Source organism: Sphingobacterium sp. UBA3549, from assembly GCF_002376635.1.
Taxonomy (GTDB): Bacteria; Bacteroidota; Bacteroidia; order Sphingobacteriales; family Sphingobacteriaceae; genus Sphingobacterium.
Genome location: NZ_DFOE01000008.1, coordinates 173,015 through 230,685 on the forward strand (window position 1 = coordinate 173,015; position 57,671 = coordinate 230,685).

The 57,671-nt window shown below is 42.8% G+C and carries 49 protein-coding genes (2 of these 49 running past the window's edge); 16 read left to right on the forward strand and 33 right to left on the reverse strand.

Annotation, left to right across the window (positions count from 1 at the left end):
- Nucleotides 1-999, forward strand: the 3' portion of a protein-coding gene (locus B2W36_RS05405) for an MBL fold metallo-hydrolase (RefSeq protein ID WP_293886682.1). The gene continues 129 nt to the left of window position 1, outside the view; 999 of the gene's 1,128 nt are visible here — the last part of the coding sequence; the start codon falls outside the window, past its left edge; it ends in the stop codon at nucleotides 997-999.
- Between the two features lie 2 nt (nucleotides 1,000-1,001).
- On the opposite strand, the gene B2W36_RS05410 is transcribed toward B2W36_RS05405, so the two are convergent.
- The 4 genes from B2W36_RS05410 to B2W36_RS05425 form a co-directional block, all read right to left on the reverse strand.
- Nucleotides 1,002-1,817: a helix-turn-helix domain-containing protein gene (locus tag B2W36_RS05410; RefSeq protein ID WP_293886684.1), complete on the reverse strand. Its 816-nt coding sequence runs from the start codon at nucleotides 1,815-1,817 to the stop codon at nucleotides 1,002-1,004.
- A 215-nt stretch (nucleotides 1,818-2,032) separates the two neighbouring features.
- The gene (locus B2W36_RS05415) at nucleotides 2,033-2,617 is read right to left on the reverse strand and encodes a Crp/Fnr family transcriptional regulator (protein ID WP_293886686.1); all 585 of its coding nucleotides are present in this window, start codon (nucleotides 2,615-2,617) and stop codon (nucleotides 2,033-2,035) included.
- Nucleotides 2,618-2,661: 44 nt separating this feature from the next.
- Nucleotides 2,662-3,366: a response regulator transcription factor gene (locus B2W36_RS05420; protein ID WP_293886687.1), complete on the reverse strand. Its 705-nt coding sequence runs from the start codon at nucleotides 3,364-3,366 to the stop codon at nucleotides 2,662-2,664.
- Complete coding sequence (locus tag B2W36_RS05425) at nucleotides 3,347-4,765, reverse strand: sensor histidine kinase (RefSeq protein ID WP_293886689.1); 1,419 nt, start codon at nucleotides 4,763-4,765, stop codon at nucleotides 3,347-3,349. The genes B2W36_RS05420 and B2W36_RS05425 overlap by 20 nt, the downstream gene beginning before the upstream one ends.
- Nucleotides 4,766-4,894: 129 nt before the next feature.
- Between B2W36_RS05425 and B2W36_RS05430 the strand changes: the two genes are divergently transcribed.
- Nucleotides 4,895-6,301, forward strand: a complete 1,407-nt coding sequence (locus tag B2W36_RS05430) for an alpha-L-fucosidase (RefSeq protein ID WP_293886691.1) — start codon at nucleotides 4,895-4,897, stop codon at nucleotides 6,299-6,301.
- A gap of 133 nt (nucleotides 6,302-6,434) precedes the next feature.
- On the opposite strand, the gene B2W36_RS05435 is transcribed toward B2W36_RS05430, so the two are convergent.
- From B2W36_RS05435 to B2W36_RS05455, 5 genes are all read right to left on the reverse strand, one after another.
- Nucleotides 6,435-8,201, reverse strand: a complete 1,767-nt coding sequence (locus B2W36_RS05435) for a RagB/SusD family nutrient uptake outer membrane protein (protein WP_293886693.1) — start codon at nucleotides 8,199-8,201, stop codon at nucleotides 6,435-6,437.
- A gap of 12 nt (nucleotides 8,202-8,213) precedes the next feature.
- Nucleotides 8,214-11,450 carry a SusC/RagA family TonB-linked outer membrane protein gene (locus B2W36_RS05440; protein WP_293886694.1) on the reverse strand — a complete coding sequence of 1,079 codons (3,237 nt, stop codon included), beginning with the start codon at nucleotides 11,448-11,450 and terminating at the stop codon, nucleotides 8,214-8,216.
- A 235-nt stretch (nucleotides 11,451-11,685) separates the two neighbouring features.
- Nucleotides 11,686-12,510: an alpha/beta fold hydrolase gene (locus B2W36_RS05445; protein WP_293886695.1), complete on the reverse strand. Its 825-nt coding sequence runs from the start codon at nucleotides 12,508-12,510 to the stop codon at nucleotides 11,686-11,688.
- Nucleotides 12,511-12,577: 67 nt separating this feature from the next.
- A complete protein-coding gene (locus B2W36_RS05450) occupies nucleotides 12,578-13,087 on the reverse strand; it encodes a DsbA family protein (RefSeq protein WP_209579015.1) in 510 nt (169 codons plus the stop codon).
- A 2-nt stretch (nucleotides 13,088-13,089) separates the two neighbouring features.
- On the reverse strand, nucleotides 13,090-13,551 hold the full coding sequence (locus B2W36_RS05455; RefSeq protein WP_293886697.1) for a redoxin domain-containing protein: 462 nt from the start codon (nucleotides 13,549-13,551) through the stop codon (nucleotides 13,090-13,092).
- A 208-nt stretch (nucleotides 13,552-13,759) separates the two neighbouring features.
- Here B2W36_RS05455 and B2W36_RS05460 point away from each other — a divergent pair, with 208 nt between their 5' ends.
- Complete coding sequence (locus tag B2W36_RS05460) at nucleotides 13,760-14,611, forward strand: SDR family NAD(P)-dependent oxidoreductase (RefSeq protein WP_293886699.1); 852 nt, start codon at nucleotides 13,760-13,762, stop codon at nucleotides 14,609-14,611.
- 67 nt (nucleotides 14,612-14,678) lie between these two features.
- Nucleotides 14,679-15,593 (forward strand): helix-turn-helix domain-containing protein, encoded by a 915-nt coding sequence (locus tag B2W36_RS05465; protein WP_293886701.1) that lies wholly within the window; start codon nucleotides 14,679-14,681, stop codon nucleotides 15,591-15,593.
- Between the two features lie 11 nt (nucleotides 15,594-15,604).
- Here B2W36_RS05465 and B2W36_RS05470 read toward each other — a convergent pair whose 3' ends face one another.
- The gene (locus tag B2W36_RS05470; protein WP_293886703.1) at nucleotides 15,605-16,129 is read right to left on the reverse strand and encodes a hypothetical protein; all 525 of its coding nucleotides are present in this window, start codon (nucleotides 16,127-16,129) and stop codon (nucleotides 15,605-15,607) included.
- A gap of 214 nt (nucleotides 16,130-16,343) precedes the next feature.
- Here B2W36_RS05470 and B2W36_RS05475 point away from each other — a divergent pair, with 214 nt between their 5' ends.
- A complete protein-coding gene (locus B2W36_RS05475) occupies nucleotides 16,344-17,051 on the forward strand; it encodes a Crp/Fnr family transcriptional regulator (protein WP_293886705.1) in 708 nt (235 codons plus the stop codon).
- A 53-nt stretch (nucleotides 17,052-17,104) separates the two neighbouring features.
- Here the strand turns inward: B2W36_RS05475 and B2W36_RS05480 are convergent, their stop codons facing one another.
- Genes B2W36_RS05480 through nirB form a run of 4 tightly spaced genes read right to left on the reverse strand, consistent with a single transcriptional unit; the run spans nucleotide 17,105 to nucleotide 21,263 of the window.
- Nucleotides 17,105-17,506 carry a hypothetical protein gene (locus tag B2W36_RS05480; RefSeq protein WP_293886707.1) on the reverse strand — a complete coding sequence of 134 codons (402 nt, stop codon included), beginning with the start codon at nucleotides 17,504-17,506 and terminating at the stop codon, nucleotides 17,105-17,107.
- A 5-nt stretch (nucleotides 17,507-17,511) separates the two neighbouring features.
- Nucleotides 17,512-18,324 (reverse strand): formate/nitrite transporter family protein, encoded by an 813-nt coding sequence (locus B2W36_RS05485; protein ID WP_293886708.1) that lies wholly within the window; start codon nucleotides 18,322-18,324, stop codon nucleotides 17,512-17,514.
- A gap of 41 nt (nucleotides 18,325-18,365) precedes the next feature.
- Nucleotides 18,366-18,713 carry a nitrite reductase small subunit NirD gene (gene nirD / locus B2W36_RS05490; protein WP_293886709.1) on the reverse strand — a complete coding sequence of 116 codons (348 nt, stop codon included), beginning with the start codon at nucleotides 18,711-18,713 and terminating at the stop codon, nucleotides 18,366-18,368.
- Nucleotides 18,714-18,746: 33 nt separating this feature from the next.
- Nucleotides 18,747-21,263: a nitrite reductase large subunit NirB gene (gene nirB, locus B2W36_RS05495; protein WP_293886711.1), complete on the reverse strand. Its 2,517-nt coding sequence runs from the start codon at nucleotides 21,261-21,263 to the stop codon at nucleotides 18,747-18,749.
- A 197-nt stretch (nucleotides 21,264-21,460) separates the two neighbouring features.
- On the opposite strand from nirB, the gene cobA reads away from it, so the two are divergent.
- Complete coding sequence (cobA, locus tag B2W36_RS05500) at nucleotides 21,461-22,222, forward strand: uroporphyrinogen-III C-methyltransferase (protein WP_293886713.1); 762 nt, start codon at nucleotides 21,461-21,463, stop codon at nucleotides 22,220-22,222.
- A gap of 100 nt (nucleotides 22,223-22,322) precedes the next feature.
- Here the strand turns inward: cobA and B2W36_RS05505 are convergent, their stop codons facing one another.
- Both B2W36_RS05505 and B2W36_RS05510 read right to left on the reverse strand, forming a co-directional pair.
- Nucleotides 22,323-22,925, reverse strand: a complete 603-nt coding sequence (locus B2W36_RS05505; RefSeq protein ID WP_293886715.1) for a hypothetical protein — start codon at nucleotides 22,923-22,925, stop codon at nucleotides 22,323-22,325.
- A 53-nt stretch (nucleotides 22,926-22,978) separates the two neighbouring features.
- Nucleotides 22,979-23,230, reverse strand: coding sequence for a hypothetical protein (locus tag B2W36_RS05510; protein WP_209579001.1), 252 nt, complete (start codon nucleotides 23,228-23,230; stop codon nucleotides 22,979-22,981).
- A gap of 234 nt (nucleotides 23,231-23,464) precedes the next feature.
- Here B2W36_RS05510 and B2W36_RS05515 point away from each other — a divergent pair, with 234 nt between their 5' ends.
- The 5 genes from B2W36_RS05515 to B2W36_RS05535 all read left to right on the forward strand — a co-directional run bounded on the left by B2W36_RS05515 (nucleotide 23,465) and on the right by B2W36_RS05535 (nucleotide 27,236).
- Entirely contained in the window at nucleotides 23,465-23,911 is a 447-nt protein-coding gene (locus B2W36_RS05515; RefSeq protein WP_293886718.1) for an Hsp20/alpha crystallin family protein, read from the forward strand.
- A 78-nt stretch (nucleotides 23,912-23,989) separates the two neighbouring features.
- Nucleotides 23,990-24,283, forward strand: a complete 294-nt coding sequence (locus B2W36_RS05520) for a hypothetical protein (RefSeq protein ID WP_293886720.1) — start codon at nucleotides 23,990-23,992, stop codon at nucleotides 24,281-24,283.
- A gap of 174 nt (nucleotides 24,284-24,457) precedes the next feature.
- On the forward strand, nucleotides 24,458-25,312 hold the full coding sequence (locus B2W36_RS05525; protein ID WP_293886721.1) for an NEW3 domain-containing protein: 855 nt from the start codon (nucleotides 24,458-24,460) through the stop codon (nucleotides 25,310-25,312).
- Nucleotides 25,313-25,344: 32 nt separating this feature from the next.
- Complete coding sequence (locus B2W36_RS05530) at nucleotides 25,345-26,292, forward strand: ABC transporter ATP-binding protein (protein WP_293886722.1); 948 nt, start codon at nucleotides 25,345-25,347, stop codon at nucleotides 26,290-26,292.
- A 2-nt stretch (nucleotides 26,293-26,294) separates the two neighbouring features.
- Nucleotides 26,295-27,236 carry an ABC transporter permease gene (locus B2W36_RS05535; RefSeq protein WP_293886724.1) on the forward strand — a complete coding sequence of 314 codons (942 nt, stop codon included), beginning with the start codon at nucleotides 26,295-26,297 and terminating at the stop codon, nucleotides 27,234-27,236.
- 180 nt (nucleotides 27,237-27,416) lie between these two features.
- On the opposite strand, the gene B2W36_RS05540 is transcribed toward B2W36_RS05535, so the two are convergent.
- The 8 genes from B2W36_RS05540 to B2W36_RS05575 all read right to left on the reverse strand — a co-directional run bounded on the left by B2W36_RS05540 (nucleotide 27,417) and on the right by B2W36_RS05575 (nucleotide 44,844).
- Nucleotides 27,417-27,791 carry a DoxX family protein gene (locus B2W36_RS05540; protein ID WP_293886725.1) on the reverse strand — a complete coding sequence of 125 codons (375 nt, stop codon included), beginning with the start codon at nucleotides 27,789-27,791 and terminating at the stop codon, nucleotides 27,417-27,419.
- A 405-nt stretch (nucleotides 27,792-28,196) separates the two neighbouring features.
- Complete coding sequence (locus tag B2W36_RS05545; protein ID WP_293886726.1) at nucleotides 28,197-29,474, reverse strand: glycoside hydrolase family 26 protein; 1,278 nt, start codon at nucleotides 29,472-29,474, stop codon at nucleotides 28,197-28,199.
- A gap of 27 nt (nucleotides 29,475-29,501) precedes the next feature.
- The gene (locus tag B2W36_RS05550) at nucleotides 29,502-30,797 is read right to left on the reverse strand and encodes a DUF1735 domain-containing protein (RefSeq protein WP_293886727.1); all 1,296 of its coding nucleotides are present in this window, start codon (nucleotides 30,795-30,797) and stop codon (nucleotides 29,502-29,504) included.
- A 117-nt stretch (nucleotides 30,798-30,914) separates the two neighbouring features.
- Nucleotides 30,915-32,636: a RagB/SusD family nutrient uptake outer membrane protein gene (locus tag B2W36_RS05555; protein WP_293886728.1), complete on the reverse strand. Its 1,722-nt coding sequence runs from the start codon at nucleotides 32,634-32,636 to the stop codon at nucleotides 30,915-30,917.
- Between the two features lie 11 nt (nucleotides 32,637-32,647).
- Nucleotides 32,648-35,503, reverse strand: a complete 2,856-nt coding sequence (locus B2W36_RS05560; protein ID WP_293886729.1) for a SusC/RagA family TonB-linked outer membrane protein — start codon at nucleotides 35,501-35,503, stop codon at nucleotides 32,648-32,650.
- A gap of 35 nt (nucleotides 35,504-35,538) precedes the next feature.
- Nucleotides 35,539-37,326 (reverse strand): RagB/SusD family nutrient uptake outer membrane protein, encoded by a 1,788-nt coding sequence (locus tag B2W36_RS05565; RefSeq protein ID WP_293886731.1) that lies wholly within the window; start codon nucleotides 37,324-37,326, stop codon nucleotides 35,539-35,541.
- Between the two features lie 11 nt (nucleotides 37,327-37,337).
- Nucleotides 37,338-40,649: a SusC/RagA family TonB-linked outer membrane protein gene (locus B2W36_RS05570; protein WP_293886733.1), complete on the reverse strand. Its 3,312-nt coding sequence runs from the start codon at nucleotides 40,647-40,649 to the stop codon at nucleotides 37,338-37,340.
- 172 nt (nucleotides 40,650-40,821) lie between these two features.
- Nucleotides 40,822-44,844 (reverse strand): two-component regulator propeller domain-containing protein, encoded by a 4,023-nt coding sequence (locus B2W36_RS05575; protein WP_293886735.1) that lies wholly within the window; start codon nucleotides 44,842-44,844, stop codon nucleotides 40,822-40,824.
- A 503-nt stretch (nucleotides 44,845-45,347) separates the two neighbouring features.
- On the opposite strand from B2W36_RS05575, the gene B2W36_RS05580 reads away from it, so the two are divergent.
- Entirely contained in the window at nucleotides 45,348-46,385 is a 1,038-nt protein-coding gene (locus B2W36_RS05580; protein ID WP_293886737.1) for a leucine-rich repeat domain-containing protein, read from the forward strand.
- Nucleotides 46,386-46,478: 93 nt separating this feature from the next.
- On the opposite strand, the gene B2W36_RS05585 is transcribed toward B2W36_RS05580, so the two are convergent.
- Nucleotides 46,479-47,606, reverse strand: coding sequence for a helix-turn-helix transcriptional regulator (locus B2W36_RS05585; protein ID WP_293886739.1), 1,128 nt, complete (start codon nucleotides 47,604-47,606; stop codon nucleotides 46,479-46,481).
- Nucleotides 47,607-47,644: 38 nt separating this feature from the next.
- Between B2W36_RS05585 and B2W36_RS05590 the strand changes: the two genes are divergently transcribed.
- Both B2W36_RS05590 and B2W36_RS05595 read left to right on the forward strand, forming a co-directional pair.
- Entirely contained in the window at nucleotides 47,645-50,113 is a 2,469-nt protein-coding gene (locus B2W36_RS05590) for a TonB-dependent receptor (protein ID WP_293886741.1), read from the forward strand.
- A 2-nt stretch (nucleotides 50,114-50,115) separates the two neighbouring features.
- On the forward strand, nucleotides 50,116-51,297 hold the full coding sequence (locus B2W36_RS05595; protein ID WP_293886743.1) for a PepSY-associated TM helix domain-containing protein: 1,182 nt from the start codon (nucleotides 50,116-50,118) through the stop codon (nucleotides 51,295-51,297).
- A gap of 290 nt (nucleotides 51,298-51,587) precedes the next feature.
- On the opposite strand, the gene B2W36_RS05600 is transcribed toward B2W36_RS05595, so the two are convergent.
- The 8 genes from B2W36_RS05600 to B2W36_RS05635 form a co-directional block, all read right to left on the reverse strand.
- On the reverse strand, nucleotides 51,588-51,956 hold the full coding sequence (locus tag B2W36_RS05600; protein WP_293886744.1) for a polymorphic toxin type 44 domain-containing protein: 369 nt from the start codon (nucleotides 51,954-51,956) through the stop codon (nucleotides 51,588-51,590).
- Nucleotides 51,957-51,995: 39 nt separating this feature from the next.
- The gene (locus B2W36_RS05605; RefSeq protein ID WP_293886746.1) at nucleotides 51,996-52,400 is read right to left on the reverse strand and encodes a hypothetical protein; all 405 of its coding nucleotides are present in this window, start codon (nucleotides 52,398-52,400) and stop codon (nucleotides 51,996-51,998) included.
- A gap of 333 nt (nucleotides 52,401-52,733) precedes the next feature.
- On the reverse strand, nucleotides 52,734-53,123 hold the full coding sequence (locus tag B2W36_RS05610) for a hypothetical protein (protein WP_293886748.1): 390 nt from the start codon (nucleotides 53,121-53,123) through the stop codon (nucleotides 52,734-52,736).
- Nucleotides 53,124-53,233: 110 nt separating this feature from the next.
- Nucleotides 53,234-53,710, reverse strand: coding sequence for a hypothetical protein (locus B2W36_RS05615; RefSeq protein WP_293886750.1), 477 nt, complete (start codon nucleotides 53,708-53,710; stop codon nucleotides 53,234-53,236).
- Between the two features lie 148 nt (nucleotides 53,711-53,858).
- Entirely contained in the window at nucleotides 53,859-54,158 is a 300-nt protein-coding gene (locus tag B2W36_RS05620) for a hypothetical protein (protein WP_293886752.1), read from the reverse strand.
- A gap of 8 nt (nucleotides 54,159-54,166) precedes the next feature.
- Complete coding sequence (locus B2W36_RS05625; RefSeq protein WP_293886754.1) at nucleotides 54,167-54,682, reverse strand: hypothetical protein; 516 nt, start codon at nucleotides 54,680-54,682, stop codon at nucleotides 54,167-54,169.
- 333 nt (nucleotides 54,683-55,015) lie between these two features.
- Complete coding sequence (locus B2W36_RS05630) at nucleotides 55,016-55,360, reverse strand: hypothetical protein (RefSeq protein ID WP_293886756.1); 345 nt, start codon at nucleotides 55,358-55,360, stop codon at nucleotides 55,016-55,018.
- Nucleotides 55,361-55,702: 342 nt separating this feature from the next.
- Nucleotides 55,703-56,290: a hypothetical protein gene (locus tag B2W36_RS05635; protein WP_293886758.1), complete on the reverse strand. Its 588-nt coding sequence runs from the start codon at nucleotides 56,288-56,290 to the stop codon at nucleotides 55,703-55,705.
- 537 nt (nucleotides 56,291-56,827) lie between these two features.
- On the opposite strand from B2W36_RS05635, the gene B2W36_RS05640 reads away from it, so the two are divergent.
- Both B2W36_RS05640 and B2W36_RS05645 read left to right on the forward strand, forming a co-directional pair.
- Nucleotides 56,828-57,286, forward strand: coding sequence for a hypothetical protein (locus tag B2W36_RS05640; RefSeq protein ID WP_293886760.1), 459 nt, complete (start codon nucleotides 56,828-56,830; stop codon nucleotides 57,284-57,286).
- Between the two features lie 282 nt (nucleotides 57,287-57,568).
- A protein-coding gene (locus tag B2W36_RS05645) for a hypothetical protein (protein ID WP_293886762.1) crosses the window boundary here: on the forward strand, nucleotides 57,569-57,671 show its beginning. Its footprint extends 944 nt past the window's final position; 103 of the gene's 1,047 nt are visible here — the first part of the coding sequence; it begins with the start codon at nucleotides 57,569-57,571; its stop codon lies beyond the right edge, outside the window.

Below are 57,671 nucleotides of genomic sequence, written 5' to 3' on the forward strand. Positions count from 1 at the left end.
GGCGAAAGACTGCAGCGCATACAGCTATCCAAGCAATTTAAAAACGGGAAATTTCGTAATATGAGTCCAACACCCATGCTCTCGCAGCCTTGGACTGTAGCGCTATACGATTATCTTTTTAAGCGTTCGAAAGAGACAAGTCCCCAATATAATATACCCACAGTACATGTCGACTGGAAGAAACTACTCGAGCAGCCTCATGGACTTGTTTGGTTTGGCCACTCCTCCTACTTGCTACATGTAGATGGCAAAAACATTCTCGTAGACCCTGTATTTAGCGGCAGCGCCTCTCCAATTCCCGGCAGTGTAAAGGCTTTTAAAGGCACGGATGTATCTACTGTATCGGACCTACCAGCGATTGACTTCCTATTTATATCGCACGACCATTACGATCATATGGACTATAAAACGCTAAAGGCATTACAGCCCCGGGTTGGAAAGGTCATTGTTGGTCTTGGTGTTGGTGCTCACCTTGAATATTGGGGCTATCGCCCTGAACAGATCATCGAAAGAGATTGGTGGGATGAGGTAGACCTGGGGGACGGTTTTCACGTAACAGTCGCTCCAGCACGACATTTCTCAGGCCGTGGCATCTTTACGGCCAATACATTATGGGCCTCCTATTCGCTCCAGACTCCCACAAAAAAGCTCTATTTGGGAGGGGACAGCGGGTACGATAGCCACTTCAAAGAAATCGGAAACCAATTGGGACCTTTCGACTTGGCTATTCTGGAAAATGGCCAATATGACCTCAGCTGGAAACATATCCACATGATGCCAGAAGAGGTTGTTCAAGCAGCACATGACCTCAAAGCTTCCGTACTATTTCCTGTTCATTCCTCCAAGTTTGTACTGGCCAATCATGCGTGGTACGAACCCTTGGAGCGCATTTCCATAGAAGCAACAAAACAACAGCAATCCTTGCTAACTCCAATGATCGGTCAGGTGATCAGCATTGATCAGGTTCAGGCGGCGCCCAGCTATTGGTGGAAAAAATAGTGCTAAGCGACTGAATTGATGGTGGCTGGCGTTATCCCAAACTTTTCCTTAAAAGAAGCATAAAAATGAGAAAGGTTTTCAAAACCGAGATCAAGATAAAAATCAGCGGGCTTTTGACGCTTACTTTCAATTAGATAATAGGCCTCGGAAAGACGCTTTTCCTGTAGCCATTTTCGGGGTGATGTCTGAAATATCTTTTCAAAATCACGCTTAAAACTAGCCAAACTGCGTCCTGTCAGCTTGGCAAAGTTTTCAAGAGGTACATTGTACCTGTAATTTTTAACCATAAACTGTTCAAGATCTATCTTATGGGGCTCCGAAAAGTCAAACAAGAGCTCCTTAAGCTGCGGATAACTCTCCAATAGTAAAGTAATTAATTCATAGATCTTGATCTGTTCCATCTGAGGGCTCACACGGTCTGCTGCCTCTGCATAGGGTGTCAGTGATTCAAAATAACTTTTGATAAACAGGTTGCTTTCCAGTACAATATTAGACTCGCCCGCATACTTTCTATCCGAACTTAGATGATGATCCATCGCATACTGCTTCAGCCGATTGGCTTGCAAAACTACCGAAACAGATTTATAGATATCATCTTTAGCGGGATACTTAAAAGCTTTGGCCAATTGGTTTTTGCGGGCGACAACGATCTGTCCTTCAGTAGCGATCATTTTTCCTTTCTGATGGTCAAGATGCGTTTCTCCGGAAATCTGAAAAAAAACGACGTGTTCGGGAATGAACTGTTCATGACCAAATACTTTCTCAAAATAACAGGAATACAAAAAAGCATTCCCAAAATCATTGTCTGCTATACTCATTTTTACTGCTTTAAATTGGCTGTATAAACGGGTTCATACCAATCCAATAGGAGCCCAAGCCTAAAGTTAGCAAATATCCAACACGTTTTAAAGAATACAATTGCCGAGAAGCTCAATTTTTATATCCTATAAAGCTCAAGCCTAAAAATAACCTCGATATTTAACCAATTCAAACTACATCCAAAGAGATTGAGCCACTGGCAATACTGCTGCCTCTATTTCTTTGCGGCAAGCCGCTTGCGTATAATACTGACAAATTCGGGTGAAACACCTAAATAAGATGCAATGTAATACTGAGGTACTCGTTGCGATATAGTTGGATAAAGTGCGATAAATTCGAGGTATCGATCTGCCGCTGGTTTGGCCATCGTATGGATCAACCTATTCTGTAAGACAGCAAGCCTACGTTGGACAAGCATACGAAATACGCGTTCAAATTTTGGAATAGTCTCTAATAATCTCTCTTTAGTATCCGGTGTCAGCATTAAAAATTCGCTATCTTCCAGTGTTTCCATATAGAGACTGGAAGGTGTATGGTAATGAAAAGATGCAATATCACTAATCCACCAATCTTCCACCGCAAAGGCTAACGTTACTTCAAAGCCATTTTCATCCAGGTAGTAGATCCGCACACAGCCTTTTTGCACGTAACCTTCAAACTGACAGATTTCTCCCTCATTCAATAACATGGTCTTCTTGGGAAACTTTTTTGTCGTGAGTATACCCGTAAACTGCGCGATCTCCTCCGCGGTCAACGTAATGCACTTCGACACATTTTTTAGAATGTTTTCGTATATCATTGTATTGTTTTTCGTGTAAAAGACAGTTTGAAATGGTCACGTAATTATACATCTTCATGTAATATATAACCTGCACCATAGATACTTTCGATGTGAAGTTTACGATCTATTTGCAACAACTTGCGAAGCCGGGAGATAAAAACTTCCAAACTTTTACCGTTAAAGAAGTCGGTATTCCCCCAAAACTTTAAGAGCAAATCTTTTTTGCTGACCAACATATTTTTATTCAAAATTAAGTAATGCAGCAGTTCTGCTTCCCTTACGGTGAGTTTTTGCACCTTTTTCACTGCGTTTTCCAGCGTAAACCGTTCCATATTGAGCCTCAAGCTGCCAATCTCCAATTCTAGCTGTAAAACCGGATCTTTCTCGGAAACAGATGCTACTTTCAATAGATTGCGGATCTTAAGCAATATTTCGTCCATATCGAAAGGTTTGGAAATATAATCAACCGCGCCTAAAGAAAGCCCCTTTAATCGGGAGTTGCGCTCATGGAGGGCTGTCAAAAAGAAAACAGGCTGTCCTGGATTGCTAGCAATCATCCGTTGCGCAAGATCAAAACCGTTACCATCAGGCAACTGGATATCGATGATCAGGAGTTTGACAGAAACGCGCTGAAAATTTTCCCAGCCACCTTCAGCAGTACTTTCCCAAAGCACCGTAAATCCTTTGTAGCGCAGATAGCGCGAAAAAACCTCTCCCAAATCGGGTTCGTCTTCGATCAAAAGAATATCAATCTTGTCTTTTGCCATTGGATGCCGCATTACCCATGTAAATATAAAAAATCGTACCCGCACTTGCCCCCTCTTCCATATGAATTGTCCATCCCAAACGGTCCAAACAGGATTTGATGTAATATAGTCCCAATCCAAGCCCCGGTTTATTTCCCGATAATCTTCCCCGATAAAATGCTGTAAATACTTTAGCCCGTTCATTAGGGCTTATACCAGACCCATTATCTGCTACTTGAAGACAGTATTGGTCTTCTGTGCAGCGCCAGGTAAACCAAATGTATTTTTCATTACTGTCATTAAATTTGATGGCATTGGATACAAGGTTGTCTAAGATCGAAAAATAATCATCTAGATCTAGTTTCATTTCAATATCAGACATTAATGCTTCGTATCGGATTTCGATCTCATCTTGATACCGCAAGCGAAGCTCATCCAACAGCTGCTGTGTGAGCCGGTTCAGCGGAAGCTGAACGATTTTTGGCTGTCGCTCCTCTAAGGCAACAGATCCCATGACCTGTTCAAAATAAGCCTTAAGTCGGTTTGCCTGCCGCTCCACGATTAGTCCCAGCTGTGTCACTTCGCGCTCATCTTTGTTGGTGTCAGGGTCGATCAGGCTGTGCGCACTGATCAGTATTGTCGTCAGTGGGGTATTGAATTCATGGCGCATATGGTTGAGAAAACTTGTTTTGAGATCGGCAAGCTTACGCTGGCTGATCCAATTGCTATAAGTCCGGTAACTAAGAAGCACAATGACCGCAATACAGGTCAAAGACAGCAAAAATACGGGTGCCATCCGTTGTACAATCCGCCAGCCCCGATTTTCATAATCTACATATAGGCTATAGGTAAACCGATAGGGACATGGACTTTTATCACTCACCGATAGTTCAAATACCCGATTATTAAGCCCCGGATTTTCTAGTCGACCAGCTATGGCGCCAGCAGGATTATCACGTTCCGTTTCATAAAACACCTTCCAAACCTTAGCTGTGGAATCGTAAACTTCCAATTTATCAAAATGAAACAGGTAAATAAGATCTTTATCAAGTTGCTGTTCCTGTACGATCTGCTGAAAAATACTATCCAGTGATTGCTCTTGCCGCAAGCGTTTGAGAAAAGGTTCCATACATTGCTGAGCAAATTTAGAGGAATCTAATGTACCAGTAGGCACCTTTTTAGACCAGATCGAAAGACATGGCACCAATGAAGTTTGGAATATCGTGTTACCACCGGGGAATATCTTATCGTCCATTACTGCAGCACCATAGGCATTCTGAATCAGATTGAGCTGTCCAATCTGGTAATTTTTATCTTCAAGCTTATACGTATTGAAGATCAAAAAACCGATCAACAGGGTCAAGATCAGGAAGCTGGTGCCAAATGCCCAGGGATATATATTTCTACCGGCGCTGTTCATGGTTTAAAAATAACATCTATTTATCGATCCAAGATACCATTAGGCTTTTATTAGGCTTTCATTAGGTTTCTATTAAACACAAGATACTTCTTCTTTCCCTATCTTTACAGCCTAACAAATTAGCAAATTATGTCCAAAATTTCCCAGACACTACTCTGTCTATGTTTCCTCCTGCTGGGCCAAAGCCTGTTTGCGCAAACCAGTTTTTCAAAAAAAATACTTGAGCAGAGCCAGCTCGATTTTGTCAATCTAGGATTTGGCATGTTTATCCATTACGGGATGCCAACTTTTATGGAACAGGACTGGTCAGACCCCAATGCTGCTCTTGAATTGTTTAAATCACCCAAACTCAACGCAGACCAATGGGCCAAAGCGGCCAAGTCGGCAAATATGAGTTACGGCTGCCTGACAACCAAGCATCACAGTGGTTTCCCGATCTGGAACACCAAAACTACAGATTATAATGTCATGAATACACCTTTACATCGTGATGTTGTTAAAGAGTTTACTGAAGCCTTTCGCAAAAATGGTCTTCGGGTAATGTTGTATTATTCGATACTGGATATGCACCAAGGTATACGGCCGCACACAATTACCAAAGCCCATATCCAGCTGATCAAAGATCAGCTGACCGAATTGCTCACTCAATATGGAGAAATTGACGCCTTGGTGATTGATGGCTGGGATGCCCCTTGGTCACGCATTTCTTACGACGATGTTCCTTTCGATGACATCTATTACCTCGTCAAATCATTACAGCCCAAATGCCTATTGATGGACCTCAATTCCGCAAAATACCCCGGTGATGCCCTCTTTTATACAGATATCAAATCTTACGAACAGGGAGCGGGGCAATTTATTTCCAAAGAACACAACAAACTCCCTGCTATGGCCTGCCTTCCCTTGCAGCAGAATTGGTTCTGGAAAACCTCATTCCCAAATACTGCCGTTAAGGATGTCAATGAGCTGGTTGAGAAATTCATTATCCCCTACAACAGTGCCTATTGTAACTTTATGCTCAACGTAGCCCCAAACAGTGATGGTCTCATGGATCAGAATGCGCTCGACGCCTTAAAAAAAATCGGCACATTGTACAAAAACAGGCCCAACTACAGCACCTTACCAGACTACCAAGCTCCTATTGTCGACCACAATATCGCTAAGCAAGTACCTTCATACAGCAGCTGGAGTGACGATATGAATATCATGGATTTTGCTAACGATGATAACTTTGGAAGCGCTTGGGTCTCCAACCCGCTCGTTAAGGGGGAGCTGTGGTATGAAATGGATTTTGAACGCAGCAAAAGCTTCAACAGTGTCGTTATTACCGAAGGGAAAGATCATCCTTCACAATACAGTCTATCTTACCTGAAGGATGGTAAATGGCAACCTATCGCAGCCAAAGCCGTGCAGCAGGGGCGCATCAAGATGTTTCGCTTTGACCAAGTATTGGGACAAAAATTACGTTTCAGCATCAAACCTGAAAAAGATCGCGCTGTCGTTCATGAAATTGGGGTATATCAGGAGCGTCGATAGCAACAGCAAAATCCGATAATTCTGATTTATAAAAGTTTAATATTTTCACATAACTGGTTCAGGAAACTCTAATGATAAAGCCTCATGTAATGCTGCAAGGGGCTTTATCATTAGAGAACGGATCAAATAATGTTTATTTACTCCAACCCGGATTCTGCGTCAAATTACTGTTTAACACGATTGCCGCTGAAGGAATCGGGTATAGGTATTGTTTGTTGTTATCATCCCAGGTACGTTTCACCGCTTTAAACCATTCCAGATGATTGTCTGAAGTCATCGTCTGGAAGTTGGTGCTCTTGCCTCCAATGGCCACCTTGGCAACTCCTGCTGGAACAGTGATCGAAGGAGCAGATTTACTGCCTTCATAAAAGACAACATCAGGTGTACCGTTATGATCGATATCGATCAATTTATCCAGCGCTGGAATATAGATACCTGTCCAGGGTAAATTGGCCATTAGCGGTCCAAGCTTCCAGCGTTTCAAATCGTTGAAACGGAATCCTTCCAGTGCCAGTTCCACCTGTCTTTCCCGGCGGATTTCCAAAAGCACAGGATTGTTTACTTCAGGGAAGAATGTATTTTTTAGATAGCTATCAACTTTTGTCGGCAAGCTATTGATTCCACTACTTATCCCTGCTCTTGCTCGAAGTGCACCAATGGTTTTGGACCAGTCCGCATCGGTGAAGGTACCGAGTTCCTGTTTCGCTTCGGCATAATTTAGCAACACCTCCGCATAACGCATTAGCGGAACCGCATTCGTATTGTACCCGCCGTTGTCATAATATGAATCATCCAATGTATACTTAATCGGTTGATAACCTGTATAGGTGAAACTCGCAAAATTTGGAGGTGCCACCTGTCCATTACGCGAGTAACCCGGTGTGCGGATCAACTGTGCAAGCCGCAAGTCACGATTTTGACATTCCTCATAGAACTCCTCCGTCTGAAAGTTGGGTCTATCCGTATAAGGGGTACCATCAACATTCAAAAAGGTATTGATAAAGGGTCTTACCAAACTGAGTCGGGGGCCATAGGTAGCCGACGTCCACCACCAATTCGCATCATTCAACAGCGCAAGATCCTTGCTAAAGGTTACCGCCAGCATAACCTCTTTTGTCACAGGTGCATTGCTTGTAAACAGCATCCGCTGTGAGGTCTTGGGATCTGCAGAGATATTAAGTCCATAAGGGCCATTTTCCATTAAGATCTTTCCAGCATCTACTGCCATCTGAAAAAACACCTCCGGCTGTGTAGCAAGATTGAGTTTATGATATTTACGGAATGTACCCTCAAATAGTGCAATCCTTGTCTTTAGACCAAGTGCTGTCCATTTATTAACCGTACTGCCGTCGCCTCCCGTATTGGTGATATTGGTGTAGGCAAAGTCCAGATCTTCCATGATATGCTTCATGACCACCTCGCGCGAATCGCGTGGTGCCTTGAGGATGTCTGTTTCATCCACTGCCAGCGGATGATCTACCCAAGGCACATCGCCAAATCGCACCACTTTTTCATAATAAAACCAAGCTCTAAAAAAGCGGGCCAGGCCGATATAATTATTTTTTATGGCATCAGTCAATTTGGGACTGTTGCACTTGGCGATCAATTGATTGATATTGCGCAAGGTCGTCCATGACCAGCCCGAACTGATTTCCGCGCTATAAGCACCGCCGACCATAAAATCATTTAGGCTGTTTACGGCAGAATAATCGGCCATTGCATCGCCCTTATAAGCGTCACTTCCCGAAGTGATATTCCGATAGAAGGAGTTACTGTAATTTTTCAATCCACTTTCACTACCAAAGATATCTTCTTCGGTAGCTCCTGCCTTTGGCAGCTCATTCAGTTCGCAAGAACTGAACAAAAGTGCAACAACAGGTATATAAAACAATCTTTTCATGTTGATATAAAACTATAAGCCAATAGATAAGTTAAAACTGATGCTCTTCATGATCGGATAATTAAATCCGTCACCGGACCCTGTTCCGATTTCAGGATCCGATTTGCCCAGGTTGCCGACATCAAGATCCTTCGTCTTTTTGTAAAGCGGCGACCAGGTCCATAGGTTTTCACCCGATAGGCCTGCACGAAGACTACTGATTTTTAATCGGTTTGTCACAGACTTAGGAAAGCTGTACCCGATCTGTAAGTTTTTCATCCGAATATAGGCCACATTTTGTAAGTATCTGGTTTGGGGGGTGGTTTTAATAGACTCGTTATAGCCGGCATAACGTGGAAAATAGCCATTCGGATTATCTGCTGTCCAGTAATTATTGAGGTGCCATTCCGGCAAATTGTTATAAGGTCTATTGTACTGTCCCCAGAAAATCGACTCATTGCTCGGATACCAATTTTGCTTGCCTACTCCTTGGAAAAATGAAGAAAAGTAGATCCCCTTCCAATCCAAATTGAGGTTAAAACTATAGATATACCTTGGATCGGCATTACCGATGACCGTTCTATCACCATGACTGTAGATTGTATTGTTTCCATAATCAATCACACCGTCGCCATTGAGATCTGTAAAACGAACATCCCCGGGATAGATTGTTCCATTGTTGGACGATTTGATCAGTTTTTGTTTTGCTGCTCCATCAATCTCCGCCTGATTCTGGAATAATCCCTGGGTTACATAACCCCAGATCTCACCAATCCGCTGTCCTTCGTAATAGGAACCGTCTTTGATTAAACCTTCCTTATTCTCATAACGGTCTATGTTGGATTTATAGTCTGCCAGCGTTCCGCGCACAGACCAGTTGAACGGACTGCCATTAAGATCAAATCGATCCTTATAAGTCAAGCTCAGTTCAAAACCTTTGGTTGTCATATCCGCATAGTTCCCTTTTGGTGACTCCGCTCCAAAAATATCCGGCAATGCGACACCAAGGGTATACATATTGAGGGTCTTGCGCTGATAGATATCTCCGGTAAGGGTCAATTTCCCATTTAACGAAGATAGATCAAGACCTAGATTGGCCGTACGCGCAGTTTCCCAAGTTAAGTTATCCGGAATAACTTTAGGCACCGAGGTATAGGAAGGTTTCTGACCATTTAGTACCCGGTCCATAATCTTGATTTCATAGATATCCAGATAGGAATAAGGATCCACATTACCATTACCAAGGGAACCATAGGAGGCCCTTAGCTTCAGGTCAGACAGCGCCTTTTTGTCCACCTGGAAGAAAGGTTCTTCCGATATACGCCAGCCTACGGATGCAGACGGGAACAATCCCCACCGTTGGTTGGTCGGGAATTTGGATGAACCATCGTACCGGCCATTGAATTCAAAAAGATAACGGTCTTTGAAGATGTAATTGGCCCGCATAAATACACCGACATTGCGGTATTTGTTATATCCCGCCGTTGCTGTAGTATTCTGCCCTACTGCCAAGTTGATATTTTCTACGTCGTCATTAAGCAGACCGGTCTTGGTGATATAGGTTGAATTATAAGTCCGTTGTTCATAATTATAACCGAGCAAACCTTTAAAGTAATGGTCACCTAGTGTACGTTCATATTCACTGTAAAGATTTCCGAACAAGTAACGGTAACGTTGGTCTACTTGATAAATATTATCATTCATGCTTGTTTCCAACCGCAGCATTTTTCCCTCCTGCGTGCTATAAGGGACAGGCACACGAACCCTTACCGAACTAAAATCACGATTTCTGAAAGTCAGATCCCCCTTTACACGAAAAGTATTGTTTAAAAACTTGGTTTCAAAAGACGTGGTATTGCGGAGATCCTGATTGGCTGTGTTGGTACCGTTTTTGCCGTAGATGAAATCCCCTACGGTGTAGGCTGCCGAGAAACTCATTGATCCGTCGGGATTAAAAATTGGTGAAGAAGGGTGCCCTTCATCGGCAATATTACGCCAGATATTACCACCTTCACCCGCTGTGGAAGGATCCCTGTATTTGGCGTAGTTAAAATCGATGTTATTGCTGATCCGCAACCAGTCTGTCACCTGAAGTCCGGCTTTTGCACGTGTATTATAGGTCTTATATTTATCGCTATTATAACGATACATGCCATTATAATCGTAAGCACGGCCAGAAATGTAGTAATCCATTTTTTCCGAATTACCGCTGATAGAGAGGTTATGATCCTGGACAAAGGTATTGTCCTTGATCAGCATGCCATAATAATCCTCATTACCATAGTAAACATAATTGCCCTTATCATCCACCGTGACCTGCTCCGTAATTCCCTGTTCTTTTCTCCTCTTAAATTCCTCCAGCCAATCTGTTGTAAAGATTTGTGTTTTGTTGAGCTTGCTCGGAATAGAGGAATAATTGTTCCAGGCATTATAGGCTGTAAAGAAATGCGAAGCATATTCGTAGCCATCCGTCACAAATTTGGGTAAAGCGATCGGTTTCTGAAAAGAACCACTGCCCGAATAGTTAATAGACGTTTTTCCAGACTTGGCACGTTTGGTTGTGACAAGTACAACCCCGAATGTTCCGCGGGAACCGTATATTGCAGATGAAGCAGCATCCTTGAGCGTCGTTACACTTTCGATATCATTAGGATTGATAGCGGAAAGGTCCCCTTCGACACCATCGATAAGAACAAGTGCACTTCCTCCCTGACCAATAGAAGTTGTACCACGGATATTGAAACTTGGCGCCCGATTAGGTTTACCATCTGCTGGGGTTACATTTAAGTTGGGAATTACCCCTTGAAGCATCTGACTTGCATTGCCCAGTACACGTCCCTCAAAAGCTTCTGAACCCACCTGGTCTACAGCACCAGTAAGATTCACTTTTTTCTGAGTCCCATAACCGACCACAACGACTTCTTCCAGCTCAGTGTCTTTGGATTCCATGTTGACATCGATCTGCCCACCTGTCACATTGACGATCTTTTCACTGTAGCCTATGGCCGTCAATTTGAGTTTTTGCCCTACACTGGCTTCGATCACAAACTGACCTGCACCATTTGTTGAAGTGTTTTTTTGGCTAGTTAAATTCGTGATAGTGACTCCGGACAAGAATGTTCCCTCTTTGCCTTTTACCACCCCTCTTACGGTAAACTGAACTGCAACATCTTGCGTTTCTTTAGCCAATTTGACATGATTACGCTCTACGTTAGCCCAAGTGGGATACGAGAGACTCAATGCCATACTGATTAGTAATGTCTTTTGCATTTTTAATCTGGTTTAGAATTTTGCACCAAAGTTGGCACTTTGACTTGGTTTATAATTTACCGTAATGTTAATAAATATTTAATTAATACCACCAATATCAACTGCTAAACAGATTATGCAAGGAATTATTTCATATAAATTTAGTTTTTGGTTAATACAAACAGAAAGAACTGCCCATTAGTGAGCAGTTCTTTCTGTTTATATCCATGCCTTTTGGCCAGGAGATTAAACTCCTTTAATTTTCTTGAATAAAAGCTAGGATATCTTTGTTAATGGTTTCTGCTTCTGTAGTAGGCATTCCATGTGGGAATCCGGGATAAGTAATCAATGTACCGTTTTTTACCAGCTCCGCTGCTCTTCTACCTGTTATATCGATCGGCACGATCTGGTCATCCTCACCATGCAGGACGAGTACAGGAATTTCTACATTTTTCAGTTCCTCAGTGAAGTCGGTTTCAGAAAAAGCTTTGACACAATCATATTGAGCTTTTATGCCCCCCATCATCCCTTGTCGCCACCAGTTGTCCATTACACCTTGTTTCACATCCGCTCCGTCGCGATTATAGCCATAAAAAGCAAGGGTAAAGTCCTGAAAATATTGCTGCCTACGTGTGGCTGTATTCAATCTTATTTCGTCAAACACTTCCATGGGCACGCCATCGGGGTTAGTTGCGCTCTTAGCCATCGTAGGCGTAACTGCGCTGATCAACACAGCTTTTGAAACACGCGCTGTACCGTGATTGTTTAGATAACGAATCACTTCGCCTCCACCGGTTGAATGGCCAACATGAATAGTGTCTTTTAAATCCAATGCTTCTACCAACTGCGCAATATCTGAAGCATAGGTATCCATATCGTTCCCGTCCGCAGTCTGTGTCGAACGCCCGTGTCCACGGCGATCGTGCGCAACCACACGGTATCCTTTTTGAAGAAAATACATTAGTTGCGCATCCCAGTCATCACTAGATAAAGGCCAGCCGTGATGAAAAACGATCGGTTGGCCTGTACCCCAGTCCTTATAATAAATTTCTGTTCCGTCTTGAACTTTAAATGTTGCCATGATGAATAATTTTACTTTCTTATTTCTGTTATTTAATAATTGAATTGCAATCCGTCACTTGATACACTTAGCTTTCGCCCAACACGTGTACCAGATCTTCCGCTCCGCCGTCAAATTTCTGGCCATTGACAAAAAACGTTGGCGTCCCATTCACTCCACTCATCATACCACTTTCAAAATCTCCTTCCACACGGTCTAATAACGACTCATCTTTTAGAGCCGATCTGAATTTATCCATGTCTAAATCCAGCTTTTGGGCCATATCCAGGAGCCATTCGTCATTGAGGGCATTTTGATTTTCAAAGATAGCATCATGCATTTCCCAAAATTTACCCTGAAGTGAAGCTGCTTCCGCTGCCAGCGCCGCGGATTTGGCATAAGGGTGCATTTCTGACAACGGAAAATTGCGGAAGACAAACCGGATCTGACTTCCGAGTTCAGCCATCATTTCTTTTATGATAGGATGAGCTGTTCCACAATGTGGGCATTGATAGTCGCCATATTCAACAATGGTCAAATCGGCTTGACCATTACCTAGTATATGGTCAGCGCTGCTGACTTTTGGTTTTAATGACATAGTTAATTTGATTTGAGATTTTCCAACGCCTCGATAATACCGTCAGCTCCTGGATTAACAGCAGTAGGCGATAAATAACTCCACGCAATAACACCCTCCTTATCTATCACAAAAAGTGCGCGCTTGCACTCGCCTTCTTCTTCGTCGTAAACACCATATTTCTTGGCAACCTCACCTTTGCCTTCAAAATCAGCTAAGAGCGGGAAATGAAGCTTACGCGATTCTGCAAATGCCATATGACACCACTTGCTGTCAACGGAAATGCCCATGATTTCGGCATCATACTTCTTAAAATACTTAAGCATTTCATTGTACAGGGCCATCTGATCACTGCACACTGGACTCCAGTCTGCCGGGTAAAATGCCAGTATCACATTGTGCCCTTTGAATTCCGACAATTTAATTTTTTGGTCCGGTGTTGCATACAAGGTAAAATCGGGTGCAACATCATTTTTCTGTAACATATTAACGTCTTTAGAGTTTAACCATCTTTGAGATACCAGTCTAGATAGTATTGGTATCACTATTAAATAAAGCACGCTAAAGCAAAAATTGTTTTAAAGAAAAAACACCTTATCCCCGATCTGGCTACAACATTCGTTGATCTGCCTACATCTGTCGTACGGCGATTCACCACCTTTGTACTATTCTTTTATTTAGAAATAGAAACACATGAAATCACAAAAAGTATGGTTTGTCACTGGTGCCTCTAAGGGATTAGGGCTTAATTTAGTTAAAGAGCTGCTTGCTCAGGATTACCTTGTCGTTGCCACATCGCGGACAAAAAAGGCATTGGAAAATGAAATTGGTGACGTTGAAAATTTTCTACCCCTAGAAGTAGACATTACAGATAACAAAGATGTTGCCCGCGCAGTACTTTCGGCTATTGATTATTTCGGAAGAATTGATGTGCTCGTCAATAATGCTGGCTATGGTCAGACCGGCGCACTTGAGGAACTGAGCGAATCAGAAACACGCCGCAACTTCGAGGTCAATGTTTTTGGCTCACTAAATGTCATCCGCCATATTGCCCCCCATCTGCGCGGTCAGCAATCGGGACACATTTTCAATATAGCCTCGATCGGCGGTCTGGTTGGTAATTACCCGGCCTTTGGTGTGTACTGTTCCACAAAATTCGCAGTAGCCGGTTTTAGCGAAGCCCTGGCGACCGAAATGGAACCTTTTGGTGTACATACAACTGTAGTATATCCGGGATACTTCAGAACTGACTTTCTATCCGAAGGTTCTTTACAAACCGCAGCCAATCCAATCGCAGCGTACATCACCGCCCGTGAAAGCGAAGCCACGCACCTGCACGAGATCAATGGCAACCAAGTAAACGATCCACAGAAAGCTGCAACGCTATTGATCGAGGTGAGCAAACTGGAACAACCTCCTGTTCATTTTCTGTTGGGCCAGGATGCATATGAACTGGCAAAAAATAAAATCAACATGTTGACAGCGGAGATTGAAAAGTGGAAAAGTTATACAGTATCAACCGGTTTTGACGAATCGGCCAAATAATCCATAGCACTTTGTTTACAACAAGGACATTAGCTGCCAATAAAAGAAAATAAGTAAATTTACACGTATGGAGAATACATTTCGCTTTCATTCCTTAGCGGAGTTTCACAGCTTTTGCGGTCTGCCCAAGCCAGAACATCCGTTAATCAGCTTAGTTGACTATAGTCAGGTACATTATCCTGTTAATGACAACAAATTGAATTGGATACAACATTTTTATTCGATCGGTTTAAAGCGAAATGTGAATGCCCGATTTAACTATGGTCAGCAGCACTATGACTTTGATTCGGGTATTCTTTCCTTTGTATCACCCTTACAATTTTTAAAAGTAGAAATCAATCAGGAAGTAGTGGCGCAACCCAGTGGATGGATCCTGTTGATCCATCCCGATTTCCTCTGGAACAGCGAATTGGCAAAACATATTCACCAGTATGATTTTTTCCAATATCAAGTCAATGAAGCGCTTTTTCTATCCGACAAAGAAGAAGCCGTGATCGTGGATATTCTTCAGAATATCGAAAAGGAATATCAGTCTAATATCGATAAATTCAGCCGCGAACTCATTATCAAACAGATTGAACGCCTACTTCTTTATGCCGAGCGATTTTATGAACGGCAGTTTCTTACCCGCAAACGATCGACACAAGAGCTTGTTACCAAGTTTGAGCAATTGCTATCCGCACAGTTTCAACAAGACTCACTCGCCGAGCACGGTCTTCCGACCGTCAGCTTCCTGGCTCAGGAGCTCAATCTATCGCCAAACTATCTTGGCAGCCTGCTCCGCATCTATACACAACAAAACACCCAGCAGCATATTCAGCACAAAATGATCGAGTATGCCAAATTGCGCTTGAGCACCAGCTCCCTGTCCATCAGTGAAATTGCCTATGAATTAGGGTTCGAGCATCCGCAGTCATTCAGCAAAGTCTTCAAAAAGAATACACAGCATAGTCCTTTGGAGTTTAGGCAATTTTTTCAATAAATTACTTCAATTTAATCTGCATAATATCCCGCTACTCCAATGCCGATTGTCCAAAAGAATTTTGATTTTTCAAGATCCTCCAATAGCATATCCGCATTATCTTCGTATTCGCCATCGGCTTTGATTTCTTCGATCTCTTCCTGCACATCCTCTTCGGTCATCTGTCGCCAGACACCAACGGAGCTATTCAAAAATGTATAGCAATATCCTGCTTCAGCGTCGTCGACCTCACCTTGGTTTTTATCCGTTAAGATCGTTACAAGTTCAGTCGCTTCCACCTGAAATGGATTAACACCATAGATACTGATCTCCGTTTTTTCCGGATTGGGTCCATTGATGCTTTCTATAAATTCCAATGTTCCCTGATCATTAAAATCAAGTCTCAATTCGAGTTCATCATAATAATATTGGTCGTCCAGCGCATCTGAAGGAGTACCAAGTACACTTTGAACTTCAGCACGGCCCGCACCGAGATTAACCGGACCAATACCTTCAATTTGAATTCCCACAAGTGGAATAAGTTGGATCTTTTTCATGTGTATTCAGTAATTTAAAACAGTGTACCTGCATGATTAACAATTTAAAACATGCTATCGTTTTATCTGAAGGAAATATACCTACAGCTTTATGGTGAAATAAATTAAATGATCCTATATACCTTTTTTTATAAAAGGTAATATAGGAATTTAAACGAATAGGTAATACCTTTGGACCGACAAAATACCGTCTCACTATACAAATTAGATTTTGATGAAATCGAAAAAAGTAAATACCTGCGACCACTCCTGCCTTATGTGCCGTTATGTCTTACAAGACTGGCTCGGACAGATCGACCTTCATCGGAAGAATATCAAATTAAAAAAAGGTGAACAGTTTATCACCGAAGGAGAATCCGTTCGGGGAATTTATTTCATCCAGTCGGGACTTGTCAAAGTTCACCGTAATCTCGGGGATAAAGAAACCATTGTACGATTTGCAAAAAAAGGAGATATCGTTGGCCATCGTGGGGTCAGTACCGAACAAACTGTGTACCCTATTTCTGCTACAACCCTGGAAGTGTCACAGCTCTGCTTCGTCGAAATGCCGTTCTTCCTGTCCACGCTACGCATAAATCCTGAGCTGAGTTACCGGTTGATGTTGTTTTTTGCCGACGAACTACATCTTTCTGAACAAAAGATGACTCAACTGACCCAACTTCCTGTTAAAAATCGCCTTGCCTGGAGCCTATTGTTACTTCACCGTGTTTTCAGCGATGAACATAAGGATGGATATATTGGGTTATCCCTAAGCAAAAAAGACTTAGCTTCCTACGTAGGCGCTACATACGAGACCGTATATCGCACACTGAGCGAACTTATCGAATTAGGAGCCATCATGATGGACAAAAAAGACATTTTTATTAAAAACCTCCAGCTTCTACAGGATCTATCAGAAGAAAACAATGGGGAGTTAAACTAGCTAGAAAAGCCAACGACTCCCCAAATCATATATTCCCTTAAAAATACATCACCTTAAAATTTATACCCTATACCGACTCCCAACCTCCATTTACCATCAGCAGCACTCGTTTTTGCGGTATAGAATGCTGGCAACTGAATGGCAATATGTCGGAATACAGCTGTTAAACCAAATCCCAGAGAGGGCGTGATCCAGGAGTTCTTTGGCTTCACCGATTCAACCTGATCTTCTTTCAGCTTTAAGCTAGGCAATAAACCGACCAATAGGCAGCTCTTGGGTGCGAATGTATATTTCACCGCTGGCCCCGTACAATTGATGTAGGCACCATGGTCGGCATATCCTGCCACAACAATTCCTTCAAATAGACTGCCTTTTACTATTTTTTCCTGACCATACATCTGACTGCTAATCATTAACAGCAAACATACCGTCAACAGTTTTTTCATTTGATCCATAAAATTTAAGTTTGCGAAGCCGACACTTTTTCTTTTTGATGATACGTGTAATAAATGGCCATCCCAGTAAAGAGCAGTCCACCGACAATGTTCCCAGCCGTAACAATCAGCTGATTGCACAGCCACCAGTCGGAAATCGTTACTTTTGCTCCAAACATCATTCCTGCGGGAATCACAAACATATTGACCACAGCATGCTCATAACCTAAAGCAAAGAATATAAAGATCGGAATACCCGCCGCCAATATCTTTCCAAGCGTAGACTTCGATGTCATGGACATCACCACACCCATACACACCATCCAATTACATAGAATGGCTTTGACAAAAGCCGAAAACAAACCCGAAGCACCATGGGCGCTGTATCCCAGTGTTTTCTTTTCACTGATTAGCATCAGACTATGTTCGATATTTCCAAGCTGGCTCAATTGACCAGTCTCCGTGCTCGCAGCCCAAAACAAAATCGCAAAGAGTACGCTACCCAGTAAATTACCTAGAAAAACCCAGAAAAGATTTGAGACCATCGCTTTAAAATTGATCTTTCCTTCAAACCACGCCAATGGTACCAAGGAAAAGCTTCCCGTCACCAGTTCGAGACCGAGGATGACAATAATCACAAATCCTACTGGAAAAACAAATGCACCAACTAAACCCAACCCGGTCTGGGAAGTAGCCAATAGGGCAAGAGTAACAGAAATTGCCAGTAAGGCACCTGACAGCGCTCCCCGTATCAAGAGGTCTTTGATCGGAAGCGAAGATTTGTAGATAGCGGTGTTCATCATCGCACTTGCTACCTCTTTGGGGCTGATATAATCCATCGTATTTTGTTTAATAAGATTTTCGATTAACTTTTTTTTACCTAAGCGGTCATTCCGATAAACACACTCCCGTTCTCCACCTTTACCGGATAGGTCTTTATTGCGCATTCGTCTCCCGAAAGACATTCACCTGTATCTAAGGCAAAGGTTTTTTTATGAAACGGACAAGCGACTTTAGGCGTGTCTCCCAAAGACCCCAGCATTCCGCGACTTAAAATCATCTGCCGCTTGTGCGGGCATTCATTCTGTGTAGCATACCACTCGTTGCGACGGGCGAAATAGAATAGTGCGACCTGCTCGTTGTTCAATTTAAGACAGACTCCACCGTTTTCAATGGCATCTTCTATCCGGCAAGCCTTCAGCCATTGCATGTCAATTTTCGTACTCATATGATTTCATTAAAAAGTTTAGCGATTCGCTATTTAATAAGTCCTAATGTTCCAATCGGCGGCTTTCTTCTGTCCGCGAAAACTTTCAAAGCGAACAGTATCGTCCTTCTCATCAGGTGCATTTACAAAATGAACAAAGCGTTTTCGAATTTCAGGATCTTCTACAGCTGCTTTCCATTCGCAGCGATAACTGTCGACGAGTAGCTGCATATCCTGCTCCCACGTATCACCCATCCCCAGACTATCCCCTACCACAACATTCCTGAGATAATCTATTCCGCCTTCCATTTTGTTGAGCCAGGTAGCCGTTCGCGTCAGCGGGTCTGCAGTGCGGATATAGAACATCAGAAAACGGTCTATATAACGAATACACGTTTCGCTATCAATATCCGATGCCAATAATAACGCGTGCTGCGGCTTACTACCGCCATTGCCGCAAACATAGAGGTTCCATCCTTTTTCGGTCGCAATGATTCCAAAATCCTTACTCTGAGCCTCGGCACACTCACGTATACAGCCGCTAACGGCTGATTTAATCTTATGTGGCGCGCGGAGCCCACGGTAACGTTCCTCTATCCGTATCGCAAAAGAAACGCTGTCGTGCAGCCCAAACCTACACCAGGTACTTCCAACGCAGCTTTTAACGGTCCGAAGCGCCTTACCATAAGCATGTCCACTCTCAAAACCTGCAGTAATGAGCTCTTCCCAGATAAAGGGCAAATCATTGAGATGTGCACCAAATAGGTCGATGCGCTGTCCACCAGTAATTTTTGTATACAGATTGTATTTCTTAGCCACCTCCCCGATTACAATCAGTTTATCGGGGGTAATTTCACCTCCTGGAATACGCGGAACAACTGAATACGTCCCGCCCTTCTGTATGTTGGCCAGGTAACGGTCATTGCTGTCCTGAGCCACATCATTGCCCTTTCCCAAAATCATTTCATTCCAGAGACTGGCAAGCAAGGAAGAGATTAAAGGTTTACAGACTTCGCATCCATGCCCATGTCCCAGTGCATCCAACACCCGTTCGTAACTTTTCAGTTCGTGGATCTTGATCAGATCATAAAGTTCCTGGCGACTCAGGTCGAAATGCTCGCAGATGGTACCCCGAATATATTTTCCTTGCTGTTTCATGGTGTAGTTGACCAGGTCTTTGACCATAGGTACACAACCTCCACATCCCGACCCCGCTCTGGTACATTTCTTTACTGCATCCGCATTTTCACAATCTCCTGTGGCCACCGCGTTGCAGATTGCGGCTTTGGTGACACCTTCGCAACTGCAGATCAATGCATCATCCGGAAGAGCTTCCAGACCAGAAGAAGGCGCTTTACTGTCACGCTGTTGCCCAAAAAGGAGAAGTTCTGGGTGTTCTGCCAACGGCAAACTATTATTAACCGTCTGAAGCAACATGTTATAACTTGCAGCTTCTCCGACGAGTATCCCGCCCAGTAGGCGCGTGCCGTCTGTACTGATATTCAACCGCTTATAAATCCCCTTATTGCGATCCTCCAGTACGATCGTATGCGCATAAGGTTCGCTGATAAAAGGATCTCCGAAACTCGCTACATCAACTCCCATCAATTTTAGCTTGGTACTCATATCAAACCCCTTAAAGGATTTGATATCACCTACGATATTAGCCGCCGCAATTTCAGCCATCTCATAACCCGGTGCAACGAGTCCATAGACCATATCTTCCACCAAGGCACATTCGCCGATTGCATAAATCGCAGGATCCGAGGTCTGCATGTGTGCGTTAACTCGTATTCCGCCACGCTCGCCGACCGCAAGGCCTATTTTCTTGGCAAGCTCATCACGAGGACGTATACCAGCAGATATTACCAATAAATCTGTCTCCAGCGAGGTCCCGTCGTTAAAAGCGATTCCAGTGAGATGATGATCACCCAACAGCTGGCTTGTGGATTTTTGCAAGAAGCAAGTCAAACCCAATGCTGCTAACTTATGCTGCAAAAGTTTACTGGCATTATCGTCAATCTGACGGGGCATCAGACGGGGGGCAAATTCAATCACAGCCGTTTCTTTAAGACCAAGGTCTACCAATGCTTTAGCCGCTTCCAATCCTAAAAGTCCCCCGCCCATAACTGTGCCTGTCTTGACTTTAGCCGCATATGCTTTAATCAATTCCAGGTCTTCAATTGTACGGTAGAGGAATACACCTTCTTTGTCGATACCAGGTATTGGAGGAACAAAAGGTGCAGAACCTGTTGCAAAAACTAAATAATCATATTTCACGGTAATCCCCTTTAGAGATGCAACTTCTTTTTCTATAACATTTATACCGACAATAGGATCACCTAGATGGATTTCTATATTATTTTCAGTGTACCACTCTTTTTTCAACAAAAAAAGTTCAGTAACTGAAGAATATTTAAAATAATCAGTCAAATGCACACGATCATAGGCTCGAATTTGCTCTTCTGAGAAGACAACGATATCTAAATCATTCGATTTCTGCTTTAATTTTTCACAAATCTTATTACCGACCATCCCATTTCCGACAATAACAACCTTTTTTTTATCCATGACCCTGTTTTTATTGTATAAAAATCAATTTCTAGTTTCAACAAGACTAATTTATGGAATAAAAAATTAAAAAATCAAAATAAATATGATTTTTATAATACTTTTTCATAAAAAACATATTAAAAATACATTAAAACATGATTTTTATCATATTTTTTATTATTTTTATACATATAAACGATTGAAAAATAAATAAAATGGAAAATTTAAAGCAAAAAACCCTATTTATAGTAGGATCCGGACCTGGAGATCCAGAATTATTGACAATAAAAGCTTATAAAGCGATAAAAAGTGCTCAAGTACTCTTATATGACAACCTAATTAATAGGGAAATCCTACAAATAGCAGACAAAAACTGTAAAAAACACTATGTTGGAAAACATCCATATGGAAAATACGTCCCACAGCAGGATATAAATGAACTTATCTTATATTATTGTAGCAAATTCGAAAGAGTGGTACGACTTAAGGGCGGAGATCCCTATCTTTTTGGACGTGGTTTTGAAGAATGGCTCACCGTACAACACCGATCTATTAACATCAGCTACATTCCGGGCATCAGCAGCATGCAAGGCGCTGGACTCAACGACATTCCGCTAACACACCGTGGTGTAAGTGAAGGGGTATGGGCATTGACGGGTATGAAAAAAGATGGAACACTTTCTGCCGATCTGCCGCTCGCCGTTCAAAGCAGATCGACCGTAGTCATTTATATGGGAATGCGTAAGCTCGACGAAATCGCACGCACCTACGTACTATACGGAAAAGGGGAAACACCAGCTGCCATTATACAGCATGCGAGCTTGCCCCAGCAGAAACAAGTATGCTGCAAAGTCAAGGATCTTGTCATGATAAGCAAAGTACATAACATGGGGCATCCGGCAATTATCGTCATCGGAGCGGTTGTAGACTTGCAGCATACATTGGCGGTAGCTGCCGAGCAGCGGCACATCATCTAGCGCTATAGCGCTGTCAATTTCAGCACGCCATCACTTTACAAGAATAACGATGTCACATACCAGCAGATATATAATTTATTTTAATTCTTATAATACATAGCTATAATGCTTTCTTTACATTTGGATTGATCCAGTAATCTTCATGATCAGTATGGGAGAAATACTCCATGGGAGTTACGTGGCAATCTATGGTTTCATTGAGACCATTTTCTGTATACATAAAAACCTCTTCCGAAGGAAGCACCATGCCGTTGATAATAGCGCCATAGTCCAGATAATGGAGATCAGATAGCAGCACGTTTACATAATTTGACACCACCCATTTTTCCATTTCTTCTTTACTCACCCGTTTTATACGATCAGCCAGAAACTTTACCTCCTCCATGTCTTTTTCAGCACTATCAGCAAAAAACAATTTCAAAAAGGCCTCATATTTATCGAATTCTTTATTTCGAATTGCTTCATTACGGAGAAACAACTTCTCGCCCAGCTGCCCACAGTGATCGACATATTTTTTCAGTTCCATCTGCGCAAGCTCGCCGTCCGACCATTTTTGCAGTTCAGAAAGTGCATATACATCGGTACCTTGCCCATCGCATTGATTGAGATACGCCCAGATATCACCCTCCACAACTTTAGGTTTATGATGATCCAGTACATTATAGCCTTGCGCGATCCATGCTTCTATTTGTTCTCTTCTCATAGCTGTTGTTTTAAAATTAAACAACAGCGAAACGGTAATCGTTTTCCTTTTTTCTAACTGAGATTTCTGGATTTCAATTCTGCATCCAAAGCTTTTTCATTTTTACCAAGATATTTATAGGCAATTACAGCCAATACCAGTGGAAAAATCGTCGGCCATGTAATTCCGGCAACGAACAGGCTATACCCAGCAATACCCACACAAAATCCAATGATCGAAGCATTGATTACTTTAGTGGATTTGGATTTCTTTTTGAGAACCAACAACTCTTCATTGGTCAATTCATTTAATTTCTTTTCTTCCATGCGGTTTATTCGATCTTCAGGTTAGTTACTTGATCTATTTGATGCGAATATAATTATTTAAACGGACAACTCTTACCTAAATTTTGTCAGTAAAAATGCAAAAATTTCAGTTTTCATGAAAAAATTTCAGCTTTTTCACCGTGGTATTTTTTTTGCAATTGTTCGGATACAGTCGGCCGGCTGAAAATTTTAATTTTAATAAGTTGTTTTCACTTAATTAAAAGGAGGTTTATCATGAAATTAGCAAAAAGAAACTGGAACAATTTATCGATGTTCTCGCCCATGTTTGATGATTTTAACCGTGAACTTTTAAACTGGAGCAACAAAAACTACTCGCCTACCAGCACCACGGTCCCAGCAGTAAACATCAAGGAAAATGGCGACAACTTTGAAGTTGAAGTGGCAGCACCAGGAATGGCCAAAGCGGATTTTAAAATTACGCTTGATGGCAATCTTCTAACTATTTCCTCCGCCAAGGAAGAGCAGCATGAAGAACAAAAAGACAATTATACGCGTCGGGAATTCAGTTATCAATCTTTCCAACGGAGTTTCGAGCTGCAAAAAGATGTGGTGGATCAGGATAACATTGAGGCTCATTATGAAAATGGTATGCTCAAACTGACAATTCCAAAAAAAGAGGAAGCCAAACAAAAGGAACCTCGAACAATTTACATATCCTAAGTCCTATAATACCAACTAGTATGCTGTTGGTCTCCAGAACGGGGACCAACTTCTTTGTTTTCCAAACTTACCGAAATCATGAAAAGATTGAACAATTATAGCATTGAAGTGCATATTCCCTGCAAGGATAGTTACATTAAGCTTGCTACTTTTGACCTGGGCAACTGCCCCAAAATTGTAGATGAACTCTTCAATGAATTGCTCGGTTCGACGGAACATACACCGAACAGATTGTTGCGCATCGACCTGTTACTCCATGAAGAAGCGGATATACAAATTCCAGTCCGATCCATCAATTGTACCTTGGATGAACTTGCAGACAACACCAAAGCAATTATCAAAAAAGCTTTTCGGGCATTGAATCTGGAATAGCACAGTTGGATTCAAACATATTTTTTACAATAAATTTTTAAGGAAAACTTGATTTTCTTCCAATCGATTTATAATTTGGCCACGGTTTTTTCCTCAAGAAATCACAGGAATCCGAACCGGCATTTTTTGAAAGCTATTATTCTATCTTAAAACATAAATTTTAGTTATTGGATCATGTTTACAAAATTACTAATTACAAACCAACGCCCACGTCTATCTTTCAGGCCTTTTCTTGCTGCACTTGTGGTGCTTGCAAACAGTTTTTACCTCTCAGCGCAGGTAGCTGCTCCCAGCAAATCAAGCTTCGAAGCAAGGTTGCTCAATATCGAAGCTCCCAGCAATGAGCCATTCCGCTACAACACCACGTTAACCAACGCAAGTAGCCAGACCCTTATTTACAACTTAGATGCACAGCTACCGCAAGGTTGGCAGATCAGCTATCGCGTAGATGGATCGCTCGTAACCTCTATTCAGATGCAACCGGGCAAAACGCAAGAAATCGGCATCGAAATTAGTTGCCCAATTACCGCTAAACCCGATAAATATAAAATTCCTCTTAAAGCAACTTCACCGATAGATAATTTCCAACTGGAATTGGAAGCTGTCGTTAAAGGGTCTTATGCGCTGGAGATGACTACGCCTACCGGCAGGCTCAGTGACGAAGTCGTATCAGGCAGTAACAAAGAAATTGTTCTGCAACTTAAAAACACAGGAACACTTCCCCTCAACACCTTGGAACTGGGATCACAACTGCCCACCCGCTGGGAAGCCACATTCACCCCAGCTACAATCAAGCAACTTGAAGCGGGGAAATCCGTTGATGTCAAAGTAAATCTTAAAGTTCCGGACAAAACAATCGCCGGTGATTATGCTGCTAAATTCGATGTCAAGTCTGCCAACAGTACTACAGATCTTTCGTTTCGCATTATTGTTAAAACTTCGCTACTTTCTGGCTGGATCGGACTATTGGTCATCTTTGCGGCAATAGGACTGATATATTACCTCATCCGAAAATATGGAAGAAGATAAATCCTGATTTGATAATCCCAAAGACTCTCAACATGAAGGATCCTATTATTCAACTGTCAAGTTTGACAAAGAGCTATGGCAAAACGAAAGCAGTGGACGCTTTGGACCTAAAGATTTATCCGGGTGAAATCTTTGGACTTCTTGGGCCCAACGGAGCAGGTAAAACGACAAGTATCTTAATGATGCTCGGACTTACCGAGCCGAGCTCTGGCAAAGCCTACGTTTGCGGACATGATGCCACAAGAAATCCTATCGCTGTCAAAAGAAAGGTAGGCTACCTACCCGACAATGTGGGTTTTTATCCCGAAATGACCGCTTTGGAAAACTTAAGTTTTATTGCGGAACTCAATGGGCTACCAAGAGCTCAAGCGCGCATAAAGTCGCAAGAAATGCTCCAAACAGTGGGCTTGGCAAACGAAATGCACAAAAAAACCGCTGCCTTTTCGCGTGGAATGAAACAGCGGCTCGGCCTGGCTGAAGTGCTCATCAAAGCACCCGCTGTTGCTATACTCGACGAACCAACTCTGGGTATTGACCCCAAAGGTGTGGACGAATTTTTGGAACTGATCAAACAGCTCAGCAAAGAGCAGAACCTCACCGTACTGCTCTCCTCGCACCATCTTCATCAAGTACAACGCGTCTGCGATCGAGTGGGTATCTTTGTAGGAGGTAAACTGCTGGTCGAAGGCTCCATCGACAGCTTGGCAAACAACCTCCAGCAACAAGAAGGCGTCAGTACAGTTATCATGCTTGAAAATAGTGGCGACAGTAAACGCTTTGAGTCGGCGCTCCAAGAACTCCCCGGGCTTCGGACTCTTTCTTTAGACGGCGACAGTATTAAGTTGAAATCAGAAAAAGACAACACCGCCGATGCCGTCCGTATCCTGGTACAGCATGGCGCTGCAATTGTTTCTGTACAGCGCAATGATTATGCGCTTGACCAAATCTATCATACGTATTTCGAAAATAGTAAATTATAAAAATGATGAATGTATTGATCAATAAGGAGGTTGCCACACATATCCGCAGCTGGCGCTTTATCGTGCTGATCCTGCTGATTGTACTGACATTTGGCGCATCCCTGTATGTTTCATCTTCAGGACTTAAAGAAGCTGTCGGTAATATGAAAGATCCCGACCAGTCATTCCTTTACCTCAAGCTGCTTACAACGACGGATAACTCGATCCCTCCATTCCATGTGTTTCTGAATTTTTTGGCTCCCCTATTGGGTATAGCCCTTGGCTTTGATGCCATTAATGCCGAGTATAACAGCGGAACTTTAACACGACTTGTGGCACAGCCCATCTACCGCGACAGCCTTTTAATTTCCAAGTTTTTTGCTCCGCTGATTGTTGTGAGCACCTTGTTTACCGCACTCGTCTTGCTCATGATCGGGGGAGGATTAATCGGCACAGGTGTGCGGATAGAACCACAGGAACTCCTGCGCATCTTAGGATTCACCCTGATCAGCATACTATATGTTGCCTTTTGGCTCAGTCTGTCGATATTGCTTTCCATTCGTTTTAGGCAGCCAGCAACTTCAGCGTTGACAGCCATCGGCATCTGGCTGTTTTTTACGGTATTTTTTCCGATTTTGGTCAACTTGGCCATACGCCCATTTTTACCCAATCCCAATTACATTTCAGAGCAGGAATACCTGAGTTACAACGAACTCATACTTAACCTGCTCCGCCTATCGCCCAGCCAGCTTTACACCGATGCCACTACGACCTTATTGATGCCATCGGTACGCAGCCTCGGCCCCATTGCCATGGAACAGATGGTTGGCGCCATTCCGGCTCCACTTTCCTTTCGCGAGAGTTTCCTGATGGTATGGCCGCAGATCAGTGGGCTTACAGCAGCCATGATGATCTGCTTTGCTTGGTCCTATTTCATTTTTATGCGAAGAGAAATTCGGAATTAGGAAAATTGATAATCGATTGAATATGTTTAAAAGCTGGATCTAGGCCGGTCAAATCGTCGTGCAATAGATTACAAAAATTAAAGGTTGCCTGGAGTAGCTCCAGCAACCTTTATGCATTTAAGCTACCCCCCTGCGCAGAGGACGCTCCGTAAACAATGATCTGCTATAGACTGTTCGAATTTATGTATCGCTTGTGCTTTTTAATGCCCATGCTACCAGCACCGGCTGAAAAAATAAGCGTGCCAGGCGTTTACCGTCCGTATCCAAACCAAATCCATCACGGCGATCGGTATATTGCGCAATATTTCCAGGAAATACAGCCGTAAAAAAAGCAGCAGCAATTTTTCCAACCTTCGACCGCTGTTTAGCAGGCGCCAGTATGAGTGCTGCCCCCAGGGCAATTTCAGCGTAACCAGAATATACAACGGTGTCGTCTTTGGAGATCGGCACCCAATCTGGCACTTGAGCCCGAAATTCTTTACGAGAAAATGTCAGGTGTCCAATTCCCGCCACAACTAAAAATGCACCTAAACCATACCGTGCAATTTTCTGCATTTGCGATTTATCCTTCATCTTTTAAATTTTAAAGAGTACAGCTATCTTAGTGGAATTGTTTTTCCATGCTTAAAAAAGAAGTATCCAATTTGAAAAAAAGCGGATTATCCATTATGAGGAAATCCGCTTTACTAGATAGACATAGGGAAATCCGCCATATTGGGCAGCGTCTCCCATAGACCGAATCGATGTCAAGCAATAAACATTTCCCGTCGTTCAATCGTTTTCAAAGAAATAAATTCAATGCAGTCCGCACTAATTTCAAAACCAAAAACAGCCTATCTGTAGTTGATAGGCTGCCTTTCGAATAGGAATACAAATCGATCAACCTATCCAGACCTAAACTGTCCTCGCTGATTGAAGGTTTTAAATAAATTCATCGTAATTCCTATTGATGTAAATTCTTTACTGGATCACACCACCCAGTGTTGGGTCTACCCCTACCCTAGCATTACTTAGGCCGTTTTTAAATGCATCTATCGCATCCTGTCCGTTGGTAAAGCGCCAGTCTGTTTCCTTGTTGATATTAAACCATACAAAACTTTTTATTTTCGGAAACTGCGTTTCCAGCTGGACAAACATATCGTTGATCCATGCGGCTTTATCACCGCCTGTCGATGAGCAGCCCATTTCAGCAATAAAAATAGGTTTGTTGGGGAAAGCAGTAGTTAGCTTGTTATAAAGTGGACCAAAAACCTGTGCAAAGGACTGCCAGGTAGACCAGCTCTGAGAGGTCCCAAAATTGTATCCGTCCATACCGATCAAATCCACATAGTCATCACCCGGATAGTAGGATTCTACCGATTGCGGATTTTTACTGCCATTGGCATTATTAGGTGCCCAGGCCCAACGTGCATTTGTACCGCCTGCCGCACGCACCTTATCGTGCACATAGCGAAAGGCTTTGATATAAGTAGCTACGGGTACCACTTGATCATTCTGCATGCTCCAGGGATACCAGTCCCCATTAAATTCGTGCGCAAATCGCAGTACGACCGGCTTACCAAATTTAGCCAATGCTTCCCCATAGCGTTTGATGTCGTTATCGTATTTTCCGGACATCAATTCATCGAGGCCCATCATGGGTTCCCAGGTTACGTGTGGTACATAGCCCGCTGCGGAAGCTTCCTGGCAAAATGCCGAAGGAAATTCGCGACTACCATCCGCAGTCCAGCCATTAAACATCATGGCCATACTCGGATTCTTACCAAAGCCGTTGTAGAAAGGCATCGGCGTCCCCGAATCATCAAAGAATCCCCAGTAAAGCAAGCTAGCATCAGCTTTTTGATTGACTTCGAGCGCAACAACACTCGATTTACCACCAAAAGTTAGAGCAAAAGATGCTGTCCCCGCCTGTGCCGGGACACCACTTATTTTATATAGCAATGAGCCATAGCCTTTTTCCAAACGCCCCTGCTGCAAGGTCGCCGTCAAGCCCAAGACACCGGTTGAGGCGATGGACGCTCCATTTTCAAAGGCTGCTCCATTACCACCAGCATACGGAAGATACACCTCTGCCTCGTACGTAGTTCCTGCAACGGCAGCTTTTGACACTTGCATAAATGCCGCATCCAGCGATTGAATCTCAGCAGATCCGTTAATAATTTCGGCATTGTTTTTTGAGCAGCAGCACAAGTAAAAACAAAGTGTTATGAGCAATAAATAAGATTTTTTAGCCATCATTATGATATAAGTTTTATGCGTTAATTTTTATTTTACAAATAGAATGTCATCAAAATAGATTGTTTCATCCTGCAGAACGTTCCAGTTATTCAATCGCCATCCAAATTTTCGGAAGGTCGTTCCTTTACTCCACATCGGTTTAGCGGCACCTTTGCCGATTGGAATTTTATAATAGGTCCACTCTTTTGTGACGATAATCCCCACTCCGGCAAAATCATTTCCATAGCCATCCGGCATTCCGTCGCCCATTAAAGCCATTTGTATCCCTTCATTCCCAGCACCAGAAGTCGTTCCTTTCGCCCAGAACGTAATGTAGTTATAACCTTTATCTTCAAAGCCAACCGTATTGACCAGTCCGCCGGGAGAGTAATTATTTGCTGCATATTTAATTGCCAACGAAGAGGTTCCCCGTTTAAAGACGCTGGTGGATATTGATTGACTAGATCCGTAATCGTCGCCATCTTTATTGGCTCCGATATTGGCGCCATAAGTATCCGTAAACACCTGCAGGGCAAGATTTAAATTGACCAATTCAAATGCACTCTTTGTTGTTCCAAATGGTGTTACCAAATCAATCGTTGAGCGCGGGATGCCACCCATCTCAGGCACTTTCACCTGTAGACTATTTGCAGACTGTGCAAGGATAGGAATTGCCGTTTCGCTGTTGGAAAACTTCAAAGCGGTTACTTTGTCGAGATTCTGTCCAGCGATGGTGATGGTAGCGCCCGGCGTTACATTGATCTCCGATGTTGTATTTGCAGACGGAAACAGGCCTGCAATATTGATATCCACCACAGTAGTTGCTCGTTTTTGATCCAAGGTATAACGGCTTGGATTGGCAATCTGTACCGCTACAACCAAATGTTTACCAAAATTATCCGGGTCTGTAATAACACTGTTGTCCACTTCCAGATAAAAGGTTGCAGCCCCATTCTCCGGCACATCCAGTCGATTGGGCAAGCGGTAGTTTTTGGTCGGAAGTACCTTGTAATCCGCGCCAAGGGTCCCCTGCCTTAACAGCTGCTCAACGGTATCTGTATTCGCTTTAACGTCAACGCTAAAAGCGCCTTTCGCTGTCCCGGATACGGATGCACCTAATAGGATTTTTGTTTTGTTGGATTGTTCATCGACGGTATAGTTCATTCCCGTTGGACTGATCCCATTGGATGATCCCGGAACGGGATAGATCGCATTTGATCCCATGGAAAAATTAACGCTCTGCGGCATGTAAATGAGCGAATCGCCATATTCCTTTGCCGAATCATCCTTTTGACAGGCCGCCAGAGTCAAGGCCATAGCCCAGACACTAAATATCCTGTACATGTTATTCTTATAATTGAGTAGATTCATCTGTTCACTCCTCTTTTTGTTTTTTCAACTAGTTAATAAACTTCCATAACCTTGCTTGCTTGCTTGCTTGCTTGCTTGCTTGCTTTTCTATTACCAGCCTGGATTTTGGACTAGTGTCCCGCCGCTGATATGGATTTCCGCTTGCGGAAAAGGATAGAAGTTCATCTTTGGCGCTATGAAAACCCTATTTTGAACTTGTCTCGTTTCGTATTGCAGCGTACCAGAAGTTGTTTTTGTTACGGTAACACCATAGATCGGTTTATTCAATACGGTGGCGGCATCGCCCCAACGGATCAAATCCCAATAGCGGTGATTTTCAAAGGCCAGCTCCACTTGACGTTCGTGTTTGATCGCTGTACGCAACTCCGCTTTGCCGCTGGCCTGCACCGCTGGCATATCAACCCCCGGACGGGCTCTTAACTTATTAATTGCCTCCCGGGCAGTAAGCCCCCAGCCATTGGCTTGATCGGGGCCATAAGCTTCATTCATTGCCTCCGCATAAATCAGCAACAGATCGCCGTAGCGGAACAGTGGCCAGTTGTGCGGATTGGTAGCGTTATTGACCAGATTAACATTGTCATTAACAAATTTCTTCAGGTAATACCCCGTTCTACTCGCGTTGGCACGTCTCCTATCATCCGTTCCGCCGGCTGTCTGATCGATCGTACGGTTGTTCCACTCACTTCCATTCACCACGACCGTATAGCCGAGACGCGGATCCCGATTATCATAAGGCTTACTCGCTGAATAGTTGTCCAGCTTTTCGTAGGCCGACACCAGATTCTCGCTCGGTGTGACTCCACTCAATCCGCCGGGTGTGGCAATCGGATAATTTGCACGCTCGAGATCGTTGCTGGCCGCGTAGCGGATCGCCATAATGGTTTCGGCACTATTTAGCGTATTGTTGCCAAGAAAATAATTTCTGTAATTGTTGTCGAGCGCATTTTTTCCACCTGCATCATCCATGCGATCGGCAAATTGCAATGCCTCCGCAGCAGCTTTTGCAGCACGTTGCCATTTGGTGATATCGTTACCGGGATTATGCAGCGGACTGGCGGCATAGAGCAGCACACGCGCTTTCAGCATAAGCGCAGCACCCTGATTAAAGCGGCCATCCAGATTTGTAAATTGTGAGGTTTTCCAGTTTGGCTGCAGGTCTTTTACGTGGCTATCGACAGATGTCACGATATATTCGACGACCTCCTGAAACGAAGAAGCAGCAATCGCTGGCTTCTCATTCACGCTAAACGTTTTGGTCAATAAAGGCACGCCGCCATAGCGCTTGATCAGCTCAAAATAATAGTATGCCCGAAGCACGTGTGCTTCAGCTATTGACCAGCCCATGGAGGCTACATCGTTCAGGTACTTAGTACGCGATTCTTGCGTGATGGTATCGCGGTTGACAGCAAGTAAAGCTTTGTAGTCACCCCCTTTTTTGTCGATGTATTCCAAAAAATAATTTGCGGCATAGATGCCCGAATAATACATATTGTAACGATCGTCGGGATTATTAAACGCGCCCCAGTTGCCATTATTAAACAAGTAAACGTCTCCTATAGTATTGGTCTGCTGGGCTTCATCGGTAGCCGCAGCAAAGAGATTTCCGTCCAGCGCCGCAAATTCGTTTCGCTGGGACAGATAAGCATAGGGTGTATTGGCCAGCTGCATCAGACTTGCGTAGTTGCCATCGATATTATGCTCGGTGGGCTGCGTGTCGAGACGCGTATCCAAAAACGACTTCCCACAGCCCGAGAGACTAAGCACTGCTATCGCAATTGCTATTTTGGTGGTTATATGATCACGTAAATACATGGGATAAACAATTAAAAGGTAAATGAAATTCCTAGATTATAAGATTTCAGCGCCGGATAGCCCGCAGGTGTCTCCGGGTCCATTTGGTATTTCCGGTAGAATGAAGACCAGACAAATGGATTAACAGCGGTCAGGAACACCCTGAACTTCTGCATGTGCAATTTCTCCGATACAGCGGATGGTAAGGTATACCCGACCTGCAGCGACCTCAACTTGAGGAAGTCTCCATTTTTCATCCAAAAGGTTGAATTGGTATAGTTGTTCGCATTGCTCTGCGTCGTTAACCGCGGAAAAGTTGCGTTATTGCGAGTATCAATGCCCTCCGTTGGATAATATGCCCAAGCATTTCCGGCAATGGGATAAATTGTCGTGTTTCCCACAAAAGGAACCACATGATTGTAAGCGGCGCCCAATAAATTGATATCCATACCTGCTGCTCCTTGAAATAAAGCCGATAGATCAATGCCTTTGTACGCTAGCCCGAGGTTGAATGCATAATACCATTTAGGATAGGCCGGTTTGCCAATAGCTGTCACATCGCTTTGGTCGACAAAGCCATTCTGGTCCAGATCTTTGTATTTCAGATCCCCCGGTTGCACCGGACCGAAGCTTGGTTTGGCGAGTCCATCTTTCAGGCTGCCATCGGCGTTAAAATCCTCAAATTGGTAGAAGCCGTCCGCCACCAGCCCCATGGGTGTACCGATAGCACGCCCAGTTGTATTGGAGAAGGCATTTTTATTGGGTATCTCGGCCTGATAAACGATCTTGTTTTTCGCATAGGTCGCCATCATACCCAGGTTCAGCTGTAGCGCTCCGATCTGCTCCTGATAACTCAGCCCCAGTTCAATCCCTTCATTGTTCACCTTACCAATATTCTGAAGCGGCAACATATCTGCGCCGGTATAGCCCAGGTAGCCCGCTATGAGGTTGTTTCGTGTAATGATGCCCGATCTGCGATCGCTAAACCAAGTCGCCTGAAAATCAAGATTTTTAAGTAGCCGCATATCCAGTCCCAGTTCGTATTTCATGCTTTGCTCAGCGGTAATATCTGGCGTAGCCAGACGGCCTAATCCCAGTCCACCATTAAAAGACAGACTATTGTTGCCCGTTACACTGCCAGGGAGGAAACGATAATACTGCTGATAGAGGTATCTACCCTGCAGTGTCTGGTCGTTGCCGGTCTTTCCCGCGGCGATGCGCAGCTTGGCATAGTTGATCACCGGATTATCTTTGAGGAAATCCTCTTCCGATAGTACCCAGCTTAAAGATGCTGCAGGATACAATTTCCAGCGGTTTCCCGGTGCATAAGCATCCGATCCGCTGTATCCCCAGCCGAGTTCGGCGAAGTATTTCTCCTGATAAGCATAAGATGCCCTTCCAGAAATCTGCTGATAGTGGTAAGCAATTTTTGACGCATCCTCATTTGCATCGGGGATCATATCGCTTGCATAGTAATTGACCACGGCGTTAATATGATGTTTACCGAACTGCCTTTTATATCCAGCCGAAAGGTTGGACTGCCGCCAGGTCAACTGCCCATAAGGGGTGTTGGTTCCGAAAACTATCGGTGTATTCTGATCGGCGGTCGCCTGTTTACCTTCGTAATAACGGGCATAGGTAGCGGTTTTATTCTGGATCACACGCGACCAGGTGTTAAAAGAAACCGCCTGTTCAAGGTATAATCCTTCCGTCAGGAAGCTCAGATCTTCCCGTAGGCTAAAGTTCCCTTGTAATGTACGGTCATGCGAGGCATACATGCCCAAGGCATTTAGTTCCGCAACCGGATTGTTTGGATAAAGTGCATTACCCGACCATTGTCCTGTCTGCGCATCGCGCACAGGATAAATATTATTTGGGTAAGTCGTCAGCCGCTTCCAAAAATTCTGTGCATTGTCGTAGGTATTGTTGCTAAAGGGCTGGCTATAACTTTCGATGCGCCCGCCCAGATCAATCTTTCCAGTAAAGATTTTAAAGAACTTCAGGTCCACATTCGAGCGTAGATTATACCTTTTGAGGCCTGTATTTCGGCTTGCTTCAGCACCACTTGGAATATTGAAGAGTCCCGTTTGATCCATATAATCCAAGTATAGATTATATTTAGCCACCTCCTTCATGCCGCCCTGCATATTGACATAGGTATTGGTGTAGCGGCCGTTATTTCGCAGCGACTCGTTGAGCCAGTCCACATTGGTACCGGATCCATCTTTGTACTGCTGTAGGGCTTGATCGCTGTAGACCGGAGACCACTGAAAGCGGTTGCCATTGAGCGCATAGGCATCGTTACTGATGGCCTGATTGTATAGATTGGCGTACTGATAAGCGTCGTAAGGCTTCCTGATCTTGACAGCCTGCTGAATGCCAGATATTACCTGCGCATCAATGCGAAACGTATCGGTATTGGCGCGTTTTGTCGTCACCCACAACACGCCATTGGCGCCTTTCATGCCAAATGTGGCTAGACTCACCGGATCTTTCAAGATGGTCACAGTTGCGATCTCACCGGCGGCAAGGTATTGAAAATAGAACGATATATCCACCTGAAAACCATCCACGTAACAGACCAGGGCAGCCTGATCGTACGTTGCTCTTCCCCGCATCATGAGTGTTGCCTGATCGTATCCCGGCTGTCCATTGGTTTGGCCTACCATCAGTCCATTCAGATGTCCATATAAGGTATTGGTTAAGTTTGCCACAGGTATCTTTTCCAGTTCCTGTCCACGTACTGTAGCATAATTTTTCACCTTTTGGCTGTCCGTAGAATCCGGGACAATCCATTCGCCCGGCTGCTGCGCCTTCAGCGATGTGCTTCCCGACCAAACGGCAAAAAGTAAGGCGGTAGCCTTTTTTATCATTGAATAGGTATTCATAGTTTAAAGTCTTCTAATAGGGTCAGTCTTATCAATTAATAGCCCGGATTCTGGATCAGATAACCTTTGTTCACCTCACCTTGGGGGAAAGGATTTAACAATTGCCTAGGATGCCAAAACCCATTATAACGTACCGCATTTCCAAAATTGGTATTTCCCGAAGGCAAAGCGTCACCACCGTTATTAAAAACCAGAAAACGGATCGGTCCACCGATGATACCCTTGTCGATCTGACTATCCTTCCAATGTTTCAGGTCGTTAAATCGGTATTTTTCCTGAATAAACTCGATAGCCCATTCCCGCTGAATAATTTTGCGTAGTTTATCTTTATTGGTCTCGGTGACAGCTGGCAGTCCGGCACGCTGATGGATTACGTTAAGGCGGTTAAGTGCTTCGACAGGTTGCCCCATTTCGTTATATGCTTCTGCCGAACTTAAATAATATGCCGCCAGACGGAAAATCGGAAAGTCGAACCATTCGCGACGTCCTGCTTTATAGTAAAACTTGGTCGGCTGTCCGGCACCGAAATGGTTGACGTCCTTATAATGCTCGTTCATGTGCCAGATGGGATCGCCGGGGTTGTTGTCGGCCTGCATTTCCCAACCGTTGAAATCAGCGCGCATGCGTGGTTCCATCTCCTTAAACTTGGTAAGGTATTCCGAAAACGGAGCCGTCTGACCTACCCCTGGCCAGCTCTGCTCTGTGCCGTCTGCCTTGTAGTAGTTTTCCAGCATACTGCTCGATAGCACCGCTCCATTGGCCTGATAATGAAAATTGACAACATTAAAAATATTGTATGGACCAGCACCACCAGACGATGGCACCTGTTGTTTGAACGCTAAGATTACTTCCCGGTTGCTTGGTGTGGAAGTAGCTGTACCGTAGTCAGCCAGCGGATTTCCCGTATTGATAATACGCAATCCCCCCGCCCCTTCGGCTTCTTTGATCAGGGCTTCACTGGCTTCGAGCGCAACATTCCAACGTTGTGGATCATTGTTCCCAAAACAGATCAGCGCATTGTTTGCCCCCAACTGTAGATAAGGTGTTGCATTATTGAATAATGGACGCGCCGCATAGAGCAAAGCTTTTGCTTTAATTGCCAATGCTGCCGACTTGGTCATCCTGCCCAGTGAATTATCTGCCCAGCGCGAAGGTAAGATGGCCGCAGACTGATCACACCAGCTTACAATACTGTCCAATACATTTTTTATCGGCGCGCGCTGGATAGCCAGTTCTTCCAGATTGTTTAAGGAAGTCAGTGGAAAACTTTTGGAGATTATCGGAACCCCACCATACATGATAAACATTTGCGTATAGCGGTAAGCGACAAGCGCCTGCATTTCGGCCTGTACGATTTTCTTATCCGAGTCGCTCATATCAGGCACCCGGCCGATATTTTCCTTGACGAGGTACGCTTTGCGGATCGCCTGAAAGTTGTCGGTGTAACCGTCGTTGCCGTAACCACCATTTGATCCCATGTCCTGGCTATTTGAATTGGGGGTAAAGCCACCGCCAAGAATAGATACCGCCGCCACACTGCCGGGGATCTGCACCCAAAAAGCCTGACTGCCCGCCAGCTGATCATCGGTGCTCGGTGAATAATAGCCGTTCCAGTTCAGCCCCTGGCGCAAAGAGGCAAAATAGGCACCCGCAATGGCATTATAAGCGTTGGCGGACTGGTTAAAAATTGTATCCACCGTCGGATTACCCCCGGGAGGGACCTGCAAAAAATCTTTTTGGCAAGATATACTACTTCCCAAGATCACCATGGACATGGAAGCAAACAAAGCCTTTTGCCAATAGCGTTGTATTATATCGATCATATCTGTAAGTTTTAAAATGAAATGTTCACACCCAGGTTGTATGTTCTCACAAGCGGGAATATATAGCCGTTGCTATTCTGACTAGTCGACTCGGGATCTATCCCTTTCACGAGCTTGGTCCAGGTGACGAGGTTATTACCACTGGCATACACCCGCACGGCGCTTAGCCCGACACGCTGCAAGAGTTTGCTGTCGCGGACGGTATAGCCTACAGAAGCATTTTTCAAACGCAAAAAGTCTGTTGAGCGCAGCCAGAATGTACTCCGTACTTTCGAGGCTTGGGATACACCGTCAATAGCATTTAGTGCCGGGTAAAGGATCTCCTGTCCACTTTCATATTTTTCCTGCGTCCATCTGCCACTATTAACTTCCTCTACGATACGATTGCCGCCGTAGTAGGTGTTACTGATATCATAAGAGCCTTTTGCGGTACCGATAAATAGTGTATTTAAGTCCCAGCCCTTGTAGGTCACACCCAAACGGAAGTTGTACGAGATCAGCGGAAAAGAAGGATAGCCAATTGGGATCATATCGTTGTTATCGATAATACCATCGCCATTGATGTCCTTATAGCGTAGGTCGCCAACATCCACCAGATTGCTAAAGCTATTGTAAGGACGGTTGGCCAGTTCGGCAGCATTGTTGTAAAACCCATCCGCGACCAATCCCTTTGGCTGGCCGATCATGTATCCCGTTTGGTTCATCCAAGGATATGGGAAAGCCGCTTCGGCCATGTAATCTATTTTATTGCGTGCGTAGGAGAAATTTCCTTTTAAGAAGTAGGTAAAGTCTTCGCTTAACTTATCGTCCCAGCCCAATTCAAACTCCCAGCCGCTATTGCTTACCCGACCAACATTGGAGACCGGGGTACCGGCAACGCCCAGATTCGCTGGAATAATGCTAGGCTGAACAAGGATAGAGGACCGTTTTTCATTAAAATAAGTCCCTGAAAAGGATAATTTATCACTGAAAAATTTCAGATCAAGCTGTACGTTGCTCTTTTTTGCCCGTTCCCAGGTGACCAGCGGATTTCCGACCGACGCTTCAATCGCCCCTGGAATATGCGGATTGGTTGCCGAGCCATCTGTGCTTCCAAAATAATAGCCATTGTTTTGATCCCCTAAATTCCATGAATTGGCCAAATAGAGGTAACGCATCCCACCGATCTGATCATTACCGACCTCACCATAGGAGGCCCTAATCTTGGCAAAGCTCAAAACGCTGTTGTCTTGCAAGAAAGACTCTTTGGAGATAATCCAGCCCGCAGAGAAAGCCGGAAAGAAGCCAAAACGCTTACCGGGAGCAAACTGTTCGGTCCCATTGTAGGCCATATTCACCTCGGCCAAATAGCGTTCGGCATAGTTATAGGTAGCACGCCCAACTAAGCTCATTAAACCCGATGGTGTATTAAAAGCTAGGTTGTTATCAATGTATTTTTGGGCATTCGCCAACACGAGCCCCGATACATTATGCTTTCCAAAGTCGCGGTTGTAGTCTACGCCAGCTTCATAATACATTTTTCTAAAACTGGAATTGAATAGGTAGTCGGTGAGACTATTATCGGTACTCACCATGCCCCCGATGTAGACGATTTCTGTCGGGTTTTGTGGATTTCGGTAAGCCGAATAAGTCGGCACGCCTGGCGTCACGGTATATCCTTTTGCATAATTATCGTCGTAAGCCACCGTGAAATGGGATTTAAGACCACGCGTCAGATAGTCCATTTTATGCTTCAGCACCGTCTGCGCACTGAGGTTGGTTCCCTGTGTGACGCCGTAGCCGCGCGTTACAAGATTGAGCGGATTAATCACCTGACTCGGGAAGCCTCCATTTCCCCCTCTTACCGTACCGATGGGATTCGTTGCGCTGCCATCGGCTCCAAGAAAGTTCAGGACAATTCGTCCGTCAACGATTCCGGGCGATATAAAAGGCCCATGCTTCAAGTTGAGCAATAAAGACTGATATCGCGAAGCCAGGTCAGATCCCTGCACGTTACTAAAATTATCCGACTTGGGGTTGGCAATTTTATTCTTTAGGAATTGGCCGCTGATGTTGACACTGATATCCAGATTTTTGACCACCTCAATATCGAAATTATTACGGAAAGTGTATCTAGAGAATTTTGGATCCACATCTGCTCCGGCTATTTTTGTATAGTTCAGAATACTCGTCTGATCAAAATATCCGATCGAACTGGCATATTTAAATCGTTCGCTGCCTCCCGAAACATTTAAGTTGTATTGATTTTGACGTCCTGTGCCATTGAAGAGTTCTTTGTACCAATCGTGACTGGTGTAATACAGTGCCGGACTGTTTTGCAGCTGTTGCTTCTGTTGCTCGTTGAGTGGCATGGCTGCAATTTCTGCTGCTGTATAATCTCGGTTGTTTTTAAACTTCCAAAGCTCATCTTCCGAAAACAACATATTATTATACGAACCGTTTCCTGAAGCATCCAGTTTTCGGATCGATTCATTTCTGCTGGAAGCAAAGTCATGCGAATTGGTCATGCCCATGAGCGATGTTGCGCGCGTAAACCCCGTGTTGGCCGAGAAACTAAAAGCAGGTCTTCCCGAGCGGCCCCGCTTAGTGGTAACGATAATCACGCCATTAGCGCCACGGATACCGTATACCGCTGTCGCCGAGGCATCCTTTAAGATACTGACGTTCTCAATATCGTTGGCATCAATGGCGTTCAACATGGTAAATGGATTTTCCGCAGGCTGCTGCACACCGTCGATAACGACAAGTGGATTGGCCCCATTTAAGGTCGATATTCCGCGGATGCGCAAAGTCGTTGCATTCTGCCCTGGTTCGCCGCTGTTCTGTATCCCAGTGATACCCGGCGCCATACCGACCAGCATATTACTGACATTGGCTACCGGCGTTTGTACCAGATCTTTACCTGCTACCACACTGACGGAACCTGTCACGGTCGGTTGTTTCTGTTTACCATAGCCGACAACCACCACCTGCTCCATTTGAATATTATCTTTATACAATTGGATGTTGATGGCTTTCAGATCGCCTACGACCCTACGTTGCGGCAAGTAACCGACGAAAGTATAGATAAGCGTATCGGTGGGAAGTGCTTTTATCGAATAATCCCCCGTGACATTAGTCAGTGTCACATTATTCGAATTTTTGACGCTGACATTAACGCCAGTCAGCGGACGCCGCTGCTCATCCACCACATTTCCAGAAATGCGGGTTTGCGCATGAGCCATGCAGGTGATGGACGCCATAAATATCCCTAAAAAGGCTACCTTTTTAGAAAAATGTACTGTCGAGCGTTCAAGACAAGTCGAATGACTGTCAGTGGACAAACAAATCATATTTATCAGTTCGTTTATAATTTTGAAATTATTTCCCTTACGGTAACCTGAGTGGTCAATCAATAAATTGGTTACAGCATTGCATCAAAATTAGGATATTGGCTATGCTTGAGGGATGAATTTTCGCAGAATATAGGGGGAAAAATGTTTCACTTCTCCCCTTTTAAAGCTTCTGGCGGTGTTTTTCCTGATAGGCAGATGGTGTAATCCCGCATTCTTCACGAAAAACTTTGGTGAAATATTTGGGATCCGTAAAGCCCACTTGGTAGGCAATTTCAGCGATCGACCACTGTCCGGTCTCGAGCATATGCTGCGCCCGTTGCAAACGGATGCTCCGGATAAATTCCACTGGTGTCTTGCCGGTCAAGTCAAAAATCCGGCGGTACAAGGTCGCTCTGCCCAAGGCAAATGCCTCACCAAGTCCCTGCACGGAGAGGTTCGAATTGCCCATGTTAGCCTCTACGTAGGCCAGCACTTTTGTGATCCACTCATTATCGAGTGAAGCCGTGTCCAGCTCACTGGGGGCTACTGAAACCTGCTTTTGATAGGTTTCCTTAAAGCGATCCTGCTGAGCGAGTAGATTTTTCATTTTTGAAACCAGCATTTCCATGCGGAACGGCTTGGTGATGTAATCGTTGGCTCCCATTTCGAGGGCCTGGAGCTGCCGCTGCTCGGAATTGACGACAGTCAGCAGGATAAAAGGAATAAAAGCCGTCCGTTTGTCTGTCTTAATCTTCTGGCAGAGCTCCGCACCATTCATTTCGGGCATATTGAGATCGCTGACGATCAGATCGGGATGCTCTGCAAGGGCCTTCTGCCAGCCTTCCTTTCCGTTGGAGGCCACAATAACCTGAAAATACGGCTGGAGAAATTCCTTCATGTAACTGCGGTAGTCGTCGTTGTCTTCCACCAACAGTACGGTTTTTTGCATCGAAAGAGCGGAGCCTATGTCTTCCGCTAGTACATCATCGGACACTGCTTCATTCCGATCCTGGATATCTTGCAACGGCAATTGCAGCACAAATGTACTTCCCTGTCCGACTTCGCTTTCAGCATGCAGGGTACCCTGATGCAGCTTGGCAAACTCCCGGCTGATGGCCAGTCCAATACCACTTCCCTGGTTGATCATATGTTTGGGCAGTTCGTTCTGAAAAAAACGTTCAAAAATCTGTTCCAACCTATCGGCAGCAATACCTATCCCCGTATCGCTGACGCGGATTTCGAGTCGATCACCCGACTGCGTATCAACGGAGAGCGTCACACGCCCCCCCTGGGGTGTAAATTTGAAGGCATTGGTCAACAGGTTGAAGAGTATGCGCTCCATTTTATCCGGATCCAGGGCTGCCCAAACATCCTCGCCCAAGGTTTCGAAGGCGAACTGCACCTGACGTTTTTCAGCCAGATCGAGAAATGAATCGTAGACCTCTTTACAAAGCCCAAAAATCCGGAGGTTCTTTTTATGTAGATGCAACTCACCAAGCTCCAGTTTCCGGAAATCCAGCAGCTGATCAACGAAATTGAGCAGGCGCCGAGCATTTCGGTGGATCAATTTGAATAGCCGTTGCTCATTTTCGGAATAAGGCTGATCCAACAATTTTTCTACTGGTGTCAGGATCAAGGACAGCGGAGTTTTAAGCTCATGGCTAACATTGGTAAAAAAGTGGATCTTCATCGCATCCAGCTCCTGCCTACGCAGCTGCTCCTGTTCCTGCTGTTCTTGCTTAAATTTCAGGCGGGTACGGCTGATGATCCGATAACGCCCCCATACCAGTCCCAGTACGATGACCAAGCCATAAAAACCATATGCCCAGGCACTCGCCCAAAAAGGAGGCATAATCTCAATATCCAGCTTGGCGTATACTGGATCGGCAGCACCACTTTCTTCGGCACGCACCACGAGCGTATATTTTCCGGGTGCTAATCCCGTAAAACTTATTTTTCGGCTGTTCCCATCCACGCTGACCCACTGGTCATGTAACCCCTGCATCCGGTAGCTGTAGTTTATTTTTCCGGCGTTGACAAAATTGAGCGCTGCAAATTGGATAGCAAACGCATTCTGATCGTATTTTAAAGCCAGTTTATGGGTGGTGGATATACTCTCCGACAGAATCAGGTTGCCCTCATATTGCTCCCCCACGCGCACACTGTTATTGAACAGCTGCAAGTCAGTAAACAGCAACGGATAACGATGCCCCCGGATAGGGTCATTGGGCGGAAAGAACAGGTTAAACCCATTGCTGCCGCCAAAAATCAATTCACCCGCTTTTGTCACAAATGCAGCGTCGTCATTGAACACATTGCCCTGCAATCCATCCGTTTCGTCGTAATTCCGAAAGGATAATTTTAGTCCACCGTTTACATACTGCGGTGAGATCCTGGACAGGCCGTTGGGCGTACTTGCCCAGATGGTGTGCTGATGGTCCATGATCAGGCGCAAGATGGTCTGGTGGGGCAAGCCATCGGCTTTGTGGTATTTGAAAAACTTCTTCTGCTGCGGATCGTAAATCGATAGGCCGTCCCGCGTGGCTATCCAAATGAATCCCTTTGCATCCTCGATGACATCCAGTACCGTGGTATTACACAAGCTATTTGCTGCACCTTGCTGATAGCTAAAATGCTGCAACAATTTTCGATTCCGATCATACAGTTCAATACCGGCCGAACCACCTACCCACAGGTTTCCCTTCCGGTCCTCCATGATGGCATTGACCGAAAAGTTAAAGGGATGATTGTAGCGGTAATCCACGAAGGTATTTGTGCTACGGTCCAAAAGCTGAAGTCCATTATTTAATGTTCCCACCCACAAACGTCTTTCCCGATCCTCAAATATTTCCCACACATTATCCTCCAATAAGCTCCCTGGCCGCTTGCTATCGTGTCGATAGTAAGTAAATCGCTGACCGTCGTAACTATTCAGTCCACCAAAATAAGTACCGATCCACAGCTTGTTATCGCGGTCGACATATAAGCTCGCAATAATATTACTTGAAGGCCCGCTTCCATTGTTGGCCTGCAGAAACTTTGTAAATGTTTTCGCTGCCCGATCGTAATAGAGTAAACCCCGCCCATTGGTACCGACCCATAGATTGCCGCGTCTATCCTCGGCAAAACAATTCACATCGTCAAAAGGTAAACTCTTTAGGTTATTCGGATCATGACGGTATTGTGGAAACGAAGACTTTGTCTCGCTGTAAGAATTAATTCCCGCTTTGAAGGTCCCCATCCAGATTGTTCCTGACGCATCCTTTAACAACGACTGTATCGCATTTCCCGGCAAAATTTCTTTTGTACCAAAATCATTCGAGATATAGCTAATGGTTCTCTTTTGTTTATCAACGAGGTTAATTCCACCGTGATCTGTAGCAATCCATATGTTGCCCCTATCGTCCTGCACGATGCCGTTAACGATATCGTTATTGAGTTGAAGCTGACCGACTTTTCGATCCAGTGTCAGCCATCTGTTATCTGCAGCAGAAAGCCAATAAACTGCATTCGCCTTACCGGGCACATAGATCCAGGCATCATCCTGTGCATCTATAAAAAGTTGATAGCCTTGCTCGCCATTACTTGCAGGCACATGAAGCCTTCTGACCAATTGATTATCCGAATCCCGTCGTACGTCGACTGTTCCATCTGGATACACTATCCAGCTCTGCTGTTTGGAATCAAATGCAAGTGAGGAGACCGCATTGCTGTAAAGCGGTCGGCTGCTGTTTTGCATATTCAAAAGCTGCGACTTCTTCTCCCGGATGAGGTATTTATAAATCCCCTCCCCTGGGTAGATAAACCAAAAATTCCCGATGGGATCGGCAACAATTGTTTTGAACCATTCGTGGGGCAATCCAAGCTGGGCGAGCCAACGTTTGGGCTTGGATTCAAACTGTTCATTGGCCGCATTGTATCTATTCCAGCCTTTTGGTGTATAGATCCATAAAGAGTGGAGCGGTCCTTTGACTATTTTATCGATATAATTATCGTTGATACTGGTGCTATCCTGCTCGTTATGTAGAAATACCTTGAAGTCATAGCCGTCGAAGCGATTCAATCCTGAAGCCGTACCAAACCATATGAAACCATTTTGGTCTTCGGCCATAGCAATCACCCGACCATTGGAAAGACCGTTTTTGATGCCCCTATTGTTAAAGAAATAGCTTTTTTCCTGCGCATGCGCTTTTGTGCACAGCATAATTATCGCCAGCGAAAACAAAAGGCGACAGTAAACCATTAAAAAAAAGGATCTTTGTTTCAATTCAGCCAATACTTTTAATAGGGGGAAACGCTAATTAATTATTTTCCACATTAGGATTGTCAAAGATACGTTTATTCCCTTACATCGTATAAATTAAACTTTTTTTGGACAACGTGAATGGCTTTACTTCGGAAAGTCCGTTAACTGGCTACCTGTTGTGGATGTAACTGTTGGCCAACAACACTATTTATTAAGAATAAACCGACTTAAATTTTATACCTGACTGGGTATAATTACGACTAAATACAAATAAATATACCCGATTGGGTGTACAAAGAGATTGCAAATGATAGCGTAAAACAAAGTCTTTACCAAAAAGACCGGATCGAATGTTAGAAAAAAAAGAGCGAATCATAAACCAGCGCCATGCGGATATAAATTGGTCGAATAATTGCTTTATCGAGCTATGCATATTTGCATGAACACAAAGTCGATCCAACATGAAAAAATATATTATCGTATTCAGCTTATCCTTACTTACGCTAAGCGTTTCAGCACAAAAGAAAAAGAAAAAAGAAGTACCGCCGCCAGTGGTAAACCCCATTCCCGAAGCACAAAGAGTAATCGAACAGGCGGGTACTTCGGAAAGTATGGAAGCCGGCATGATAACCATGCCCATGCAGGCTGCTGATCAGGTGCGCATCAAAAAGACAGATGGGCAAGAACTGACGTTGGAGAACTTCGAAGAACTATTGAATACCGATCTTTCCCAGATCCAAACCTTATCGCTGAGTTCTTCCATCTCAGGAAAGAAGCTCGACAGCGGCATCCTACAAAAGGTGGTTGATGAAGGCGGCCAGTTGAAAGAACTGGAAATCAACAACCTGACTATCACTCGCTTTCCTGAGATCAAAACTGTCCAACCCACGCTGAAAAGAATCACATTAAGCAAAAATGAGCTCAGCACACTTCCGGAAAACATTTCAAACCTGACAGCACTGGAAGAGTTCGACTGCAACAACCCCTTGACGACTTTGCCTGCATCCTTTGCACAACTCAAGAATTTAAAACAATTGGGGTTAAATGGTAATCTATTTACCGCTTTTCCCAAAGAAATTTTTAGTCTTGGCAAACTGAACTTCCTATCCCTTTCTGGCCATTATAAAAGTGAAACTAAGCTGAACGATCTGCCCGATTTATTTGAGCAGTTGCCGGAATTAAAACAAATCGGTATCGAAAACGCGGGGTTGACTACGCTACCAAAATCTATTGCTACCCTTAAAAATTTAGAGAAGGCCAATTTTTCATTCAACCAGTTTACCAGCTTCCCTGCAGCCCTACAAAACAATCCCAAACTGGTCTATGTACCATTTACCAATAATCCTCTTCAATGGGAACCATTCTTGGCTTCTGTAAAAAAAATCAAGTGGAGCGGGCTTTTCTTCTTGAACGATACAGGATTGACAAAAAAGCAGTATGAGCAGGTACAGCAGATCCTAAGCAAAACCGATGTTTATTATGATGAAATGAATGACTAAGTTCAATCCTAGCAAAGGAAGCAAACTCTATACAGATAGTTAGACAATCTCACTATCAACCACTTCAATAACAAAAGCAAAGAACGTTGATATTTACGAGGGATTCATAGAAGCTTGCTGTACAAATTTGGGTTTCACCCCAAAATGCTTTTTGAAGCTTGCTGAGAAATGGGCAGGATTGCTATAGCCTAAAAAGCGTGAAATTTCATTTATTGGCCGATCGCCCTTTGCAAGCAAGCGCTTCGCCTTTTGCATTCTACTCGCTGTGACATAGCCATAAATTGTTGTACCGTAGCAAAGTTTGAAATATTTCTTTAAATAGTTTTCATTCGTTCCCAATTCGGCAGACAACTGTGTTAATGATGGTGGATCTGTTAACCTGCTCTCGACTATTTCTTTTGCTTTGGTCATCAGCTTTTTCATTTCAGGGCTGAGGTTATTATCAATTGGAAGCGCTATTCCTTTAACCTTCTGCTCATCAAATGTCCGCGCCAATAGCTCCAGAACCTTACCAAAACAATACAGTGATTTCCATTCTTTGTCCATCTCCGTATCCAGTAGTTCAGCAATAATTTCCTTCTGTTGCGCACTGATCAATCTAGACTCGTCAAACAGAATGCCCGTCTGTGACTTTTCCGCAAGGCTACGCAACTTAAGCCCAAAAGAGCTATCTACGGGCAAATGGGATTCGAATAAAGAAATCGGTATATTGATTTCAAAAAAGCTTTCTGCCGGGCGGCGATGCCATAAGCCAATAATCTGAGGTGCTGCAAACAGGTAACTTTGAACATGCCCCGGTGAACAGCTGCCTAATAGTTCACCATCTACGTAGTACTGCCGGTCACTATTTAACGCGAAAAAAACATGAACATACGGTACAGCATTGTCAATACAGAGATAGCCATCACTTGTAGATGTCAGTACCGAATGCATCATATGCATACCCTGCGGCAGGACAATCTCGGAGACATTCATTCGTGAAGAATACTGTTTCATCGTTTTTTGGCGAAATTGGAAAGACCGATTGCTAAATGTGCGGATATCAAACACGTAATGTGGCGGCGTGTCGGCCATTTCGCGCGCAACTTGCTCACCCAAAGACCATGATTCCTGCAGATGTGCATTATTGAGAAGTACTTTTTCTAAACCATCCATAGCTAGGGTAACCTTTAAAATTCCCGAATTGCATATTTTTTCTCCGCCAAATATAAGTTTAATCATCGAATTTTGTCTGCTTATTAAGATTAAATTTAAATAAGATGCGAAAAATACCTATGCTTGTCGCAGCCATATGGAGTTTACAACTCAACTTCACTCATGCGCAAGAAAAACAGTTATTCAACGGAACAGTTTTGGATGAATACAATGCTCCCCTTGCCGGAGCTACAATTACGGTACTTAAAACCAACCAGCATACCGCAACGGACCATCATGGACAATTTATATTGCCTACCTTAAGCAAAGGAACCTATGATATCCGCATTAATGCAATCGGTTACAAAACCATCAAACAGAAAATATCGATTGATCCGGCACATCCCTTTACCATGACATTTCCCATGTTTCGTGCAGAGGAAGCGCTGCAAACGGTAGAAATCTACGGGCGCAAAGAAAAGTCTTATCGAAACACGCAGTCCTTTATCGGCAGTAAGACCGAAACCAAATTACGAGATTTGCCGCAATCGGTTTCTTATGCGACCAAAGAGCTTATTGCCGACCAAGGATTGATGCGTGTAGGCGAAATTGTAAAAAATTTCAGTGGTGTCAATCAGTTTACCTTTTACGACGATATTACGATCCGGGGCTTTCGGATCAATGGTGGATCCAACACCCAGCTTGTCAACGGGATGCGTACCACAACAGGGTTCTGGAAACAGCCGCTGGCCAATTACCTGGAACGGGTAGAAGTACTGAAAGGCCCATCGTCAGCCCTATTTGGGAATGCGAGCCCCGGCGGTGTCGTCAACCGGGTCACAAAAAAGCCGTTAGACGAGGCACGCAAATCGCTGCAGTTCTCGGTGGGAAGCTTCAACAACCTCCGTGCCCTGGCGGACTTCACAGGGCCTATGACATCCGATAAAACGTTGCTTTACCGCCTCAACATCGGTTATGAAAACGCACAAAGTTTTCGGGATCTGCAGTTTGACAAAAACTTGGTGCTGGCACCATCGTTTTCCTTTATTCCCTCAGAAAACACCCGTATCAATTTTGATATGGTCTATAACGATTCCAAGTCGAGACTCGACCGGGGACAATCTGTCTTTGCCAACGGTGATCTGTATTCAACGCCTATTAGCCAATCCATGAGTACGGCCAATGATTTTCTGAACGAACAAACCTATATGGTCACTGCCTCATTGAATCACCGTTTCACTGATAAATTGAGTTTCAATGCATCTTACATGAAAACAGGCTACGCCGAGGATCTTTCAGAACACCGCTCGGCCAATGCATATGCTGTAGATGGCAAAGGAGCCAATATTGAGAACATGGTGGCAAGACAGGTTTTCATCCGAAACAGAAAACGATTTGTCGATAACATCACCGCTTTCTTTAATTATAACGTTAACACGGGCGTGCTAGCCCACAAACTCATTGCCGGCTATGACTACGCCCAGGAGGTATTACCTGTGGGTGGTTCGCAGCTGACAGCAAGCGGTTACAGAAATAAAGATAACACAGGCAGCATTGCTAAATTTGATCCTAAAAAGATCAATGATTATTTACTTGACAAAAATGGCAATCCAGTGCCCAATGTATCTAGTTTTGACCTTAGCAACCCCCTGAAAAGTCAACAGTTGCAGGACGAAAGCAAGTATTTTTTTGCACCGGCATCCACTACATCAGTTGCTCCAACCTATTATCATCTGAATGCACTATATCTACAGGATCAGCTCACTCTGGGGCGGCTTCAATTATTGCTGGGGTTACGGTATGAGAATTACAAGGATATTGCCAATTATAAAACAGATCAGGCCGAGAATGTACACCAAGATGTCCTTCTACCACGCTTTGGCGCAGTATATACCATCAATCCGCAGATTAATCTATACGGAACCTACGTCAAAGGCTATAACCCACAAACGGCTTCGGCGCTGGCAAATCCAAATGCAGGCGGGCCATTCGATCCGCTCGAAAATGATATGACCGAGTTTGGATTAAAAACCGCCTGGTTGGATGGAAAATTACAGGCGAGTACAGCCATCTATCAGATCAATCAGAAGAACACCCTTTATCCTGCACCTACTGCCGAAAATGCGGATTTGATGGAACAGATCGGTAAGGAAAGATCCAAAGGGATCGAGTTTGACATTCAGGGTCAGATCCTTCCGTATTGGAGCATTATCGCTTCTTATGCTTACAACGATGCCAGAATTACCGAAGGCGGGAATAATGAAGAACTGAACAAACAAAAACCCAATGCGCCTCGGAATACCGCGAATATCTGGACCAGATTTTCTATTCCCTCCGGAAAAGCCAAAGGCCTGGGAATCGGCGTCGGCGCCAACTACGTAGACAAGCGGAACCTGTCGCTTAACCTGAACCAAACAATACCCTCCTACAGTTTATTGAATGCTGCTTTGTACTATTCCATTGGTAAGGTGCAGCTGCAGGCCAACTTTAATAATATCACCAATAAAACCCATTGGGTAGGTGGTTACGATTACATCCGTCTATTCCCAGGTGCACCACGAAACTTCCTATTTACACTCGGCTATACCTTTTAAGGATGACTTTTAAAAAGACGATCTTGTTTTTACACCGCTGGATCGGATTATTGTCCGGTCTGGTGGTTTTTATTGTGAGCATTACAGGCGCTATTTATGTATTTGAGAAGGAACTATTTGCCCTTTTTCATCCAAGTTATGTGACGGTAACGGCACATAAAGGCGAGAAAACACTTCCCCTTTCCATCTTAAAGGCAAATGCACAGCGTGTCACCGATCATCCCATTACCCTTATCCGTGTGCCTGCTAGAGATGATCAGCGACAAGTTTATCTATTTGAAGCCCTTAAGCGCCGTCCAAAGAATGATATCGTCGGCGTATTCATCAACAAAGAAATCCTCTATTGGGACCGTATTTTTGTAGACCCCTACAGCGGAAAGGTTTTAGGGAAAATAGATGTCGAAACTAATTTCTTTTGGATTGTCAGGCAGATCCATCAATTCTTATATCTGAGGCGCGATGTGGGCAGCACCATCGTAGGTACCAGCGTCTTGCTGTTTATCATTACGTTACTTTCGGGTATTTTCCTTTGGTGGCCCAAAAACCGTAAAGTCGCTGTTAAACGCCTCAAGATTAATTTTAGTGCTAAATGGAAACGCCTAAACTACGATCTTCACCAAGTACTTGGCTTTTACGCTTTCTTCGTTGCTATCGTCATTGCGGCAACGGGTTTAGTTTGGTCCTTCAAATGGTGGGAAACCAGTATTTACTGGTTGCTGGATGGTAAGCGGCCCAATAAGAAACACGAAGAGCCAAAAGCTCCAGAAAATACAATAGATGCCGCCAGTGAGGCCTCTCTAGATCTGATATGGTCTGATGTTGTGAAAAAGTATGGCGCGCATGAAGGTGCTTTGGTCAACATCCCACAAAATGCTTCACTAGCCAATATTACTGTCTATAAGAAAGGAAATACCTGGTGGTCGGCTTCCGATACCTATACCTATGATCTTCGTAGTGAAAAGTGCTCTTTCAAGCGGCTCCAAAATGATAAAACATTGGGCATGAAGTGGCGCGATTCCAACTATGATATCCATGTCGGAAAAATTGCCGGGCGTACAGGCATGTGGATCGCATTTGTGACCAGTTTAATCTGCGCCTCTTTGCCGGTAACAGGCTTTTATATCTGGTATGGTAGAAAATTTAAGAAGAAGAAACGGCGTTGCAGCATTATCAAAATAAATTAAATATCATTTTGATAGTAAAAAGTAATACATGAAATAAAATAGGACAAATTAAAATTATATCAAATATCCTATTTCTGAGCTCCTTTTTGTACTTAATAATAGTAAAAATTGACAAAAGAATTAGCATAACAAAAACTGGGAAAGCCACCTTATTATTAAACTGGTGTTCAACAATCCTTAAACATCTTTCATCTAAATTCTTAGCATTAATTTTAAAACTAATAATGATAATATATAAAATTGGAATCATTATACTTCCAATAGTTGGAAACTTTATCTGTTGCATATTTCTATTTTAAGTTCATCCATTTATCCATAGCATTGTATCCGGCTTTAATCGCATTTTGATCTCCTTTTGAATCACCTAAATTTTTCCATTCATTAAGATTTGATCCTAACCATACTTGCATATAAGTATATCCATTAGCTCTCATCCATGCCCCCCATATATACTGTCCCGCATCAGAAGGATTGTAAAGTATTTTTGATCCATTTATTCTGAATGGTAAACCTTTAACTTCCATAAATCCCCTTCCAGCTCTTTCCCCCGCCTTGGATTTTAGAGCAAATTGGGGATTATCTTTTAACACTAATGGAAAATCAGCATCATTACCCACGCTCGCATCACTAATTGAAAGTAAAGCACTAATTCTTCCCAAAAGCCTTGCTTCTTTAACTTTACTGCTTCAAAACTCGCATTATTTATTAATCCCCAAATTGTGTGTTTTTTTGAAAAATCTCTCCCATGGTATAACCAAAACAAATAAAAGAAATAGGAAAAAAAACATCCTAAGTTTTGCCTTCGCTAGACCATCCTTTTTATAAAAAAAATCATGCTTTTCATTATAGACTAATTCAATATGAGAACCAACAGGATATTTTAAGCATTCTTCATTTGCCATTCTAACAGCATATAACTTCCCTTTATATTTGACATTGATTGATGAGCTTCCTTTTGAACTTCGACAATATTGCCCTTCAACCAAAAAACTACGGGCCACGCTACTCTCCATTTTAACATCTTCCCTATAAAAACAAATATTATACACTACACCAATAGCAACTGCACCTATTAAGAATATTCTGATTTTTTTTGAATTCATACAATTTATCTTTCAAATCCTGTAATTCGGGGAGTTCTAACTTCAATAATACGTGTTGAACTAGCGAGAACATTAAAGTACAATTTCAATTGTTGTAAAGCCTCCGCGCCACCATCCTTATATGCATTATTCACTGTTTCAACTTCTATGTATGTTTTTAGTATAATTACTACTCTGTTTACATTATTCCGCTATTTTGATACGATTACGTCTCTGGGTACTAAAATTCATCAGCTGGATCCACAACGTTCCAGCTACCAATATAAGCATCGTAAAATCTTACCCCGTAATCATACTGTTTGTACTATGTGTATATTCATTTTTTTCCATAATTTATTTCATGTCACAATTTTCTCTAACAAATTCGCCCTGGTCAATTAAATCGATTATTTCTGAATTGAAACCTTTAAAATACGGTAATAATATAAATTTATCTTTAGACAAAAATTCAATAGTATGCGTAGACGTGTTAATACCATTTGATATGGAAAGAATGGAATCTTTTTCAATTCGATATCTAAATGCCACTTTCTTATTATATGGAAGATATTCTATCAAGCCAGAATCCCGTCTGAAAGTAAATATCATAGAGATATCCGCTACTTTTCCACGCCATTGACCAATTAATCTGATATTTTTGGAAGCTTGATTAGGGATCGAAGAACAAAACAAAACCCCAATTAGAAACACTAACATTATACCTTGCAATTTATAATTTGCCATATTAATTTACTTTGAAATTCTCTTAACGAATAACGCAAGCCGCACTATTACATGTAGCATTTCCGCTAATCTTTATTTATATAGCGAATTGTTGTACAGCACTAGGGCGATCAAACCGAATTAGAATATTTATTAAGATAGTTCCATGCGATAAATCCGCCATCCATTTGGTTTGTTGCGCTAATAATACGTTTAGCAACTGTATCCCAACCTACGTTAACAACACTATCAATATCATCATATCCTGGCTGAAATATCACTATCCATTTACTTCTATTTTCAATAAATAGAGATAAAAGGGCATTCAACTCATCTCTATAACCAGCATCTTCTATATCATTAATTTCTTGTTTTAAACCTTCTTTAATAGTAAAGCATTCCCAAATTTCTGTATTAAATTCATTTGGCAAATAGTTTAATACAAAAGTTGGCACATCTGATTTCATAATTTTAAATGATTTATACAACGCCTCCTCAGGACCTTGAGGGTATGCAACCCCTCCCCATTTAAAAAAAGGTTGTTGAAAGCTTAAATTTTGAACATCACTTTCTTTTTTTGAAATGATAATTTCGAATCCTATATCCATGATTTTAAGTTTTAGCACATTCACAGCGAAACGTCACTATTTCCGCTCTTTCAACTTATTCCTCCTATAAATCAATAATCCTGAGCATACATATATAATAAATACAAATATCAGTATGATTTGAGCACAATCATTCAGAAAAGCCAATTTACACATCATATTTAGGTCTATTTTTAAGTTCAAATAAATTTTTGATCATCTTAACGGAAAAATAAATAATCAAAATTATATGAAGCAACAGGCTCGCAGGCGTCAATTCAAATGCATATCCAGATTCATACCTCACCACGGTATTCATTTCTGGATTATGCGCCCCAATTCCACCAAAGGGTATAGCTACTTTATAGTTATAGTCTCTCAAGCGAATCATAGAATCGTAAGATCTAGCATAATGCAATGAATCATAGCTTTCAATTTGTTTTTCGTCCATATATAGAAATGGCTTCAATTCTTAAATTATTTAATAAAATTATTTGTACTATCCGGCTTTATTGATAATGGTCTAAAATTGAACGTATCTCGTCTTGCTTCAAGCTTACCCGTTTTGATGTATTTTCGTGAAGTTATGATAAACTTTCTTTCATTTACTACGTGTCCTTTATCAACATAGGTTTGATATTTTTCAGCATAGATTGGGGTTAAGTATCGTTCTATTGTAATATGATTTCCATCAACAATATATAATCCCCAAATATATCCCGTCTTTTTGTCATTAATGTAACTTTTCGAAAAAGTTTCATCAATATTCTTAAAACCGTCTTTGATATCAGGGTTCCCGCCTTGATAGACTATTCCGTTTTTATACAGGAAAATGACATCAAAAAAAACGCTATCTAATTTTGTATAATAATACCCATTTAATAAAAGTCTTTCACTATCATTTTCTTTCAGTTGCAATGTCGGCAGTTGCCGACGAACAGAACAGGAAACTATTAAAAAGAAAAATATATAAAAATAAATTGTTCTTACCATACCGTAAATGGATTAAGTGTGCGATTCAAGTAATTTATTGATAAATTAAAATGATTTAAACAATACTCATCAATACAAGCCTCAGCATATCTAAATTCAAAAGTATTTTGTCAGGTATAGTATCAAAGTCTACATTCTCATCAACTTCTGAAAAACCTATTCGATGAAGTTCAAATTCAAAAACGTATAATTTTTTATCATTCCAAACATCTAACATTATTGAATCAGATGAAATTTTTTTTATATACTCATATTACAAAACCACCCGAAGTAAATACGAAAGCCTCTCTAACAGCGTTGGGCGTTGCATCATTAATTTCAATCCATGTATCACTACTTTATCTCTGATACTACATCCGAAAAATCTTTCCACTCCAAATACGAATAAAAATCCTTGACCACACCTATTTTACTGAAAACAGAGTTAAAACATCCTTCATTTAATACCGCTTGGAGAGCTGCATAAATTTCCCGACGAGAGAGCTCTTTTACAATAAGCATATCTGTAGACCAAAAATAGATTTCACGATTTTTCTCCATCAGTTTATCAATATTAGTCAGCGTAAACAATGTTCCAAAATAAACCTCATCATTCTCCAAAATAATATTGACATCAATGTTATCATCATATACATTGACTACTTGATAAGGAGCAGGAAATCGAACTTTAAACTTCATAACTTTATTAAATTTTTTATAACTATCATCCCAACTACCTCTCTACATCTCCTTTACTAATTTCCAGAGGTATCTAGTGTCTCTATATTGCTACAGGAGTTTTTTTCCATGGTAATAGGTATGAATGATCCAATACTTTTATAACGGATGGCAATTTACTCGGAGAAATCTTTAAATATAATTATCAATAATTATACATATTTTTTATCTCTTTATTTTGCCGTAGTAAATTAATCCGAATTGAACAATTCCCGCTATCTATAGATAATTGGTAAAAAATCATTAAATATATGATCACAAGTTGACGTGAAGTATTACAAGAAGTTAATATTTTATGAGCACTTACTCATATTTTACATCAATTTGATTATAAATGGAAGGACGTCGTCGACTTTTTCTTTCCTTGAATCTATGTTTATCCAAAAAAGCTGAATTTCCGGATAAATAGCCCAAGTCGACCTTCTCAAAATAATTGTAATAGTCAATCAGCAATCTGATTTGATCCCCAAAGTCCTTATCCCGAAACGTAACGATGCCGTTTTTGCTTTTATAAAAAATATCGTTATCATTATTAATCAATAAAATATCGTTTTCAGAAGTAATCAGGTAAATTTTATAGTCGCCATAGGGATACATTTTATTGTCATCGCGATTAACGGTATCTCCCTGGGTTCGATATTTATTTAATATCGTTTTATACAACTTGTTCCATTCGGCACTATCTAATAGTTTATCCGGAGCCTTTGTAACAACATCATAATCGAAGATATTTCGTTGAAATGTTGAAAAGCTAAACTTGTCATCTTGGATAAGTCCATCTTCAAAGATAACTTTAATATAAGCACTGTTTGTCCTAAATGCGCAGTTTATCTTTTTATTTTCAACAACAGGTCCATTACAGCTCGATATAAGTAGCAGGCAACTTATCATGCTGGTTAGTAAACAATGTAGAATCTGTTTCATTTTTCTCATTACTGACTTCTCATTTTTAAACATATTTTCATGATACTATGTTACGGAAGTTTATTTCTTACGATGCTTATTGCGTCAAGCTCCATCCAGCCGACTTATCTTCCAGATCTGCGATGTCGAGCCCATTGATTATCTCTAATTTATCCTCTCCTTTCCTTACTTTTCAATACCTTTCAAGTATAAATCAATCATGCTAAGCAAACACATGATATACTATAAAATGCTTTACATTTATTTTTTTGTCCGAAATCATGCTCGTATCAAATGATCCCCGATTAAAAAATATACTGGTTTTTTTGGCTTTTTTTAATGAAGTAAATTTATAACTTTATTTACTTGAATATTTGAAAAATGTAATCATTTATTGAAGATCTAGCTTAATTCAACAACAAATAATGATATTCTTAATAGTTGATTATTAACATACCAGTTAGCGACCCTTAAACCGCGTCAGCAGATTGGAATATCGATATAGCTAAATTAGGAGATAAGCACATGAAAAACTTCGAAAGAATCGGAAACGAATACAAAATGAAACCTCAGCTAGGAACCTATGTACCGTTGATCGGCATTTTTTCCATTATAACGATAGTAGGATTCGTAAAACTTCCCGAATCCTCTTTTAAATGGTGGATGCTCGGTATTTTGGTCATCCTAATAATTTCCCTGCTGCGATCTTACTTTATCATCGATATGGACAAAAGGGAAATGCGTGTACGTAAAGGTCTTGTAGGAAGGGAAGTAACTGTGCCGCTCGATCGCCTAGAGGGGTTTACCATCCACAAACTCAAACAATACGGTCTCATTACTATCAATGTATCTCTCATAGCACGTTATCGCCACGAGAATGGTAAAGAAAAAAGGGTACAGCTTGCACAGAGTTACTTTACAAAGCCCATTCAGCGGATCTGTAATGAGATCGACGAAATTATCGCTAAAGAGAATAATTTGTGATTCGCTCATCCATAAGTCTGTGTAAACCCCATTCTTTGGAATATGACCAACATAGATATCCTAAAGCGACAATTTCTTCACGCACTGAAACGCGGGACAGGTGAAGCGTATCTGATCGTAAAAGAGCATCCGAAAGTCGACTTTTCAAATCAAATTATACAAGGTGTATTAAACATTTTCGCCTATGACGGACAATGCGAGAGCGACCGGGCAACTTATATTTTTGAGATTATTTCTATTTCAAAACAGAAAGACAAAATCCGTAAAGCCGTTTTGCAAGGCTTGGCCAACGAGCAAAACAACAGCTGGAACCTGACACATTTGTTTGCCCTAGCAAAACTTTATGCGCAGCAAAATGATGCTGAAGCAAAAGAGGCTGTATACA

What these genes read in the sequence shown, in the direction of transcription:
- B2W36_RS05465 (WP_293886701.1), top strand. Translation starts at nt 14,679, where the DNA reads ATGGAGAATACATTTCGCTTTCATTCCTTAGCGGAGTTTCACAGCTTT.
- cobA (WP_293886713.1), top strand. Translation starts at nt 21,461, where the DNA reads ATGGAAAATTTAAAGCAAAAAACCCTATTTATAGTAGGATCCGGACCT.
- B2W36_RS05475 (WP_293886705.1), top strand. Translation starts at nt 16,344, where the DNA reads ATGAAATCGAAAAAAGTAAATACCTGCGACCACTCCTGCCTTATGTGC.
- B2W36_RS05585 (WP_293886739.1), bottom strand. Translation starts at nt 47,606, where the DNA reads ATGATTAAACTTATATTTGGCGGAGAAAAAATATGCAATTCGGGAATT.
- B2W36_RS05545 (WP_293886726.1), bottom strand. Translation starts at nt 29,474, where the DNA reads ATGATGGCTAAAAAATCTTATTTATTGCTCATAACACTTTGTTTTTAC.
- B2W36_RS05640 (WP_293886760.1), top strand. Translation starts at nt 56,828, where the DNA reads ATGAAAAACTTCGAAAGAATCGGAAACGAATACAAAATGAAACCTCAG.
- B2W36_RS05595 (WP_293886743.1), top strand. Translation starts at nt 50,116, where the DNA reads ATGACTTTTAAAAAGACGATCTTGTTTTTACACCGCTGGATCGGATTA.
- B2W36_RS05410 (WP_293886684.1), bottom strand. Translation starts at nt 1,817, where the DNA reads ATGAGTATAGCAGACAATGATTTTGGGAATGCTTTTTTGTATTCCTGT.
- B2W36_RS05505 (WP_293886715.1), bottom strand. Translation starts at nt 22,925, where the DNA reads ATGAGAAGAGAACAAATAGAAGCATGGATCGCGCAAGGCTATAATGTA.
- B2W36_RS05630 (WP_293886756.1), bottom strand. Translation starts at nt 55,360, where the DNA reads ATGAAGTTTAAAGTTCGATTTCCTGCTCCTTATCAAGTAGTCAATGTA.
- B2W36_RS05560 (WP_293886729.1), bottom strand. Translation starts at nt 35,503, where the DNA reads ATGAATACCTATTCAATGATAAAAAAGGCTACCGCCTTACTTTTTGCC.
- B2W36_RS05540 (WP_293886725.1), bottom strand. Translation starts at nt 27,791, where the DNA reads ATGCAGAAAATTGCACGGTATGGTTTAGGTGCATTTTTAGTTGTGGCG.
- B2W36_RS05565 (WP_293886731.1), bottom strand. Translation starts at nt 37,326, where the DNA reads ATGATCGATATAATACAACGCTATTGGCAAAAGGCTTTGTTTGCTTCC.
- B2W36_RS05550 (WP_293886727.1), bottom strand. Translation starts at nt 30,797, where the DNA reads ATGTACAGGATATTTAGTGTCTGGGCTATGGCCTTGACTCTGGCGGCC.
- B2W36_RS05590 (WP_293886741.1), top strand. Translation starts at nt 47,645, where the DNA reads ATGCGAAAAATACCTATGCTTGTCGCAGCCATATGGAGTTTACAACTC.
- B2W36_RS05450 (WP_209579015.1), bottom strand. Translation starts at nt 13,087, where the DNA reads ATGTCATTAAAACCAAAAGTCAGCAGCGCTGACCATATACTAGGTAAT.
- nirB (WP_293886711.1), bottom strand. Translation starts at nt 21,263, where the DNA reads ATGGATAAAAAAAAGGTTGTTATTGTCGGAAATGGGATGGTCGGTAAT.
- B2W36_RS05520 (WP_293886720.1), top strand. Translation starts at nt 23,990, where the DNA reads ATGAAAAGATTGAACAATTATAGCATTGAAGTGCATATTCCCTGCAAG.
- B2W36_RS05625 (WP_293886754.1), bottom strand. Translation starts at nt 54,682, where the DNA reads ATGGTAAGAACAATTTATTTTTATATATTTTTCTTTTTAATAGTTTCC.
- B2W36_RS05480 (WP_293886707.1), bottom strand. Translation starts at nt 17,506, where the DNA reads ATGGATCAAATGAAAAAACTGTTGACGGTATGTTTGCTGTTAATGATT.
- B2W36_RS05435 (WP_293886693.1), bottom strand. Translation starts at nt 8,201, where the DNA reads ATGAAAAGATTGTTTTATATACCTGTTGTTGCACTTTTGTTCAGTTCT.
- B2W36_RS05440 (WP_293886694.1), bottom strand. Translation starts at nt 11,450, where the DNA reads ATGCAAAAGACATTACTAATCAGTATGGCATTGAGTCTCTCGTATCCC.
- B2W36_RS05525 (WP_293886721.1), top strand. Translation starts at nt 24,458, where the DNA reads ATGTTTACAAAATTACTAATTACAAACCAACGCCCACGTCTATCTTTC.
- B2W36_RS05610 (WP_293886748.1), bottom strand. Translation starts at nt 53,123, where the DNA reads ATGGCAAATTATAAATTGCAAGGTATAATGTTAGTGTTTCTAATTGGG.
- B2W36_RS05555 (WP_293886728.1), bottom strand. Translation starts at nt 32,636, where the DNA reads ATGTATTTACGTGATCATATAACCACCAAAATAGCAATTGCGATAGCA.
- B2W36_RS05470 (WP_293886703.1), bottom strand. Translation starts at nt 16,129, where the DNA reads ATGAAAAAGATCCAACTTATTCCACTTGTGGGAATTCAAATTGAAGGT.
- B2W36_RS05580 (WP_293886737.1), top strand. Translation starts at nt 45,348, where the DNA reads ATGAAAAAATATATTATCGTATTCAGCTTATCCTTACTTACGCTAAGC.
- B2W36_RS05455 (WP_293886697.1), bottom strand. Translation starts at nt 13,551, where the DNA reads ATGTTACAGAAAAATGATGTTGCACCCGATTTTACCTTGTATGCAACA.
- B2W36_RS05460 (WP_293886699.1), top strand. Translation starts at nt 13,760, where the DNA reads ATGAAATCACAAAAAGTATGGTTTGTCACTGGTGCCTCTAAGGGATTA.
- nirD (WP_293886709.1), bottom strand. Translation starts at nt 18,713, where the DNA reads ATGAGTACGAAAATTGACATGCAATGGCTGAAGGCTTGCCGGATAGAA.
- B2W36_RS05530 (WP_293886722.1), top strand. Translation starts at nt 25,345, where the DNA reads ATGAAGGATCCTATTATTCAACTGTCAAGTTTGACAAAGAGCTATGGC.
- B2W36_RS05485 (WP_293886708.1), bottom strand. Translation starts at nt 18,324, where the DNA reads ATGGATTATATCAGCCCCAAAGAGGTAGCAAGTGCGATGATGAACACC.
- B2W36_RS05445 (WP_293886695.1), bottom strand. Translation starts at nt 12,510, where the DNA reads ATGGCAACATTTAAAGTTCAAGACGGAACAGAAATTTATTATAAGGAC.
- B2W36_RS05535 (WP_293886724.1), top strand. Translation starts at nt 26,295, where the DNA reads ATGATGAATGTATTGATCAATAAGGAGGTTGCCACACATATCCGCAGC.
- B2W36_RS05415 (WP_293886686.1), bottom strand. Translation starts at nt 2,617, where the DNA reads ATGATATACGAAAACATTCTAAAAAATGTGTCGAAGTGCATTACGTTG.
- B2W36_RS05420 (WP_293886687.1), bottom strand. Translation starts at nt 3,366, where the DNA reads ATGGCAAAAGACAAGATTGATATTCTTTTGATCGAAGACGAACCCGAT.
- B2W36_RS05575 (WP_293886735.1), bottom strand. Translation starts at nt 44,844, where the DNA reads ATGCTGTGCACAAAAGCGCATGCGCAGGAAAAAAGCTATTTCTTTAAC.
- B2W36_RS05510 (WP_209579001.1), bottom strand. Translation starts at nt 23,230, where the DNA reads ATGGAAGAAAAGAAATTAAATGAATTGACCAATGAAGAGTTGTTGGTT.
- B2W36_RS05635 (WP_293886758.1), bottom strand. Translation starts at nt 56,290, where the DNA reads ATGATAAGTTGCCTGCTACTTATATCGAGCTGTAATGGACCTGTTGTT.
- B2W36_RS05430 (WP_293886691.1), top strand. Translation starts at nt 4,895, where the DNA reads ATGTCCAAAATTTCCCAGACACTACTCTGTCTATGTTTCCTCCTGCTG.
- B2W36_RS05425 (WP_293886689.1), bottom strand. Translation starts at nt 4,765, where the DNA reads ATGAACAGCGCCGGTAGAAATATATATCCCTGGGCATTTGGCACCAGC.
- B2W36_RS05605 (WP_293886746.1), bottom strand. Translation starts at nt 52,400, where the DNA reads ATGAATTCAAAAAAAATCAGAATATTCTTAATAGGTGCAGTTGCTATT.
- B2W36_RS05615 (WP_293886750.1), bottom strand. Translation starts at nt 53,710, where the DNA reads ATGGATATAGGATTCGAAATTATCATTTCAAAAAAAGAAAGTGATGTT.
- B2W36_RS05515 (WP_293886718.1), top strand. Translation starts at nt 23,465, where the DNA reads ATGAAATTAGCAAAAAGAAACTGGAACAATTTATCGATGTTCTCGCCC.